53 protein-coding genes (2 of these 53 cut by a window edge) are annotated in these 57,671 nt (G+C 47.6%); 18 read left to right on the forward strand and 35 right to left on the reverse strand.

Annotated features, from left to right (window positions below):
• Window positions 1-76 carry the 3' end of a hypothetical protein gene (locus KOD92_RS02715; protein WP_215231974.1) on the forward strand. It extends 380 nt beyond the left edge of the window, so only the last 76 of its 456 coding nucleotides appear in the window; the start codon falls outside the window, past its left edge; the stop codon is at window positions 74-76.
• Window positions 77-124: 48 nt separating this feature from the next.
• Window positions 125-850 carry a DUF3784 domain-containing protein gene (locus tag KOD92_RS02720; protein WP_215231975.1) on the forward strand — a complete coding sequence of 242 codons (726 nt, stop codon included), beginning with the start codon at window positions 125-127 and terminating at the stop codon, window positions 848-850.
• Window positions 851-852: 2 nt separating this feature from the next.
• On the opposite strand, the gene KOD92_RS02725 is transcribed toward KOD92_RS02720, so the two are convergent.
• A complete protein-coding gene (locus tag KOD92_RS02725) occupies window positions 853-1,965 on the reverse strand; it encodes a Gfo/Idh/MocA family protein (RefSeq protein WP_215231976.1) in 1,113 nt (370 codons plus the stop codon).
• A 174-nt stretch (window positions 1,966-2,139) separates the two neighbouring features.
• Between KOD92_RS02725 and KOD92_RS02730 the strand changes: the two genes are divergently transcribed.
• A complete protein-coding gene (locus KOD92_RS02730) occupies window positions 2,140-3,045 on the forward strand; it encodes an SDR family oxidoreductase (RefSeq protein ID WP_215231977.1) in 906 nt (301 codons plus the stop codon).
• 76 nt (window positions 3,046-3,121) lie between these two features.
• Here KOD92_RS02730 and KOD92_RS02735 read toward each other — a convergent pair whose 3' ends face one another.
• From KOD92_RS02735 to KOD92_RS02765, 7 genes are all read right to left on the reverse strand, one after another.
• A complete protein-coding gene (locus KOD92_RS02735; RefSeq protein WP_215231978.1) occupies window positions 3,122-3,511 on the reverse strand; it encodes a DoxX family protein in 390 nt (129 codons plus the stop codon).
• 41 nt (window positions 3,512-3,552) lie between these two features.
• Complete coding sequence (locus KOD92_RS02740) at window positions 3,553-4,284, reverse strand: thioredoxin domain-containing protein (RefSeq protein WP_215231979.1); 732 nt, start codon at window positions 4,282-4,284, stop codon at window positions 3,553-3,555.
• Window positions 4,285-4,384: 100 nt separating this feature from the next.
• The gene (locus KOD92_RS02745; protein ID WP_215231980.1) at window positions 4,385-5,794 is read right to left on the reverse strand and encodes a sulfatase family protein; all 1,410 of its coding nucleotides are present in this window, start codon (window positions 5,792-5,794) and stop codon (window positions 4,385-4,387) included.
• 139 nt (window positions 5,795-5,933) lie between these two features.
• Complete coding sequence (locus KOD92_RS02750; RefSeq protein WP_215231981.1) at window positions 5,934-7,391, reverse strand: sulfatase family protein; 1,458 nt, start codon at window positions 7,389-7,391, stop codon at window positions 5,934-5,936.
• A 53-nt stretch (window positions 7,392-7,444) separates the two neighbouring features.
• Window positions 7,445-8,974: a RagB/SusD family nutrient uptake outer membrane protein gene (locus KOD92_RS02755; RefSeq protein WP_215231982.1), complete on the reverse strand. Its 1,530-nt coding sequence runs from the start codon at window positions 8,972-8,974 to the stop codon at window positions 7,445-7,447.
• A gap of 26 nt (window positions 8,975-9,000) precedes the next feature.
• Window positions 9,001-12,048 carry a SusC/RagA family TonB-linked outer membrane protein gene (locus KOD92_RS02760; protein ID WP_215231983.1) on the reverse strand — a complete coding sequence of 1,016 codons (3,048 nt, stop codon included), beginning with the start codon at window positions 12,046-12,048 and terminating at the stop codon, window positions 9,001-9,003.
• 51 nt (window positions 12,049-12,099) lie between these two features.
• Window positions 12,100-13,746 (reverse strand): arylsulfatase, encoded by a 1,647-nt coding sequence (locus KOD92_RS02765; RefSeq protein WP_215231984.1) that lies wholly within the window; start codon window positions 13,744-13,746, stop codon window positions 12,100-12,102.
• 437 nt (window positions 13,747-14,183) lie between these two features.
• On the opposite strand from KOD92_RS02765, the gene KOD92_RS02770 reads away from it, so the two are divergent.
• Together KOD92_RS02770 and KOD92_RS02775 are read left to right on the forward strand one after the other, a co-directional pair.
• A complete protein-coding gene (locus KOD92_RS02770) occupies window positions 14,184-14,477 on the forward strand; it encodes a type II toxin-antitoxin system TacA family antitoxin (protein ID WP_215231985.1) in 294 nt (97 codons plus the stop codon).
• Window positions 14,452-14,958, forward strand: a complete 507-nt coding sequence (locus KOD92_RS02775; protein WP_215231986.1) for a GNAT family N-acetyltransferase — start codon at window positions 14,452-14,454, stop codon at window positions 14,956-14,958. Before KOD92_RS02770 ends, KOD92_RS02775 begins: the two co-directional genes overlap by 26 nt.
• A gap of 175 nt (window positions 14,959-15,133) precedes the next feature.
• Here the strand turns inward: KOD92_RS02775 and KOD92_RS02780 are convergent, their stop codons facing one another.
• From KOD92_RS02780 to KOD92_RS02795, 4 genes are all read right to left on the reverse strand, one after another.
• Window positions 15,134-17,542: an ABC transporter permease gene (locus KOD92_RS02780; RefSeq protein ID WP_215231987.1), complete on the reverse strand. Its 2,409-nt coding sequence runs from the start codon at window positions 17,540-17,542 to the stop codon at window positions 15,134-15,136.
• A gap of 145 nt (window positions 17,543-17,687) precedes the next feature.
• Complete coding sequence (locus KOD92_RS02785) at window positions 17,688-18,437, reverse strand: esterase family protein (protein ID WP_215231988.1); 750 nt, start codon at window positions 18,435-18,437, stop codon at window positions 17,688-17,690.
• A gap of 3 nt (window positions 18,438-18,440) precedes the next feature.
• Complete coding sequence (locus KOD92_RS02790) at window positions 18,441-19,043, reverse strand: GDSL-type esterase/lipase family protein (protein WP_215231989.1); 603 nt, start codon at window positions 19,041-19,043, stop codon at window positions 18,441-18,443.
• A 173-nt stretch (window positions 19,044-19,216) separates the two neighbouring features.
• A complete protein-coding gene (locus KOD92_RS02795) occupies window positions 19,217-21,532 on the reverse strand; it encodes a mechanosensitive ion channel family protein (protein WP_215231990.1) in 2,316 nt (771 codons plus the stop codon).
• 199 nt (window positions 21,533-21,731) lie between these two features.
• Here KOD92_RS02795 and msrA point away from each other — a divergent pair, with 199 nt between their 5' ends.
• A complete protein-coding gene (gene msrA / locus KOD92_RS02800) occupies window positions 21,732-22,223 on the forward strand; it encodes a peptide-methionine (S)-S-oxide reductase MsrA (protein WP_215231991.1) in 492 nt (163 codons plus the stop codon).
• A gap of 75 nt (window positions 22,224-22,298) precedes the next feature.
• Here the strand turns inward: msrA and KOD92_RS02805 are convergent, their stop codons facing one another.
• Together KOD92_RS02805 and KOD92_RS02810 are read right to left on the reverse strand one after the other, a co-directional pair.
• Window positions 22,299-23,342 carry an SGNH/GDSL hydrolase family protein gene (locus tag KOD92_RS02805; RefSeq protein ID WP_229254494.1) on the reverse strand — a complete coding sequence of 348 codons (1,044 nt, stop codon included), beginning with the start codon at window positions 23,340-23,342 and terminating at the stop codon, window positions 22,299-22,301.
• A 126-nt stretch (window positions 23,343-23,468) separates the two neighbouring features.
• On the reverse strand, window positions 23,469-24,044 hold the full coding sequence (locus tag KOD92_RS02810) for a porin family protein (protein WP_215231992.1): 576 nt from the start codon (window positions 24,042-24,044) through the stop codon (window positions 23,469-23,471).
• Between the two features lie 289 nt (window positions 24,045-24,333).
• Here KOD92_RS02810 and KOD92_RS02815 point away from each other — a divergent pair, with 289 nt between their 5' ends.
• Together KOD92_RS02815 and KOD92_RS02820 are read left to right on the forward strand one after the other, a co-directional pair.
• Window positions 24,334-26,685 carry an ABC transporter permease gene (locus KOD92_RS02815; RefSeq protein WP_215231993.1) on the forward strand — a complete coding sequence of 784 codons (2,352 nt, stop codon included), beginning with the start codon at window positions 24,334-24,336 and terminating at the stop codon, window positions 26,683-26,685.
• Window positions 26,686-26,739: 54 nt separating this feature from the next.
• The gene (locus KOD92_RS02820) at window positions 26,740-27,510 is read left to right on the forward strand and encodes a DUF72 domain-containing protein (RefSeq protein WP_215231994.1); all 771 of its coding nucleotides are present in this window, start codon (window positions 26,740-26,742) and stop codon (window positions 27,508-27,510) included.
• Window positions 27,511-27,766: 256 nt separating this feature from the next.
• Here the strand turns inward: KOD92_RS02820 and KOD92_RS02825 are convergent, their stop codons facing one another.
• Both KOD92_RS02825 and KOD92_RS02830 read right to left on the reverse strand, forming a co-directional pair.
• A complete protein-coding gene (locus KOD92_RS02825) occupies window positions 27,767-28,366 on the reverse strand; it encodes a hypothetical protein (RefSeq protein WP_215231995.1) in 600 nt (199 codons plus the stop codon).
• 27 nt (window positions 28,367-28,393) lie between these two features.
• On the reverse strand, window positions 28,394-28,576 hold the full coding sequence (locus KOD92_RS02830; protein WP_215231996.1) for a hypothetical protein: 183 nt from the start codon (window positions 28,574-28,576) through the stop codon (window positions 28,394-28,396).
• 194 nt (window positions 28,577-28,770) lie between these two features.
• Here KOD92_RS02830 and KOD92_RS02835 point away from each other — a divergent pair, with 194 nt between their 5' ends.
• Window positions 28,771-29,733 carry a hypothetical protein gene (locus tag KOD92_RS02835; RefSeq protein WP_215231997.1) on the forward strand — a complete coding sequence of 321 codons (963 nt, stop codon included), beginning with the start codon at window positions 28,771-28,773 and terminating at the stop codon, window positions 29,731-29,733.
• Between the two features lie 38 nt (window positions 29,734-29,771).
• On the opposite strand, the gene KOD92_RS02840 is transcribed toward KOD92_RS02835, so the two are convergent.
• Window positions 29,772-30,179, reverse strand: a complete 408-nt coding sequence (locus KOD92_RS02840; protein WP_215231998.1) for a VOC family protein — start codon at window positions 30,177-30,179, stop codon at window positions 29,772-29,774.
• A gap of 172 nt (window positions 30,180-30,351) precedes the next feature.
• Between KOD92_RS02840 and KOD92_RS02845 the strand changes: the two genes are divergently transcribed.
• A complete protein-coding gene (locus tag KOD92_RS02845) occupies window positions 30,352-31,035 on the forward strand; it encodes an outer membrane beta-barrel protein (protein ID WP_215231999.1) in 684 nt (227 codons plus the stop codon).
• A 78-nt stretch (window positions 31,036-31,113) separates the two neighbouring features.
• Window positions 31,114-31,977, forward strand: a complete 864-nt coding sequence (locus KOD92_RS02850; protein WP_215232000.1) for an NmrA family NAD(P)-binding protein — start codon at window positions 31,114-31,116, stop codon at window positions 31,975-31,977.
• An 18-nt stretch (window positions 31,978-31,995) separates the two neighbouring features.
• On the opposite strand, the gene KOD92_RS02855 is transcribed toward KOD92_RS02850, so the two are convergent.
• From KOD92_RS02855 to KOD92_RS02865, 3 genes are all read right to left on the reverse strand, one after another.
• On the reverse strand, window positions 31,996-32,754 hold the full coding sequence (locus KOD92_RS02855; protein WP_215232001.1) for an oxygenase MpaB family protein: 759 nt from the start codon (window positions 32,752-32,754) through the stop codon (window positions 31,996-31,998).
• Between the two features lie 75 nt (window positions 32,755-32,829).
• A complete protein-coding gene (locus KOD92_RS02860) occupies window positions 32,830-33,234 on the reverse strand; it encodes a response regulator (protein ID WP_215232002.1) in 405 nt (134 codons plus the stop codon).
• Window positions 33,235-33,379: 145 nt separating this feature from the next.
• A complete protein-coding gene (locus KOD92_RS02865) occupies window positions 33,380-34,327 on the reverse strand; it encodes a TraB/GumN family protein (RefSeq protein ID WP_215232003.1) in 948 nt (315 codons plus the stop codon).
• Between the two features lie 180 nt (window positions 34,328-34,507).
• On the opposite strand from KOD92_RS02865, the gene KOD92_RS02870 reads away from it, so the two are divergent.
• Both KOD92_RS02870 and KOD92_RS02875 read left to right on the forward strand, forming a co-directional pair.
• Entirely contained in the window at window positions 34,508-34,933 is a 426-nt protein-coding gene (locus KOD92_RS02870) for a VOC family protein (RefSeq protein ID WP_215232004.1), read from the forward strand.
• Window positions 34,934-34,976: 43 nt separating this feature from the next.
• Window positions 34,977-35,231 (forward strand): DUF3072 domain-containing protein, encoded by a 255-nt coding sequence (locus KOD92_RS02875; protein WP_215232005.1) that lies wholly within the window; start codon window positions 34,977-34,979, stop codon window positions 35,229-35,231.
• A gap of 152 nt (window positions 35,232-35,383) precedes the next feature.
• On the opposite strand, the gene KOD92_RS02880 is transcribed toward KOD92_RS02875, so the two are convergent.
• Complete coding sequence (locus tag KOD92_RS02880) at window positions 35,384-36,643, reverse strand: sensor histidine kinase (protein WP_215232006.1); 1,260 nt, start codon at window positions 36,641-36,643, stop codon at window positions 35,384-35,386.
• Window positions 36,644-36,828: 185 nt separating this feature from the next.
• Here KOD92_RS02880 and KOD92_RS02885 point away from each other — a divergent pair, with 185 nt between their 5' ends.
• Together KOD92_RS02885 and KOD92_RS02890 are read left to right on the forward strand one after the other, a co-directional pair.
• Window positions 36,829-37,938, forward strand: coding sequence for a Fic family protein (locus KOD92_RS02885; protein WP_215232007.1), 1,110 nt, complete (start codon window positions 36,829-36,831; stop codon window positions 37,936-37,938).
• 29 nt (window positions 37,939-37,967) lie between these two features.
• Entirely contained in the window at window positions 37,968-38,930 is a 963-nt protein-coding gene (locus KOD92_RS02890; RefSeq protein WP_215232008.1) for a 3-keto-disaccharide hydrolase, read from the forward strand.
• Window positions 38,931-39,011: 81 nt separating this feature from the next.
• Here KOD92_RS02890 and KOD92_RS02895 read toward each other — a convergent pair whose 3' ends face one another.
• Window positions 39,012-39,416 carry a DoxX family protein gene (locus tag KOD92_RS02895; protein WP_215232009.1) on the reverse strand — a complete coding sequence of 135 codons (405 nt, stop codon included), beginning with the start codon at window positions 39,414-39,416 and terminating at the stop codon, window positions 39,012-39,014.
• 233 nt (window positions 39,417-39,649) lie between these two features.
• Between KOD92_RS02895 and KOD92_RS02900 the strand changes: the two genes are divergently transcribed.
• Window positions 39,650-40,339: a hypothetical protein gene (locus KOD92_RS02900; protein ID WP_215232010.1), complete on the forward strand. Its 690-nt coding sequence runs from the start codon at window positions 39,650-39,652 to the stop codon at window positions 40,337-40,339.
• A gap of 10 nt (window positions 40,340-40,349) precedes the next feature.
• Window positions 40,350-41,747: a thioredoxin family protein gene (locus KOD92_RS02905; protein ID WP_215232011.1), complete on the forward strand. Its 1,398-nt coding sequence runs from the start codon at window positions 40,350-40,352 to the stop codon at window positions 41,745-41,747.
• 2 nt (window positions 41,748-41,749) lie between these two features.
• Here the strand turns inward: KOD92_RS02905 and KOD92_RS02910 are convergent, their stop codons facing one another.
• Window positions 41,750-43,108, reverse strand: coding sequence for an acyl-CoA dehydrogenase family protein (locus KOD92_RS02910; protein WP_215232012.1), 1,359 nt, complete (start codon window positions 43,106-43,108; stop codon window positions 41,750-41,752).
• Window positions 43,109-43,246: 138 nt separating this feature from the next.
• Here KOD92_RS02910 and KOD92_RS02915 point away from each other — a divergent pair, with 138 nt between their 5' ends.
• A complete protein-coding gene (locus KOD92_RS02915) occupies window positions 43,247-43,453 on the forward strand; it encodes a hypothetical protein (protein ID WP_215232013.1) in 207 nt (68 codons plus the stop codon).
• 3 nt (window positions 43,454-43,456) lie between these two features.
• On the opposite strand, the gene KOD92_RS02920 is transcribed toward KOD92_RS02915, so the two are convergent.
• The 12 genes from KOD92_RS02920 to KOD92_RS02975 form a co-directional block, all read right to left on the reverse strand.
• Window positions 43,457-45,214: a glycoside hydrolase family 9 protein gene (locus tag KOD92_RS02920; protein WP_215232014.1), complete on the reverse strand. Its 1,758-nt coding sequence runs from the start codon at window positions 45,212-45,214 to the stop codon at window positions 43,457-43,459.
• 51 nt (window positions 45,215-45,265) lie between these two features.
• Complete coding sequence (locus KOD92_RS02925; RefSeq protein ID WP_215232015.1) at window positions 45,266-45,679, reverse strand: Dabb family protein; 414 nt, start codon at window positions 45,677-45,679, stop codon at window positions 45,266-45,268.
• A 90-nt stretch (window positions 45,680-45,769) separates the two neighbouring features.
• Window positions 45,770-46,333, reverse strand: coding sequence for a DUF1697 domain-containing protein (locus KOD92_RS02930; protein WP_215232016.1), 564 nt, complete (start codon window positions 46,331-46,333; stop codon window positions 45,770-45,772).
• Window positions 46,333-46,512: a hypothetical protein gene (locus tag KOD92_RS02935; protein WP_215232017.1), complete on the reverse strand. Its 180-nt coding sequence runs from the start codon at window positions 46,510-46,512 to the stop codon at window positions 46,333-46,335. The genes KOD92_RS02930 and KOD92_RS02935 overlap by 1 nt, the downstream gene beginning before the upstream one ends.
• Window positions 46,513-46,535: 23 nt before the next feature.
• Window positions 46,536-47,015, reverse strand: coding sequence for a DUF6934 family protein (locus KOD92_RS02940; RefSeq protein WP_215232018.1), 480 nt, complete (start codon window positions 47,013-47,015; stop codon window positions 46,536-46,538).
• Between the two features lie 88 nt (window positions 47,016-47,103).
• Window positions 47,104-48,150 carry a DUF6807 domain-containing protein gene (locus tag KOD92_RS02945; RefSeq protein WP_406566153.1) on the reverse strand — a complete coding sequence of 349 codons (1,047 nt, stop codon included), beginning with the start codon at window positions 48,148-48,150 and terminating at the stop codon, window positions 47,104-47,106.
• Window positions 48,151-48,187: 37 nt separating this feature from the next.
• Window positions 48,188-49,528 (reverse strand): Gfo/Idh/MocA family protein, encoded by a 1,341-nt coding sequence (locus KOD92_RS02950; protein WP_215232019.1) that lies wholly within the window; start codon window positions 49,526-49,528, stop codon window positions 48,188-48,190.
• Window positions 49,529-49,643: 115 nt separating this feature from the next.
• Complete coding sequence (locus KOD92_RS02955) at window positions 49,644-51,008, reverse strand: 3-keto-disaccharide hydrolase (RefSeq protein ID WP_215232020.1); 1,365 nt, start codon at window positions 51,006-51,008, stop codon at window positions 49,644-49,646.
• A 124-nt stretch (window positions 51,009-51,132) separates the two neighbouring features.
• The gene (locus KOD92_RS02960) at window positions 51,133-52,047 is read right to left on the reverse strand and encodes a sugar phosphate isomerase/epimerase family protein (RefSeq protein ID WP_215232021.1); all 915 of its coding nucleotides are present in this window, start codon (window positions 52,045-52,047) and stop codon (window positions 51,133-51,135) included.
• A 104-nt stretch (window positions 52,048-52,151) separates the two neighbouring features.
• A complete protein-coding gene (locus tag KOD92_RS02965) occupies window positions 52,152-53,987 on the reverse strand; it encodes a RagB/SusD family nutrient uptake outer membrane protein (RefSeq protein WP_229254495.1) in 1,836 nt (611 codons plus the stop codon).
• Between the two features lie 24 nt (window positions 53,988-54,011).
• Entirely contained in the window at window positions 54,012-57,143 is a 3,132-nt protein-coding gene (locus tag KOD92_RS02970; RefSeq protein ID WP_215232022.1) for a SusC/RagA family TonB-linked outer membrane protein, read from the reverse strand.
• A gap of 312 nt (window positions 57,144-57,455) precedes the next feature.
• Window positions 57,456-57,671, reverse strand: the final stretch of a protein-coding gene (locus tag KOD92_RS02975; RefSeq protein ID WP_215232023.1) for a RagB/SusD family nutrient uptake outer membrane protein. It continues 1,443 nt past the right edge of the window; 216 of the gene's 1,659 nt are visible here — the last part of the coding sequence; the start codon falls outside the window, past its right edge; it ends in the stop codon at window positions 57,456-57,458.

Consider the following 57,671-nt stretch of genomic DNA (forward strand, 5'->3'; position numbering starts at 1 on the left):
CGGGAAATTCGTTTTTGACGACAAAGCCAGCGTACGCTACGATGGAGTGAAACTGGCGAAGAGCAAGTGTAAATAAGCTCAAAATCTCTGGGAGTACTGAATACTTTTTAGTATTTTGTTGCCTATGATCCTCATCGCACTCATCCTCTCTGTCGTATTCGGTTCCATAGGTTTTCTTGTGACCGAAAAAAATGCAAGGTATAGTCTGTCCGGCTACAACACGATGTCGGAACAGGACCGGCAACAATTTGATATTACCTCCTACATCAGGCTGTTTAAGCATTTCCATCTGACGCTGGCTGCGACATTATTTATCGGCGTCTGTCTGCTGAGCCTCGTCGATAATAATTGGGCAAGTATATTCATGACCGTATATCCATTGGTAGCATATTTCTATTTTCTGGTAAAAACGGCGGCTTATAACAAAGGAAAATCGGGTCAGAAAGCGGGGAGCTACATTGCAGGCACCGTGCTGGTAGTGATAATTGGCACCCTGCTGTTCACCAGTGTCAAAGATTACAAAAGCAGTGAATTAAGGCTGAATGCAGATAAACTGGCCATTGAAGGCTCATTTGGAATAACACTCAACAGAAAGGAAGTTGAAAAGCAGCAACTTGTTGACCGCATTCCCGAGATCTCTTACAAATCAAATGGTTTTGCGGCGGGTGATTATGCCAAAGGCAGGTTCAAGACCAAAGACGGAAGAACGGTCTGGCTCTTTGTCAATAAAAAAGCCAGCCGTTTTCTGTGGATCAAAAGTGCGCAGGGTGATATCTTTTACAGCCACGATCAAATGGATATGCAGGCGCTGAGCCGGAATATCGAACAGTGGATCGCTGGCAATAATTGATACTATCCCAGATTCAGCGGCACTTTTTTCCCGGTCCGCGCCGATTCGTAGATCGCCATCAGGATTTTCACATCCCGCAGTCCCATTTCGCCCGGTACCCTCGTCGGCCGCTTATTGATCACGCAACCAGCGAAATCGTCCATCTGCGCAGCCTGCTGATTGACCTGCTGGAATTCAATTTTATCAATACTGCTTTTCCCTTTTATACCTTTATAAGCATAGGCAGGTTCAAGTTCGTACCAGCCTTTTGCAGCTTCCACACGCAGCAGGTTGCCTTTGTCGGCATAGCTTGTGCTGCAATTGGCAACTGCCCCATTCGGAAATTCGAGTGTGAATTCCATGGATTGTTCGACGGTCGCAAATTTTTCCTTCTCCGTTTTCGGACCTTCTTTGGCCGAGACACTCACCGGGTTCATCCCCATCGCATAGAGCGAACCCTGCACGCAATACACGCCCAGGTCCATTACCGGCCCGCCGCCTGAGCGTTTGTGGTCGAGTCTCCACACGCCAGCCTCCATTTCCTGGCTGTCTATCGCTCGCACTTTCTTTATTTCGCCATGCACTTTTTCTTTCCCGAATTTGGCAATCGTCATATTATATGGGTCAAAATGTAGCCTGTAACCAATTGAGAGCATTTTTCCCGCATCCTTGCAAGCTTTGATCATCGCCTCCGCATCTTTCACCGAAGTCGCCATCGGCTTTTCACAGATCACGTGCTTTCCCGCTTTTGCCGCGCGGATCGTGTATTCAGCGTGCATGGAATTGGGCAGTACCACATACACAATGTCCACGTCCGGGTTATCTTTTATGGAGTCGAAGTTTTGATAGTTGTAAACATTTTTATCCGGAATATCATATTTGGTCTTCCATTTGGAGACCTTATCGGGCGATCCCGTCACGATTGCGGTCAGTTTGCATTGCTGCGTTTCCTGTAAAGCGGGCGCAAGTTCCTCCTCGCTGTACTTACCGAGTCCCACCAGTGCGATCCCTAGTTTTTTGGTTTGGTTAAATGGCGCAGCCCAGGCGTCGTTACCCAGCACACTAAGGCCCGGTACCGCCATCGCGGCAAGCCCGACCTGTTGTAAAAAGCGTCTTCTTTGTTCAAAATGGTCCATTGTCTGTTTTATGAAGTGATGAAAAACTGAAAGTCGGGTGGGCGAAAAAGGCCATGCCAGCGTAGCAAAATGCACTTACATTCCCATCAGCTTTCAAGCTGCGCGCCGATTCTGGAACTGTTTTTGTAGGCTGCTGCGGTTTTTAAAGTATCAGTTCTTCAAAATCTTTTAACAATGGAAAATCAACAAACCAACGAATCAGGAATGCAAAATCCAGAAGAAAAATATCCGGCACCACCTTTTCCCGACCAAAAACAAACTCCTCCCGGCACAGAAGGAGAACTCCGTCCCAAGGCGGATCACGGTGAGGACTCTTACAAAGGCTCCGGCAAGCTCGCCGGTAAAAAGGCAGTGATAACCGGAGGTGATTCGGGAATAGGAAAGGCAGTCGCGATCGCATTTGCAAGAGAAGGCGCCGATGTCCTGATCAGCTACCTCAGCCCGGTTGAGGACGAAGATGCCCGCGACACCGCCTCTTATGTAGAACAGGCTGGACAAAAGGCAGTTCTGATCCGCGGAGATATCAGTAAAGAGGCGCATTGCAAGGAAATAATTGAAAAAGCAGTCGCTGAATTCGGGCAGATTGACATTCTTGTGAACAATGCGGCTTTCCAGATGGCGCGGAAAACTTTGCAGGAAATCCCGTCGGAAGAGTGGGAATATACATTCGCAGTAAATATTCACGCGATGTTCTACCTCTGCAAAGCCGCAGAGCCGCATATGAAGCCGGGAAGCTGCATTATCAATACGACTTCCGTCAATGCGTATTCCCCAACGCCGCTGCTCCTGCATTATGCTGCGACCAAAGCTGCGATCCAGAATTTCTCGGCTAATCTTGCGCAGATATTGCTTGAAGGTGGAAAAGGGATCCGCGTGAATGCAGTTGCGCCCGGCCCGATCTGGACGCCGCTCATCCCGTCGACGATGCCGGAGCCGGAAACATTCGGAGAAAACACGCCAACCGGCAGAGCAGGCCAGCCCGCCGAAGTTGCTCCCGCCTACGTGTTCCTGGCAAGTGAAGAAAGCAGTTACGTATCAGGTGCAACGCTGCCCGTGACCGGCGGCAGGATCACCATTTAATATGGAAAAACCTGGGATATCAGATTTGAATATCCCCGGTTTTTGTTATTAATCCACCCACCGGGCAGAAATTAGTTTATTTGTCACTCGTACTTTTCAAAGCCCACCAGATCAGCACTGGCTGAAAGCACAACCGGACAAAACGCTTCTTATCGGTATCCAGCCCGAATGCATCGCGGTGGTTGACCAGCTGGGCGATGTTACCCGGAAACACCGCAGTAAAAAATGCCGCCGCCGCCTGCCCTACCCGCTGCCGGTATTCCTTTGGCGCCGCGATCAGCGCACTGCCCATCGCAATTTCCGCAATGCCCGAATAGACAACGGTATCATCCTTTTTGAGCGGAACAAAATCCGGCACCTGCGCCTGAAATTCCTTTCTCGCAAAAGTAAGGTGACTAATTCCCGCATAAACCAGGCTCGCCCCCAGCAATACCCGCGCGACTGTTTTAATATCCTGTTCTTTCATGATTTTTTGTTTGGAAGAGAAAGAACAAATATTGTTCCCCTCTACCGCGCCGACAAATGCTGGCTTTCCAGTACTTTCTCGATTTCAGCCTTCGAAGCGCCGCCTTTTTTCTGCCACACGATCTCGCTGCCTTTGTAGAGGATTAGTGTCGGCAGGCCTACTACGCCCAGTTCTTTTACCAGACTTTTGTTTTCGTAAGCTTCGATTTTAACCACTTTTACATTTGCCGCGTGCTCGGTTTTGATGGAGTCGATCGTGGGATCGAGGCGCTTGCAGCTGCCGCAATAGCGCGAGCCGAAATCGACCAGCACCAGTTTCTCGCTTTTTAATGAGGCCTGGTATTCTTCCAGAGAAAGTCCCTTTCCCGTAGTGGAAACGACCGGTCGGCCGAGTCCGATCCATTTGCTCAAACCACCCGGCACTTCGGTAACATCCTTGAAACCAGCCTCCCGAAGCTGCTTCGCCAGCGTTCCGCTACGTCCGTTTCCGATCGAATAGATAAATACAGGCTGTTCTTTATTCAGCTTTCCGCTCTCTTTTGCAAAATCCTCTTTATTGGCAATGTTAAAATTAACCGCCCTTTCCAGGTGATTTTGTGCATATTCTTCCGGAAGACGCGCGTCCAGGATCTGGGCGTTTTTACCCGCCGCTTTCAGTTTCTCCTCAAAAGCATCGAAGGTCAGCAACTCTCTTTTTTTAGCCTGCTGCGCAAAGGAAGCAGTCGACAAAACGGCTGCCATAAACAGCACAACAAACAATCTCAGGTTTTTCATAAGTATGGTTTTTTAAATGGTGATTCTTATTTGGGGCGGCCCGCGTAGGGAGGAAAGGGAGGAAGGGAGGATGGAGGAAGGGAGGAAGGGAGGAGGTGCTTTACGGGGCGATTGGGAGGGGGAGGTAATCGCGGTTTACGATCATCCATTCCTGTAAGCGGCTTTTTAGCTCGTGCTCTATTTCTTTTACTTCCGCAGTTCCGGCCAGGTTATTGGTTTCAAATGGATCTTTCTCTTCGTCGTATACTTCGAACATCTTCCGGCGGTTAGCGAAAAGGAGTTTATCGAAAGGCTCTTCCAATGTTCCTTCCGAATGCTTTTGTTTTAAATCCACCCAGAAAGGTTGACCCGCGAAATCTACCGGATGATAAGGTATCTGCCAGATCGCATTATAGATCAGCTTGTACTTTTTGTTGAAAATCGTTCGACTGAGATCGAAGTTCGAAGAGTTGGTCGGCAAGCCCTGCCCGTGTGCGCCGCGAACTGCAAATGCGAAATCGTGACCGGCAAAGGTTGCATTCTGAAATGCAGGAGCGACGCTGATACCTGTGATCTCTTTGGGCACAGCCAGACCTGCCACACCAAGGAATGTCGGCGCGAGGTCGATGCCGGACACCAGCGCGTCGGTTACCTGTCCTGCCCTGATCAGCCCCGGGTGGCGCATGATCAGCGGCACATTCAGCCCGAGATTGTAGAGGGTACCTTTGCCGCGGATCAGCGCGCCGCCATTATCGCCGATGAAAACGACAAGCGTATTTTGGTCGAGCCCGCGCTTTTTCAGGTCTTCCAGCACTTTGCCCACGTCACTGTCGAGCCGCTGGATTTCGCCCAGGTAAGCGGCAAAATCTTCACGCAACAATTTAGTATCCGGCCAGTGCGCGGGAACGGAGATCTTTTGCGGATCAGGTTCAAAATTTTTGGCATTAAAAACCCTGTGCGGGTCACTGTACCCTACCTGCACGAAAAACGGTTTTCCTTTCGGTACCTGGTTCAGAAACTCGGAGTATTGCTGGAATATCGTATCGCGGTTACCCGACGTTTTCAGGAAGTCTACCCGGTTTCTAAAAGTTTCCAGCCCATATTTTTCCAAAACTGCGACCGTTTCGGGCACTCTCCTGTTTCCGTCCAAATGAAAGCTGCGTCCCAGGATCCCGGTATGGTACCCTCCTTTCCGGAGCAGCTCGGGATAGGAAGTGACCGACGCATCGAGCGGCGCAGAGAAACGCGTCATCTGAATATCCAGCGTATTGCGCCCCGTCATCATAGCCGCCCGCGACAGTACACATTGCGGGGCAGTTGTGAAGGCTTTTTTAAAGATAATCCCCTCCTGCGCCAGCTTGTCGATATTGGGTGTTTTGATCTCAGGATAGCCGTAACATCCCAGAAATGGCGCACTATGATCGTCGGAAACGATCAGGATAATGTTGGGTTGCTGCGCCTTCTTCTTCTGCGCCCAGGTAGTGGGGTTCAGCAAAAGCGCCAGTGCAATAAATGTTATAAATCGTATCATATAAATATAAAGTTTTGCTGGTTTACCGGTTCGCGTTTCGACTGCGGCTCATTCAATCATTCAATCATTCAATCATTCAATCATTCAATCATTCAATCATTCAATCATTACCCATTCCACGGCGGCTAACTCATCACTGTCAAGGCATCGCTTCCCGCTTCGGTCGCACGTATTTTCCCTTGTCATTGAGAGGCCGTGGATCGGCGTAGGTTGGGTTGGTGTAGCCGGTTGCCTGTTCCTGCTTGGCGAGCTCTCCCTGCAGTTGCGTTTTCAGCTTTTCGCCTTCTTTGGTATTGTATAAATTTTTTGATTCGCCGGGATCGCTGCTCAGGTCGTACAGCTCCGACCAGCCTTCCTCGCCGGGGTATAGGATCAGCTTACTTTTCTCGGTCCGGATCGCTTTAATCGTCGGTACTGCGAAGTTGTTCTCATAGAAATACTCATACAGAAACGAGTTCCGCCAGTCTTTCACCTTATCCTCAACCAGCGGCACCCAGCTTTTTCCCTGAAACGATTTTGGCGCGGCCACTCCGGCCAGATCCAGCAGTGAAGGCGCCGCGTCCAGGTTCAGCACGATTTTGTCGATCTTCTTTCCTTTTGGAAAACGGGCGGGGTAGCGTACCAGCAGCGGAATGCGGATCGACTCTTCATAAGCCGCGCGTTTGTCGCCCAGCCCGTGCTCGCCGAAGAAGAACCCGTTATCACTTGAAAAAATGATCACCGTATTCTGGTCGAGTTTCAGCGAATCCAGCGTTTTCAAAACCCTGCCCACATTTTCATCAATGCCTTTTAATGCACCAAAATAATTTCTGATCTTTTGGTCATTGTTTTCGGTCCACGAACCGCCCTGGGGCTGGGCTGCATTGTTGTTGTTTTTCCTTTCAGTGTGAATCTGATCTTTGTAAGGGAATACCGCACGCTCGTTTTCGGGCTCCGTGAGCTTTACTTTGGCATACGTATCCTGATGGCGTACCGGCGGCTGAAAAGGCCCGTGCCCCGACTTGAATGCGAGCGTCACCAGAAAAGTCTTACTTTTATTCTCGCGGATATAGTTTATCGCATTAGTAGTAGAAACATCATCCACCCAACCCTGGCTCGGCTCGGCTTTCCCATTAATCTCGATCGGGCAATCGAAGTACTTACCCTGGCCTACAAAACTTGCGGAATAGTCGAAACCCGGGCGTTTCCCGGTTTCGTTTCCCATATGCCACTTCCCGAAGAATGCCGTGGCGTATCCTGCTTTACGCAGCTCAGTGGCGTAGGTTACGGTAGTATCCGTAAGTCCTGTGTGGTTGTTGGCAATTCCGTTGAGGTGATTGTACCGGCTGTTCAGCAATGTCGCCCGGCTTGGGGAACACAGTGAATTGATCACAAATGCATTGCGGAAGCGCACACCTTCACTGGCCAGCCGGTCGAGGTTAGGTGTGGAAAACCAGGGAAATCTTGCCTTATAACCTTGCTCCTGCTGCACTACGCTCAACGCATCAAAGCGCTGATCGTCCGTATAGATAAAGATAATATTAGGCTTCGCCGGCGACTGACCCCGGGCAAAAAGAGCGAGGGCAACAAATGCGGCGGAAAGAATAGTTTTGAGCATTGTATTTGAGTTATTATGGTTAAACCATTGCCGGTGTGGTCATCAACAACGGCTTACCAGCCAGGATTTTGCTTCCCCTGCAATTTTGGGTTATTGTCGATTTCCTGTTGCGGGATTGGATACAGATAGTGTTTAGGCTGTGCATTGGTCTTTCCGGCGGCGTGGAGCGATTTGATCAGGTATGCGTCGGGGCCGGTCAGCGGCTTGTAGCGGATCAGGTCGAACCAGCGGGAATATTCGAATACAAATTCGAGACGGCGGTCAATACGCAGCGAATCGCGGAATTGTGCCTGGGTAAGTCCGGGAACGAGGTTGTCCAGACCAGCGCGGTTCCTTACTTTGTTGTAAGAAGCATAAGCCGCCGCAGTCGGACCGTCTTTCTCGTTAATAGCCTCCGCGTGGATCAGTAACACATCTGAAAACCGCAGAACCGGCATATTTGCGGCAGACTGTCCCAGATTTGCTGCCTGCGCAGGATCAAACCATTTATTGAAATGCGGGTTTGGTCTGATCTGTCCGGTAACCGGATCTTTCAAGGTCAGCTGATAAGTCTGCCCGTTTGAAGGGCTTACTATGGAAGTAATAAAGCTCACATCTCGCCGCTTGTCTTTTGCCGAAAACAGTTCATAGATACCCGGAAGCGGCTGTTCTGCAAAATTCCCGTTCATGCCCGGAATACCCGTCGGTGCCGAGCGCATTGCCTGCCCATTACCGTGTGAATCTGCATTGGATTCAAATTGTGCGGAGAATATATGTTCGATCCCGTTTTTATAAGCGGGCAAAAAGACGTGCGAATAATTTGTGAACAAACCGTAGCCAAATGGCCCTTCGATCACTTCTGCCGCTTTCGTAATTGCATTCGCATAATCGTAGCGGGTCAGGTATACTTTGGCAAGAAGCGATCTCGCGGCGCCTCCGGTAGCGCGTCCGGCATCGGAAGCTGTATATCTCGGCGCAGATCCAAAAGTATCGTTCGGCAGTCCGTGCGCGTCGGTGAGATCCTGGATAATTTGCTGATAAACCTGCTCGGCGGGCGTTCTTTCCACATAAAGTGCTTCCGGATTGAGTGAAGTAGTTTCGTGCAAAACCAGCGGAACGTCGCCGTACAGGCGCACCAGATTGAAGTAATATAAGGCACGCAAAAACTTGGCTTCCAGCACGAGGCGGTTTTTCAAAGCCTCGTCCATCTGGATTGCAGGAATTTTGTCGATCGCAATATTGGCACGGTTGATCGCGTCGTAATGCTGCTGCCATATCTCACGCACGCGCACGCCGGTCGATGAATGGGAAAGTACCGATTGCGAGCGCACATCTGCATTGGTCGCGCCGGGTCCTGGCTGCACGTCGTCACTCATCATATCCATTCCTGTGGAGAAAAGTACGTGATAAGGGGTTTGTCCGGAAGCATTAAGACGGAAATAAATCGCATTCACGCTGGCTATCGCGTCGGCCTGGGTTTTAAAAAACTGGTCGGAAGAAACGAAGGACTTCGGCGCTTCATTCAGGTCGACGCAGGAAGTCAATGCAAATTGCACAAGGCCCGCCAATAAGATAGATCTGAAAGTATTGGTATATTTTTTCATAATAAATGCACTTGAAATCGCTGTGACTAGAATGTGAGGGTTAAGCCGCCGAGGAATGTTTTATTGGCCGGATATACCCCGTTATCAACACCTTGCGTAAGAGTAGCCTGCTCGTTGCGGCTCACTTCGGGATCGTAGCCCGTGTATTTGGTCCACGTTACCAGGTTTTGAGCGGTTACGTAAAGACGCAGCTGGCTGATACCGATCTTGCCCGTGATCGCCGCCGGCAGCGAGTAACCCAGACTCAGGTTTTTAAGGCGCAAATATGACCCGTCTTCGATAAACCGGTCTGAAACAGTAACTGCCGGATTTTCAATCGCGCGGTGGATCACATTGCTTGGGTTAGTCGGTGTCCAGCGATCAAGCATTGTGGTAGATGCATTGATGTAGCCGGTACCCATTTCCAGGTTCGCCTGGTTGGCATTGTATACCTTATTCCCCGACTGACCTTGCAGCAATACATTGAGATCGAACCCTTTGTAACTGAAATTGTTGGTTAACCCAAACAAAAACTTAGGCTGCGCATTCCCCACGATCACGCGGTCGTGCGCCTGGGTGATCGTTCCGTCGGGCATACCGGCCGGCCCGCTGATATCCACATAGCGCTGACTACCCGCGCGGTCATTTACATTGAATTTGGGAAGTGTAGCCAGATCGTCGCCCGTCTGGAAAATACCAGCCTCTTTCAGAACTAAAAATGAACCGATCGGAGAGCCTACCTGCGCGATGGAATTACCCGAGATCACCTGCGTCACGCCCGGCCCGAGGCTCAGTACTTTATTTTTATTTGTGGAAAAAACAAAATCCGTTGTCCAGCCAATTTCACCCTCGCTATTTACAGTATTGACCGATAGCTCAATTCCTTTGTTTTCTACACTTCCGTAGTTTTGAAATGCATTCGCATATCCGGTCGTATAAGGAAGCGGCACGTCGAGCAGCAAGTCGGAAGTTTTCTTGTAATACGCGTCCAGCGTGACGTTAATGCGGTTTTTGAACAAACCTAAATCGAGACCGGCGTCGTACTGGGCAGTTTGTTCCCAGCCCAGGTTTGGATTGGCAATACCATTTGGCGCGTAACCCGCAACGAGTTTTCTGCCAAACAAATAGCTGTAATAGGATTCCTGTGCGAGCGAAGTGTAAGGCGCAATCTCCTGATTACCAGTAATCCCACCACTCAAACGCAGCTTCAAATTGCTGATATCCTTCAAATTTTTAATAAAATCCTCCCTGCCGAGGTTCCACGAAAGTGCCGCAGAAGGGAAAAATCCCCACTTATTATCATTTCCGAGACGCGAAGAACCGTCGGCGCGGGCTGTAACAGTCAGGTTGTATTTCTGGCGGAATGTATAATTGACCCGCCCCAGATACGAAAGCAGCGTCCATTTGAAGTAATTCGAAGACGATTGCTGAAAAGTGGTCCCGCCGCCCAGGTTGTGGTACCCAAATTCATCGGTCACAAAAGTAGCAGCTCTCGCCACCGTGTTTTCGGTTGTGGAAGCCTGCTGCGTGATACCCACTACCGCGTCGAGCGCGTGATCGGGGCTGAAAGTTTTGTTATAGCTTAATGTGTTCTCATTCAGCCAGCCAATGGTGTTTTTGTTCCCAATTGTGGCTTGACCGCCAATCCCTGCGCCCTCCTGCAAGCTGGCAGGCAGGTAACGGTTTTGTTTATTGATCAGAATGTCGGTACCGAGAGAAACTTTCGCTTTCAGCCCGTCTGCAATCTGGTATTCTCCGTAGGCATTTCCAAACCCACGGTAAATATGCGTTTCGTTCGTCTGCAAATACAAAGTCGCGATCGGATTGGCGAGCGGGCTGTCGTAGATACTGCGCAATGTAAATCCATTGGCGGAAGTGGGGTCATAGATCGGCATCGTCGGCGGCATTTGCAGCAGGTTCGGTACCACATTTTCCGGCGCCACATTTGCAGAAGATTTACTTCCTGAAAAGTTGATCCCCATTTTAAACCGCTTGCTCATATCGCGGTCGAGGTTAATGCGGAAAGAATAGCGTTCGAAATCTGATTTTTGGAGGATACCATCCTGTTTGAAATAATTACCAGAAACCGCGAAACGCGTTTTATCATCGCCCCCCGAAAACGACAGACTGTGATTTTGGATAGCCGCCTGCCTGAAAGCCGCGTCCTGCCAGTCGGTACCCACGCCGGGCTGACCAAGACTGTCAATTTCCGCCTGCGAGAATGCGGGCGCTTTTTTGGAATCGAGCAATGCGTCGTTTTTTAGCAAAGCCCATTGTTGCGCATTCAGCAGCGGCAGGGTTTTGAGCACTTTTTGAACCCCATAATAACCGTCGTAGGTGATCACATTTTTGCCGGCTTTTCCTTTTTTTGTGGTGATGATCACAACCCCATTTGCCCCGCGTGAACCGTAAATAGCTGTTGCGGAAGCGTCTTTCAAGATATCAATAGACTCAATATCACTCGGGTTCAATGTGGAAAGTGCATTGATAGTCGGGCCGTTCGTTACCCCTGCATCCGCATAGCTGTTGTTATTATACACCGGAAAACCATCGATCACATACAGCGGCTCGTTTGCACCGTTGATCGAATTTCCACCCCTGATTTTAATACTAACAGAACTTCCCGGCTGCCCGGAAGATTGCGTAACCTGCACACCGGCCGCCCTACCCTGCAACGCGCGGTCGAGCGAACTGATCGGGACACCTTTCAGATCATTTGTGGAAATCGACGAAACAGAACCGGTCAGATCGCCCTTTTTCTGGGTACCATAACCAATTACCACTACCTGATCGAGCACATTGGCCGTTTTCAAAACCACGTCGATCGGCTCCCCGGCCAGTTCGTATATCTCGACTTCCTGCTGCTGGTAACCTGTGAGATTAATCTGTAATGTGAATGGAAAATCCTTCGGAGCGGGTATTTCAAATTTCCCGTCCACATCAGAAACCGTGTATTTTGACGAGCCTTTTTGAACGACGGTTGCGCCGGGAAGCGACTGGCCGCTGTCGTCTTTTACCAGACCGTTTACAATATCCTGAGAACGTACGCTCCCTATACCCAGCAAAAGCAGGGTGATGATTAAAAAATGTTTCATTAAAAATATCTTAGGTGAGTTATAAAAGCTTAACGGAGCTGTATATACGGATTAGAATGTCGGGGGCCGCCGGTCTGGCCTAGGTGCCTGAGCTCCGATTGGTGTTTTGGGTTTGATCTTATCATATTCGACTACACCCGTGCGTTCAGCCCAGCGCACATAGTCAGCCGAAAGTTCGTTCACGATGTCGGTGCGGGTCGCCGAAATGTCCGAGGTTTCGCCCCGGTCTGTTTCCAGATCATATAATTCCCATTTGTAGGCAGGGTAAGTCGAAACGATTTTCCATTTCCCGTTTCTCACTGCACGGTTTCCGGCGCGCTCCCAAAAAATCGGCTCGCCGCCACGGTCCACTTCTTCGGCTTTTCCGGTCAGTACCGGCACCAGACTTCTTCCCGGTAATGCATTGGTCTTGATACCATTGCTCGTTGCCGGGTAAGTCGCTTTGGCCAGATCGTAGAAAGTCGGCGCGAGGTCGATCAGGTGACCGGTACCTTTTACGATTGTGCCGGCTTTGATCTGTTTTGGAAACCAGGCAATAAAAGGTGCGCTGATCCCGCCTTCGTGCATATTGTTTTTGTAAGCTGAATGCGGCGTGTTGGATACATAAGCCCAGGGCTGATCCTGGTACACATACGAGCCCGCCGAACCCGCAGGTCCCGTGTTACGTTGGGGCTTGCGTGGAGATGAACCTGCATAACCGCCCTGCGCACCGTTGTCAGAAATGAAGATGATCACTGTGTTTTCGTCTTTTTTCAAAGCTTTAAGTTTCTCCCGCAGCTTGCCGATGTTCTGGTCTACCCGGTCGACCATCGCGGCGTATATTTCCATTTTGCGTTCCCACAGCAGTTTTTCATCGTAAGGAACATTTTCCCAAAGGGCTACATCGGGATCACGCGGGGCGAGTGCCTGTTTTGGATTGGCGATCCCTATTGCTTTTTGTTTTTGCAAACGCTCCTGTCTCAGCGAATCCCAGCCTATGCTGTACCGGCCTTTGTACTTGGCAATATCGGCCTCGTGCGCTTGCAGCGGCCAGTGCGGCGCGTTGAATGCGAGGTACAGGAAAAATGGTTTGGGCGTTTTGCTCTGCTCCTCGATGAATGTGATCGCGTGGTCTGTGATCTCGTCGGTGAGGTATTTGTCGGCCGGGAGGTTAATGCGCTTGTTGTCTTCCACAAGCTCCACTTTCGGGCCTTTACCATATTTACCCAAATCGAAATAATTGCTGGCCCCGTTGATAAAGCCGTAAAAATGATCGAATCCACGCTGGTTTGGCCAGGCCAGACTATCGTTTCCTACGTGCCATTTGCCGCTCAAAAGCGTGCTGTAACCTGCACCGCGCAATACTTCTCCGAATGTGAGTGATTCTTTATTTAAATATCCCTGATAAGCAGGCAGGCCCAGATTGACATTGAAATACCCTACTCCTGCTTTGTGCGGATATTGTCCGGTGATGAGCGAGGCGCGGGTCGGGGCGCAAATGGAGTTGTTATAAAATTCTCTAAAACGAATGCCCTCGCTGGCAAGCTGGTCGATATTCGGGGTTTTGATCTCGGAACCGTACGCGCCGATATCCGAGTAACCAAGGTCGTCGACCATCACAAGAATAATATTGGGACGCTGATCGGCTGCCGCCTTTTTCTGGGCGTAAGTGGTTGAAAGGCCCAGCAGGGCACTAATAAAGAATGTAGAAATCTTCATTGACTGAAAGAAAATAGTAAGAGAAAACGCAGCGCTATTGTCCGGTTAAAAGATCAACCGGCCGCAGAATAAATGAAACTACCGGCCCGATAAAGCCGCAAGGTTCAACAACAGCAACAAGTGCCTGGGAAGAAAGAGATTGTAGATACCACCATCCGGTTAGCAATAGTTACCCGTTCTGAATATGCATTCATGAGTGAAATATTTGAAATGCCCTAAATGAACCCTGTCGGTGGTTTACAGAGTAGCCTATAAATTTGATAGACAAAGTAAACTTTAAAAAACCGAAGAAAAAAGATTTTTTTTAAAATTTACTTTTTAGGAGTGGAATAGATGGCCATATGTGCTGATTCAAGACAATTTGATGAATAGTCACACTTGCTTTGTACGGAATAACTACGTACGTTTATTGAACTTACTCAAAAAAGGAACAGGTTATGAAAGCATTAGTGAACGACCGGATTGACGTTCGGATCAGCCGGGAACATAAAGAACTTATCAAAACTGCGTCAGAAATAAGTGGGTTTAAGAATCTTTCAGAATTTATTATTTTCTGTGCCAAGACCGAGGCGAACCGAATTATATCTGAAAACGATAGGTTTCTGCGCTCTACTGAGGACAAACGAATTTTTGTAGAAGCGATTCTAAATCCCCCTGCGCCCGGATCGCAGTTGAAAAAGGCTCTATTGAACTATGACAAATTTAATGGAGATGATAATAACAGATCTTAGAAATGAGCATATAAAGAAGGATTTCAAATGCGGCAATGAACTGCTGGACAAATATTTGTCGCAGCAAGCCAAACAGGACGTGTCCCGCGGTCTCTCCGCCTGTTTTATTTTATCCGATTCAACGCATGTAGTGAAAGGATATTATACACTGTCCTCCTGCTCAGATAAGCTTGAAGGCTTCCCGGAGGAACTTGCGAAAAAACTACCTAAATCTTACGATAATATACCAACCACTTTACTTGGCAGACTTGCTTGCGATATCAGCATCAAAGGTCAGCGTTATGGGGAAATATTGCTGATTGATGCATTAAAAAGGTCTCTTGAAGCAACCACTTCTATTGGCTCTCTGGCCGTAGTCGTCGATCCGATCGACGAAGATGCCCGGTCTTTCTATAAAAAATACGAGTTTATTGAGTTGGTAAATGGAACGAGGATGTTTTTGCCGATGAAAACGATAAAGCGGTTGTTTGCGGGGGAATAGTATCCACTGCTCCCTAGCTTGCTGCAAGCCCCCTGCGCCCTAGCTTGCTGCAATACCCCCTGCCCCCTAGCTTGCTGCAATACCCCCTGCCCCCTAAAGGGGGTTCTACGTGTCCCAAGCAAAACCCCCTTTAGGGGGCAGGGGGAACAGGCAGGGGGCAGGGGGTCCTCCGGCATCACTCGCTCCGCAAACTCTTCACCGGATTCATCAGCGCGGCGCGGATTGACTGGAAGCTGACGGTTACGAATGCTACGATAATGGCGAGCAGGCCGGCTTCTAGGAATATCAGCGCGTTGACACTGATCCGGTAAGGATAGTTTTGCAGCCATTTGTCCACTGAATAGTAAGCGAGCGGGAAGGCGAAGATGAATGAAATGCAGACCAGTTTCAGGAAATTTGCTGTGAGCAAACGGGCGATACTGGCAATTGAGGCGCCCATTACTTTCCGCACTCCGATCTCTTTGGTGCGCCGCTCGGCGGATAAGGTCGCCAGTCCGAATAGCCCGATGCAGGAAATGAATATCGTGAGCACCGTGCCGAAAAGCATGATCTGGCGCCACTTTTCCTCCGACTCGTAGCGTTTCCTGTTTTCATCGTCCAGAAATTTGTAGGTATAGGGATCCAGTGGAAACAGGCGGCGGAACGTATTTGCTACGTGTTGAAGGCTGCCCGATTCGGTACCGGGTTTGATCTTGACAAAAAACCTACCGTAGGAATTACGCGCTTTCATAGTAAAGAGCTGCGGGCCGATCTTCTCGCTCAGCTCAGCGTAGTGATAGTCTTTTACAACACCTAAAACCGTATATTTCTTATTGTTATCATACCAGAAATCAACAACCTGCCCGATCGGGTCTTTCCAGCGTGCCTCCTTGACAAATGCCTCATTCACAAGGACTGCGGTGCTAGAATCGGCAGGAAAGCTGGCCGAAAAATTGCGGCCTTTCAGTACAGGTACTTTAATAATTGGCAGGAATTCGGGATCGATGGTTTCATACGTAAAACCGATCTCGGTATCTCCGTTCACCCTCGCGCGGGTATTCCAGCGGCCGCCATTTTTGGGAGCCACAGCCAGCACATTCGGGTCTTTTTGCAGTTCCTGCCGGAGTAAGTGCGCCTGTTCGCGGGTGAGGTTCGATTTATTGACAGTCAGTAAATTGTCGTCGCTGTAACCGAGGTCTTTATTGATCAGGTAGTTAAACTGGGAGTTAATAGTAAGTGTGCCGATGATCAGGAAAGAAGCGATCGTAAACTGCAATACGACCAGGGAGGTCTGCATGTAATTTTTGCCTGACAGCTGTATTCTGTTGTAAAGTGTTTTGACAGGATTATAGCCCGAAAGTATGATCGCCGGATAAAAACCAGCCAGTAAACCTGTGGTAAGGAAAAGCGCCAGATAGCCGAGGATCAGCTTAATATCAAACAAATAGGATAATGCAAGCGCCTTGTTTGCAAGCTCATTGAATGTAGGTAAAACCAGTTGAACAAGGATCAGCCCAAAGATGAATGCGGCGAGACATAACAGAAAAGATTCGCCCAAAAACTGCGCTACCAGCTGCATGCGGCCGCCACCTACCACTTTACGTACACCGATCTCCTTCGCCCTTTTCAGGGATCTTGCAACAGTGAGATTGACGAAATTGATACAGGCTATTAAAAGAATAAAAAGCGCAATACCTGTCAGTATGTAAGATAGTTGCGGGCTGTTGTGACCGGTTAACCCATTGTTGGCGGGTAAATCGGTACTCAGGTGCATGTCGGTAAAAGGTTGAAGGGTATATTCGGTTTTATTGTTATCACCATATTTCTCGGCGGCTTCTTTCATCGCCTCCCTAGCGTCGGCGTTGTAAACGAGGTTCATCTTTTTCTCCACAAGTGCTACATTCGAACCGCGATCCAGCAAGACAAAGGTGTTCAGGAACGTATTAAACCAGTTCATACTACGCTCCATTTCACTGTTTTTAGTGAGAAAAGGAACCAGGATCTCGAACTTGATAGAAGAATTCTGAGGGGATTTCCGAGCAACGCCGGTTACGGTATAAGGTTCAAACCGGGCGTCTTTATCGTAACTGTCCTTCATCAGCATCGACTTTCCGAGCACATCTTTCTGTCCGAAATGTTTCAACGCCATTTCTTCTGATATCACCACCGATTTAGGTTCGCGCAGCGCGGTTTGCGGGTTGCCACTTACGAAAGGAAATGAGAAAATGGAAAAGAATGCGGTATCAGCATGAAAAACCTCCTCGCTTTTGATCTCATTTCCCTTTTTAATATCACTCTGAGTTCCCAGGAAACGCACTGCGGCCCTGATCTCCGGAACGCCGGCCGCGAATTTCGGGCCCTGTAAAAACCCGGTGTTGCCCGCGACGCCCGTCTGCATTCCGGTAGGCGACAGGAACTTGCTCGTGATACGATAAATGTTCGGGTTGTTCGCGTGGAACTGGTCATAGCTGACTTCGTCTTTCGTATAAAGCAGGATCAGCATGGCAGCGGCGAGCCCGATGCTCAGGCCGGTTACATTGATCAGCGAGTAAACTTTACTTTGCGCCAGGGTCCTCCATGCAATTGTAAAATAGCTTCTTAGCATATAGTGGCTGATTTAGTGCTTGGACAGAGTCAATGCACCTGATCAACAAATATTTTGCCAATTTTTACAAATGAGAATATATACCTGTAAGTCAACAATTTAACTGAAACAAAAGCTGAGGAAAGTGTCCGAAATCGAACACTTGTTACAAATACAACTTGACCATTTGCCGCCAGTAGCGTGGCCGGTGTGCTTCTTCATTCCAGATATAAAAATGGTGAGGTACCCCTATTGCATTCAGTGAAGCACTTAGTTGCTCGTTGTCGGGCAGAAACGGATCATCCCGCCCTATGACGATCGTGATATCCAGCTGCCTCAGCTGGTTGAGCAGCACTTCATCGGTGATACCCGGAACGAAGCGGTTAGGCATATTGAAATACACATTTTCATCGAAGTACCCGTCGAAAAGGTCGTCGAAGAATGGAAGTGATTTGGTGAGATCGTACCGGCCGCTCATACCGACGATCTTACTGAATATGGTCGGGTGTTTGAGTCCGATATTGACGGCGTGAAATGCGCCCAGGCTGCAACCGGTTACCGCCAGTTTTTCATTTTTGTTTCGCTTTCTGATAAATGGGACCACTTCTTCGAGGATATATTGCTCAAATTCCAGATGCCTGAGAATACGCTCTTGCGGCGGGATATCAGAATAAAAACTCTCCTTATCAATACTGTCAACACAAAATACCTGTACCTGGCCCGCCGCGATCTTTCCGCTCATCGCGTCGATGATCTTCCAGTTTTCCATATCGTAAAAGCGGGCGGACCTGGTAGGGAAAAAGAGAACCGGCATTCCTTTTTTTCCAAAAACCAACATTTCCATATCTCTTTTCAGAGCTGGGCTATACCATTTCTGATATTCGCGCTTGGCCAGGGAAGGAGCTGAGGTAATCATCGGTTATGAAAGTTTGGGGAGGTTGAGCGCATTTCTAATCTTTTCAGTCCAGATCTCGTACCCTTCCGGCGTCATGTGCAGCCCGTCCTGTTCAAACAATGTGCGGGCCGGGGTATCCTGCTCGTCGAGCATTGCGGGAAAAATGTCGATGTAATGCTGGTTCGGGTCCGTGTCGATCACGTCCAGAATGAGCCTGTTGGCTGCCCGGATCTGAGAAATGATCTCCCAGCGTTGCAGGCTTGGTTTGATACTGATATAATAGCAGGGTATATCGCCGAACCGCTGCCGCACCTGCCCGACCAGCTGCCGGTAATACAGGCACACTTCCACCGGATTTCGTCCGTCGCCCAGATCATTGTCACCTGCATAGATGATCACAGTTTTTGCAGCTTCGATCTGTTTCATAATACGGTCGAAAAACCAGGTACAGGCGGCCAGCGTAGAGCCTCCAAAACCGAGGTTAATCGGCTTTACGTCCGCGAAATCTTCGTACAATGTATTCCACAAATTAATACTTGAACTACCATAAAATATAGTTTCTGGCTGATAGGGCAAGTTTTCAGCTTCTTTCTCGACCCTTAATACTTCATCTTCATACCATTCCATAAGCTTAGCGTGTCGGACAGAATCGGGCGCTCATTTAGAGTTCCGGCTCTTTTGGTTTCTAAAATTAGGTTACAAATGTGACCCGCGTATTAATTTTTGGCGCGGGCATTTTATCAAATATTTAAGATTAAAAGCTGCCGATACGCGCTATAAAAACCGCACCAGCATCGCTGCTACATTACCTTGATATTATTTTCCCTGAACTTCCTGTAAAGCGTCTCGAGCACGTAGCTCTTGAATGCGGCTTCGGCGTAAACGCTGTTCAGCCACACGAGGATTTTCAGTTCCACATTATCTGCCCCGATACTATTAAACAGGATCTGTTGCGGCGCATTTTTTACAATATCCTCCCCTTTGTCAACGGTTTCGCTGACGAGCTTTTTTACCAGATCCAGGTCTGATTCCACATTCACTTTAAATGTAATCTCGGCTTTCAGCTGCGCATTTTTCTGGCTGTAATTCACAAGCCTGCCCGATAGTAAATCCCCATTTGGAATAATCACGCGGGAACCCTGCGAAGTGAGCATTTTACTCGACCGGATCCCAATATCCAGCACTTTTCCCTTTTTATCGGCCAGTTCAATGTAGTCTCCGATATCGAAGGGTTTTTCAAAAATCAGGATAATACCGGAGACAAAATTGTTGATGATATTCTGCAAACCCAGCCCGATACCTACCCCTAATGCACCGATCAATACGGTGATCTTATCCAGCGGAACTCCGGATGCGGTGATCGCGAACAGAAATCCGATCACGATGATCACCAACCGGATCAGCGCCAGTTTTGAATTTTTCTCGACGTAATTACTCCCGAATGTATTGTCAGACTCCCCAAACAGTAAGCCGATATTCTTTTGAAGCAGGTTGGCCAGGTACACGATCACGGCGAAGAACACAATATTGCCAAGCGTGAATGTGATATTACCCAGCGTGCGCGGCTTGGCGAGGATCTGTTGCAGCAAGTCTGTGATCGGGTCGATGATATTGAGATTGATCGCGAAAACCATGATCCAGAGCAATACCGAAACGAAGGTAAGTATGGTCCTGAACTTGGCCCGGCTGCTGGCTACATTGATCCGTGCAAAAAGCCCGCCCGAGCACGAGCTGACTTTGATCTGCAGCTCCATCGCTTCTATTACTATTTCAACAAAAACAGCCAGGCTCAGTACCTGCACCAGCCCGCTGATCGCGGTGAGATTGAAAGACTTAGCCAGACTTATTCTTCCAAAAACATTGAGCAATACCGCCGAGATATTCAGGATCACATAAATGATCGTGACCGGCTTGATGAATTTTTTATGAAGCCGGGCCTCTTTCAATTTCCCGTAAAACCAGATCCCGAAATAGATCGACAATCCATTGAGAATGATCAGCAGGGAACGCAGCAAAAAGGTATCGTTGACAAATGCATTGGTGAAAATCACGAGCGCATATAACCCCATGATCGCAAACCAGACGCGCAACTGGTCTTTCGGCAGCCTTTTCCGGAGGAATATCGTAAGTGTGATCAGGAGTAAAAATTGGTTGAGCTCAATGTAAATGGAAGGCGAATCGGGCTCAAAGAATGGGGTTAAATTGAATAATACCACCAGCGTGGGCAAAACGGGAATGCGGGTAAGATAACTCAGATTCAGCTGCCCTATCTCCCTCGAAAGTTTGGCATTGGAAGCGAGCCGGAAATTGATGTAGACCCACCAGAAAAAAACGCCGCAAAGGATCAGCAGAAATATCCGGTTATCCCAGGTGGAGTTGAGAAAGTAACGCAATATCCTGTCCTGGCCGAGGTAAGAGGTTTTGATCAGGGTACCAATATTGTCCGAATCGCTCGTGCGCGGCGCTTTCCAGAGATACCGGTATTCTTTGCTCAACACACTTTTACCCGACTCGCGGATATATTCATCGACGATCGTTCGCAGGTCGATGGTTTTAAAATACAATGCAGAAACGTCTGCTAGGAGCTTGCTGACTGTATCGAGATTGGCTACCGTTACTTTTCCGGTACTTTGCAGCCGGGTCCTGAGATCTGCTATTTGCCCGGTGTACAGTTTTCTCTGGGTCGAATCGGTATTGTCGGTAGCGAGCAGGGAATCGCGGCTGAACTGAATCACTTTCTCCGACATACGCTGCAATTCCAGGTTATATTTGGACAGTGCCTTGCGCCAGTTCCCTGTTTTCAGCTGTGCATCGGTAAGCATCAGCCGGTAGTTGAGCAAACTTTTATTATCGGGAACGGTCTTGTTCAGCTGCATCGCCGAGTCGATCTGGGCTACATTCGCCTGAGCTTTGGTGAGCTCCTGCCGGATCTTCTCGCCGTCATAAGCTTTCTTGTTTGCCGCATTCATATCTGTAATTGCAGCCTGGTATTTTTCCAGCCTGAACAACAGGGTATCGGGGATCAGGGCGCTGGAATCGGTCGGGGTTTTTCTGTCCTGCGCAGAGAGAAATCCGGAGGATAGGATGAAAAGAAAAAGGAATTTAATGAATCTCATTACGCTAATTTTTGATCAAGCCGAGGCAAATAGTATGCCTTGGCGGTATACGTCGCTTTTTTTGAATGTAGTCAAATGCGCAGTCGGTTCAAATTTTGTTCTTTATAAATGCAGAAATTGAACAGAATCGGTTGGTCGCGGTGTTATTTCAGGGGCACCGAAATTGTAACGTCGCTCCTTTACATTAAAATCAGATTGTATGAATACTGAAAAAGCCATTCTGGCAGGTGGTTGCTTCTGGGGCGTGGAAGAATTGTTCAGACACTATCCGGGGGTAATTTCAACGGTAGTGGGGTATACGGGCGGCGATGTGCCCCATGCAACCTACCGCAATCACGGCACGCACGCAGAAGGGATCGCGATTGAATTCGATCCTTCCAAACTAACTTACCGCGGACTTTTGGAATACTTTTTCCAGATCCACGACCCTACTACCAGGAACCGGCAGGGAAACGATATCGGGACCTCCTACCGTTCCGCTATTTTTTATCTGGACGAAAACCAGCGCGATACTGCGAATGCACTGATCACCGAAATGGAAGCTTCGGGCGTGTGGCCGGGCAAGATCGTGACGGAAGTGGTGCCTGCCGGTGATTTCTGGGATGCAGAAGTAGAGCATCAGGATTATTTGCAAAAACACCCTGGCGGCTATACCTGCCACTTTGAAAGACCAAGCTGGAAACTGAACTAAGATAGCATTCCTGTAAAAAAGCCAGACGAGTTGATCTCGTCTGGCTTTTTTGTATTCCAGTAAGAATCCGGAATGTTAGTATTCCAGCTCTTTCAATTTAGCAACAACCCGATTCGCGACGATTTCGTAGCCTTTGTTATTGATGTGAATTTCATCCGCATTGTCTGGTCTCATACCTCTCGGGAAAATGCCATTTTCTATATCAGACAGATCTTCCGGGCTAGGCGAATAATTGATAACCGCCATTTCTTCTTCTGTCGGCGGCTCCATAGGTACAAATGATTTCCCGAATTCAGAAGATAGCCTGCTGTTGATTTCCGTCACTTCATTGTAACGGTCAGTGCCTTTTTCCTCGGGGACAGCCAGCAAAACGCCTAATACTAAAAATCTCTTTGGTTCTTCGAGATAGGAAACCGAACTGTTGAGCGCCGTCACGATATCTTCTTTGGCATTGGGCAGACCAATATTGTTCCGTCCGTACCACAGGATCTGGGTCGCTGTGCGAAGCTCTGCGGGATCGGCGAGTACAAATTTGGAATCGTCGGGAATCTCGGCAATACTTTCGCCGTCGGGTTTGATGGTGTAAATTTCGCCTTTTGCTTCGTTTGCCTCACGGGTGATCGTACATTTCACGCCGGCCAATGTACCTGTCCGGCTATACGTCAGGAAATTGATGGGCGTGGATAAAAACTCGTTACTGAGTTTTTTCACTTTAAGCGGCTCGGTTCCATTGAACTTCCCTCCTTCCACGGTGACAGTTAAAGGTTCGCCGCCCTGCCTTATCGCAATGGATTTCGCGATCTGGCCGCCGATCCCGTCGCTTACAATCCGCCTCCCGGGCAGCCCGACGCCTACTAGTGTACCGTAAGGCACATTTGCGCCTGCGCCTATGGTGAGACTGTCACCAAAGAACGCAAGGGTCTGGTCGAGTTTTGGCTTGTCCTCTCCCGTTCCTTCCGGATTGTTCTTTTTCGGGAAAATTTCGTCGATCAATCCTTCGCAGGAAGTCAGCAATGTGGTTGTAATAATAGCCGCCCCAGTTTGGCGAAAAAATCGCCTCCGGCTTAATGAGGTGTCAGTGTTCTTAGCGCTGGATTTGCGCTGATCGTGGTTAATCATTCTGATTGGAGAACATTTGAGTGTGCTTTTCTCAATTTATATCAATAATCATTCCATAATGCAAAAAAGGAGGCTGAGCGTGCGCCCAACCTCCTTTGGTATTCTATTACAAAAAAACTGACCTGCTTACTTCACCAGCGGGATCGCCCAGAAAATGCTGGCCTGGATCACACTGTTTTTGAAATCAGGATCGATATTCTGGCCGGAGAAATTTCCTACTTTGGAAAGACCGGCAATATATCTTACGCCCAGTCCAAGTCCGATCGGGGATTGGTAACCGATACCCGCCGCAGCCGACAAGTCAAGGTTCTTGGCAAAGTTGTTGATCGTCTGATCAGGCACATCGCTCGAAGTCCTGAAACCAGCCTGCGGTCCGAACTCTACATAGAATCCGCCATTGGTTTTGAATTTCAACATAACCGGCACATTCACATAGCTGATCTTGAAATCTGATCTTGCTCCGTTGTTGTCAACTTTTGCACCCTGCGTGGAGAAAAGAACCTCCGGCTGGATCGAGAATACTTTTCCAAAACCGTAATTAATGATACCACCAAGATGATAACCTACAAGCGCATCCGATTCTATATTTCCACCGGTATAGTTACTGATGTTCAAACCTGCTTTCGGACCGATGCTGAATGATTGGGCAAACGCTGACTGGACAGATACGAGCAGTACAGCAACAAATAGTAATTTTTTCATGTTTTAAATTGATTTAATGTGACTTCGAAGTCCACTATCCCAGTTTGTGACGGGTAATTTATTCAAATGCGCCCGACTATATGCCGGACAAGGATAGTAGTGAAAATGTCGTGCCAATGTAGCCGCCAGCGACATCAGCCCTCGTCCCCTGGTGAACAAATCTGTTCGGTATTGAACATTTCATAAGATACGATAATTAGTAAACACCTCATTTTTAGCGAGTTCAAGCGGTGGCAGGTTTTTTTGCATTTTTCTTCGATCCATCAACCAGCCAACCAACTGAGAAAATATGTTCAATAATTATCTCAAAATCGCCTTTCGCAACCTGCTGCGAAACAAAGGATTTTCATCGATCAATATATTGGGGCTGTCTGTTGGCATGGCCAGTGCACTGCTGATCCTGCTCTGGATGTACAATGAATTCAGCTATGACCGATTTCACAGCAAAGGCGACCGCCTTTTTGCAGCCTGGAACAGGAGTATTGTTGACGGAGAAGTACTATGCTGGAATGGTACGCCCAAAATTCTCGGCCCTACATTAAAGGAGGAATATCCCGAAGTGGCCAATATATCCCGCAATTATTCCCGCTGGTACGTAACGCGGGTGGGCGAAAGGAAAATTTCCTCCGAGGCGATGACAACGGACGCCGCATTCCTGGAAATGTTTGACTTCAAACTTCTTCAAGGCGATCCGAAAACCGCGCTGAGCAATATCAGCTCTATTGTGATTACCCGGAAAATGGCGATTAAAATGTTTGATACCGAAGATGCGCTGGGGAAAACGCTGACGATCGACAAGGATAATTTTACGGTAACCGGAATCATGCAGGACTTACCCACCAATACTGCATTTACCTTCGAATACCTGCTGCCCTGGCAATACATGAAAAAGACGGGACAGGACGACGAACACTGGGGAAATAATACGGTCAAAACCTATATTGAACTGAAACCAGGAACTGACCAGGCGCGCTTTGCCGAAAAGATCAGGGATGTGACGATCAGGCATTCCAACAAGACCGAAGACAGCGAAATTTTCCTCCACCCGATCAGTAAGTGGCACCTTTATTCCAATTTTGAAGATGGAAAAATATCCGGCGGCCGAATAGCGATTGTGCGGCTCTTTGGCATTATCGCTGCATTTATCCTATTGATCGCCTGCATCAATTTCATGAACCTCAGTACAGCGCGAAGCGAAAAGCGGGCGAAGGAAGTCGGGATACGGAAAACGGCCGGCGCAAATAAAGGCTTGCTGGTGGCGCAGTTTATGGGAGAATCCATTATGATATCGCTGATCGCAGGCATACTGGCTTTGATGCTCGTGGTCGCGGCGCTTTCTGCATTTAATTTATTAATAGGTAAAAATCTGGCCTTACCATATTCAAATCCCTATTTCTGGCTCGCTATCCTGACTTTTATTGTATTTACAGGTATGGTTGCAGGCAGTTATCCCGCGTTTTTCCTGTCTTCTTTCAAGCCGATCGCGGTTCTAAAAGGAACATTCAAAAGAACCAATGCAATAGTAAGTCCGCGTAAAGTATTGGTTGTGGTACAATTCAGCTTTGCAATAGTCCTGATCATTTCCACACTTATTGTCGTACAGCAAATCAAGCACGCGCAGCGGCGCGATGCAGGTTATGACCGCGGACAAGTCGTTTTCCACTGGATCACCGGCGACATGGAAAAGAATTACCGCCAGATCAAAAGCGAACTGATTGCCTCCGGTGCTGCTTCTGTGACTAAAACGGCCTCGCCGCTCAGCTATGTGAATTCGGATACCTGGGGTATTAAGTGGGCTGGGAAAAATCAGGCAGAGAATATCGATTTCGACCGTTTCAGCGAAGACGAAAATCTGGTAAAAACAGCTGGCCTCCAACTGCTGCAAGGTCGCGATATGGACCTTACCAAGTTCCCTGCCGACTCCTCGGCAATGCTACTCAATGAAACCGCCGCAAAAGTAATGGGCTTCAAAGATCCGATCGGGCAGATCGTGAAAGATGAGGAGAAGTCGTATCGCGTAGTGGGTGTGGTCAAAGATTTTGTGATCGGCTCGCCTTACGAACATGCGCGGCCGATGGTGATCGAGGGGGCGCAGAGTTATTTCAATGTGATTCACGTCAAACTTGGAACGGACAAATCGCCGGCTGATCAGCTCAAAAGTATGGAAGCTATTTTTAAGCGATATAACCCTGACTATCCTTTTGAATACCATTTTGTAGATGCGGATTTCGCCCTCAAATTTGAGGATACCCGTCGCATTGCTACGTTGACAGGCCTTTTTGCCGGACTTACGATCTTCATTTCCTGCCTGGGACTTTTCGGATTGGCTGCCTACATGGCAGAAAACCGGGTGAAGGAAATTGGTGTGCGGAAAGTGCTCGGCGCCTCGGTGATGAGCATTACGGCGTTGCTTTCGGGTGAATTCATGATACTGGTCGGCATTTCGATTGTCATCGCCATTCCGACTGCCTGGTACGCAATGAGCCTGTGGCTCAGCGACTTCTCTTACCGGATCAATATGCAATGGTGGACGTTTGCACTCGCCGGCTTTCTGGCGGTCCTCGTGTCGCTGCTGACCGTCAGTTATCAGGCGATCCGGGCGGCTTTGCTGGATCCTGTGAAAAGCCTCCGGAGCGAATAATAGGCCTGGAATGATTTTAGACGGCAGACTGGCGATCAAACTCGCCTATTACCGATGATTGAAACCCAAGCCGGAAAATTTTTCACAGGTACCAGCGGGCTGGTATTCCCAGTTCCGAATAAGCAATTTTATCCTCCTGAATATCAGGACAAAAGCCGCCTTACCTATTATGGATCGCTGTTCAATAGCATTGAGATCAACAGCTCATTTTACAAAGTCCCGCTAGCCTCGACTGTGCGGAACTGGGCGACTCAGGTTCCCGAAAATTTTACATTTACATTCAAACTCTGGCGCGAGATCACACACAATAAGGGTCTGGTGTTCGATCCCGAGTACGTGAAAAAGTTCATGGAAGTTATCGGCCAGATCGGAGAGAAAAAGGGTTGTCTGCTGGTACAGTTCCCGCCTTCCTTGAAAGCAATTCTGCGCCCGCAACTGGAAAGATTGCTTACTACCATATCAGAATCGGATCCTGACAAAAGCTGGAAAGTGGCGCTCGAATTTCGCCATAGCTCGTGGTACGAGGACGAAATTTTCGAAACGCTCGATGAATTTGGCTTTGAGATTGTGCGGCATGACAAACCGGGCTCTGCTCCCGGCACGCTCGAATCTGAATCCGACTACATCTACCTGCGTTTCCACGGGCCGAATGGTGATTACAAAGGGCAATATGAAGATGATATGCTGATTGAATATGCGGAACATATTCAGGATTGGCTCGACGCAGGAAAAACCGTTTTCGCCTATTTCAACAATACGATGGGAGAAGCAATGAAAAATCTCACGCTGCTGAACTCCGTCGTGAAGAGTGGGCGGGAAGATTGATACCCTAAGAAAGACCTGCGGGCAGTGCGCTTGCCGACTTACGAATCGAGCTATTTACAAACGTGATTTGTAAATTTTAACAGCAATATCTTTTAAACCATTGCGAAATTCCAGATTCCACTATTTCGTCCCAGACCTTCTGCTCCCCTACTTTTTTGAAGTGACCGACCAACCTGTAAGGCTCATTGTTTATTGAATTATCAAAGAAAAACGCCTGGTAAGAAATTTCATTGGCCTTTTTTACAAGTTCAAGTGATCAGTAGTACCTGCTCTCAATCCTATCTTCTGGAACATAGTGGCCTTTCTTTCTGACCCGGAGCGCGACCCGGTATTTGTTGATTTCCGGATCTTCCGTTGAAACAAAATAAAAATAAACTTTGTAACCATGCTCGGTAGCCCGCCGCATTATGTCCAGGTTTGATTCGTGCGAAAATACAGTTTCGAATGAAAACCGTTTTTTGGCTTCAAGAAGTTTTTCCCGGAGAAGTCTTGCTATAATCTGGGCAAGTCTGTCAGAATGTTTTTTTTCGACTAAATGTATTTTACTGGCGCGCAATTCGAAGGACTTTTCGAGTTCTCCGACATTTAAACCGCTAATTAACAGACCGGAGGATTTTGCGTAGTCGAGAATATCCTGTTTGGTGCATTCAATTTCGTATTTTATAAAACTGAACGCATTTTTCTTTATCGCAGCAGCGATATCGTCGGCATTTATGTAGATACCTAAAAATATCGGCTTACCGTTGACCACGGCTTTTTCAATAGATTTGATGACTGTGCTCTTTCCTGAGCCATTTGGGCCTGCAAAAACCCGAAGTCTTAATTGAGATTGAGGAGAATTAGGTGTGTGTTCCAATAAGTGTAGATTATAAAGTCCGCTGTACTAAACTTCCAGTTCCTTTATCCTTTCGATAGAGCCATCAGCATGTTGCTTCACGACCCAGCCATCTCTTACCGTAACCACATACCCCATTACTTCCATCGCTTCCTTCGCAGCTACTCTGCCAGCTTGCTGTACTTTACTGATCAGCATTCTCTTCGTCAAGTAGATAGTGCTGTGATTCATGTTCCGCGATGATGAGTCTTTTGCTTTCATGGCTCTAAAATACAAAAAATCTGTGAAAGCGGGAGGCGCTCAGTGGAAACATGAGCTTCTGCAATTTCCCCAGTTAAAACTCACCCGGTTACAACCTTTCACGCCCATTTCTTTTCCTTGATTATGAATTGCCTGACTCCAAACTCAACCTAATTCCTTTCCGTATGAAACACCTTTCACTTTGCTTTTTGCTGCTGGTTTTTGTGCTGTTTTCTGGTTGTGGCCGTGATAGCAACAGTAATTCTGTCAATGCGATCATCGGTGATGCCAGTTTTATTGAGGCATTCGGCTTTGCGCCCGATGCGACGACGGATAATACGCTCAGGATCAGAACACATCTCCAATATGTAGAGCGGCTGCTGCGGAACAGGGACGTTTCGTTTTTACCGGAAAAATTAAGAGAAAGGCGAACGGAATTGCTGGACCTGCTGCAAACGTATTCAGCTGCCGGGAAATACCCGAAAAACTACGATCACCCGAAGGATAGGAAGCCATGTTTTATGGATAAGGACGGAAATATTTGCGCAGTAGGTTATCTGATCGAGAAAACTGCCGGTCGTGAAATGGCCGAAGCGATCAATGCGGACTACCAATATGAGACGCTGATGACTATGAAGGATCAGGAGATCGATCGCTGGGTTGCCGCCAGCGGACTTACCAAGAAAGAATGCGCGATGATCCAGCCGACGTATGGTCCTATTATCCCGTTCCCCTCTGTTCCCGCTTCGGATTACCGGTACAGGATGAAATCTGGTTATGTGATCAGTTCCGGGCTTCTGATCGGTACTAATGTTGCTGTGAATTTTATGAATGAGATAAATATCGCTGCGGGCAGTACCAATAAGGCAGTACCCGTGGTCGGGCTGATTACCGGCGCTGGTCAGATCGTACTCGGTGCGGTCGGGTATCATCCGGAAAATAGCCGGGGAACGGATTTCAACTACTCCGATCAGCGAACGCTGTCAATCGTCAATATCGGTTTGGGGGCCGCGTCCATGGTTTTTAGTGCAAGAAATCTTGTGTGGCAGCAGAAAATGGCGAGGCGCAAAACTTCCTGGAATGTTTTCAGCTTTCCGGCGGGACGCAGTCAAACGGGCGTTGGCCTAAGTTTTAGCAGAAAAATCTGACCATGTGAGGCCCGTTAGCAGAGCCTCACATGCCTAGATTACGCAGTTCGGATATCCACCATCCAGTCAATCCCGAATTTATCCTGAAACGCACCGTATATGTCGCCCCATATTTGCCTGTCCAGCGGGATCACAATGGTACCACCTTGGCTCAATGCCTCGTATTTCTCGCGCAATGCCGCTTCTTCGAAGCCGCTTAACGAGAGATTGATCTTGCCGGCGCCCAAAGGCATACCTTCCGGTGCGTCGCCGCCCATGAATTCGACGGAGCCGCCCATGAGGGTCCCGTGCATGATCTGGTCGCGGACCCCGGCAGGACAACTTCCGTCGAGATCGCCGTAGGTCATAAAATTTACTTCCCCGCCGAAAATATTTTGATAGAATTCAAATGCTTCGCGACAATTGCCATCGAACATTAAATACGGATGCAAATCCATTTGTGCCATGATTTATAGCGTTTTAGATTGTGATTGTTTAATTTTTGTGACACAAAACTAGAAAGCCTGATAAATATGCTGCGGGTGAAATCGGGACAAAATCAGGGGGACTTTGCGCCAATATAATTTGCGCTTCCAGACTGTATATTGATAAAAACAAACCTAATTCGTTGTTGATGCTATGAAAAAATTACTTCTGCTCTGCTCATTCTTCGCATGCATTGCCGGTTACGGCGTAGCGCAGGATGCTTCCAAATTCAGGAGGTTTAGTGCCGGAATCTATGCCGGGCCGCAGCTTTATGGAAAAGTATTCAGTCACAATAAGCTCGCCAAGATTTCAGGAATCACCGCGGGCATCGATCTCAGTTATGCGTTTTCTAATCAACCTGAGGGATTTTCGCTGCATTTCCAGCCCGGTTATAATACCTTCCGGCATTTCACATCGGAGGGCGCCAACACACAAATTTATATTGAAACTACCTCGAAGTGGGGAGCGATCCATCTGCCGCTGCTGGCGCGTTACACTTTTGGCTCGGGCGGGATCCGGCCTTTCGCGGAAGCCGGGCCCATGCTGCGGCTACGTACTGCCCTTAAAACACGCCACGCAGGCACGGGCTGCGGCGTTGCGGGATGCAGCGGGATAGTAATCAATGAAGATCTGCAACAGCAAGTCAGCAAGGATCTGGTCGGGATGACGGCCGGAGCTGGTGTGGAAGTGGATCTTTGGAAAGTTACAATTCCCATTTCTGTGCGCATTCAGGAAGGCTTTGGTACGTCTGAATCCCAAGTTGTACTCTACGACGGCCCTTATATCGAAAAGCTAAAAACCCGGACTATCCAGGTCACTGCGGGCATCAATTTTTGAGATACTACTATCCTTCGCAAATCTTATTCCCTGGCATAAAAATGTTGCGGTTTTTTGCTTCATCAAACTCAACATAATATGCATATCGTACTTGGAGCAACCGGACACGTCGGATCTGCGGTAGCTGAAACGCTGCTTGGTGACGGCGAAAATGTAACAGTGGTAACGCGGGATGAGGGCAAATCGAAACATTGGAAGGATAAAGGAGCGCAGATAGCGATCGCCGACGTGCACGATGTGGAGACGCTCAGAACAGTTTTACAGGGAGGCAAGCGGCTTTTTTTATTAAATCCACCCGCACTTCCCGATACAGACACCGTCGCAGAAGAACGCAAAAGCATGCTATCCATCGTTTCAGCGCTGGCAGGTTCAGGTATTGAGAAAATCGTGGCGCTATCTACTTACGGTGCGCAGGCTGGTGACGGAATTGGTGATCTGGGTGTGTTGTTCGAAATGGAGCAGGAGCTCGCGAAAATTAATATCCCTACTACCGTAGTCCGTGCTGCCTACTACATGAGCAACTGGGATGGATTTCTTGAATCTGCTCAGAAAGACGGCCAGATCTTCACATTATACCCGGCAGACTTCAAGCTCCCGATGGTTTCGCCGGAAAACATTGGGCAGTTTGCCGCACAGCTACTCAAAGAACCTATTGAGAAAACGGGTTTGTATCATATAGAAGGCCCTGCGCAGTATTCGCCCGGCGAGGTCGCGGAAGCATTTTCCAAAGTACTCGGTAAAGAGGTGGAAACCATCGTGATTCCTCGCGAGGAATGGGTATCGGCGCTAACCAATATGGGATTTTCGCAAAAAGCAGGCGAGTCTATGGCTGCCATGACCGCAGTTACTTTGGATGAAAAGTATGAAACAACCGGCGAGCGCGTCAAAGGTGAGACGACGATTAATGATTATATCACGCAGCTGGTCAGAACATCAGGCTGATATCACACAGTACTGCACTTATCTGGTGTCCAGATTCAGGATCTGAGGCTTATATTGCTCCGGCAAGATCAGGTTGCGTAATATATTTTGCAGCCTGATTTTGCGCATTCCTTTGTAAACGGGCAATATCAGACGGATAAGTGGCGCCCTTCCCAAATCCAGCAGCTCGTTGACGCGCCACGGTGCGATTTCTCCCTGCACTTGCTTTAAGAGGTAATACCTTCCAAAACCGAGGTGCTTTTTGTATTGTTTATACAGGTCAATGGAGTAGCTGCTTTTGATCAGATTGTCGCGCAGGTGCTCTTCCCGCATTACCTTCCATTTTTCGTAAGAATCCGGCAAGCCGGCAATTCCCATTCGGAGTCCTACCTGGTTGAAAACCTGAAAAATCTCCGCCAGTTCTGCCGCAGTGAGCTTTCTTTCCAATAGTTCGAAGGAGCGGATTGAATAGTCGATCAGCATAAACAGCACGTCGCGATATGCCCAGTCTGGAATTTGTGCGCCACGTTTGTTTTCAACTTCCTTGTGAATGGCGGTGATCTGGTCGATCGCTTTCAATGCTTCATCATATTCAGCGAATACGATTTTTCGTGCGTAAGTAACAGTTGAGAATAATCGGCCCAGCGGATCAGCGGGGAGCTTTCCGGTAAAATACAGCCAGTCCACCGCCTTATTTACAGCGAATTCGGCAGAAGCGCCAGCGAATATAAAAAGGATCGTATCCGCCTTTCCCCATATCTTCCGCACAATCGAATCTTGCTTAACAAACCATTTCATATATTGTAAAGTACTTTGTAATTCAAAGTAATGGAAAAATGTTCGATTTACAAACGATCATGTTCATTTATTGAACTATTTTCTTCCTAAAAATTTGTTAACTATCCCCCTGGCGATATCCAAAAGGGCTTTGAAGGTATTGGGCTTGACAAAAAAATCGTCGGCACCTGCTGCGATCGCTCTTTTTTTGAGCTCCGGGTTGTCCGATGTAGATAGCATGACAGTCGGCAGGTCAACCAGTTCAGGATCCGATTTTATTTCCTTGATCGCTTCTACGCCATTCATTTTTGGCATATTCATATCCACTACCACGACAGTCTGAGAAAGGTCTTTTGAGTTTTTGACATTATCTATCAGCTCCCGTCCATCCTCGGCCTCCACAACAGTCACATTCGGGTTGGCCTCCTCCAAAGCATCTTTTATTAGCATTCTGTCATCCTCGTCGTCATCCCCTAGATGAACTGTCTGACCATTCTTCATATTCGTAGCAGCTTGAAGGACAAATATATCAAATGATTGTGATTCGGCACTTATTTGCATTACCCTAAATCCCTGAAGGGACTTTCTTGCGGCGGCGCATACAATCAGACGAAAAGCCCCTTCAGGGGTTGGGGTCTCGGCACCGCTACTTCACACTAACCGCCTCGACTTGATATCCTAAATCCTTCAATAACACAATCAATCCAGTTTTGTATCGCAAATGCCCGAAACCTACGGCGATGAGGCAGGGTTTCTGGCTGATGTTTTTTTCGATTTTTGGTAGCCAATTCCGGTTCCGCTGCTCGATGGTCATATGCCCGTATTCGTTTTCAATAATAACATCTGAAGAATCGGTTTTTTCAAACTGATAGGGCACTTTCATTTGCTTATAAACCCGCATCGTTTCTTCTATATTGGTATTTTGTGAGTAAATATTCCAGCCCGGCTTTTCGCTTCCGGGTATCTTGGCCAGCACACTCCGCATTACCTTACGTGCATCGTCGATCTGCGTGGAGTCGAAGTTCATGTCTTTTAATTTATCAAGATGGTCGCCACCCCTGCCCGTTGATTTGTAAAGATTAAAGAGATCCAGATCCATTGATTTCGTGATTCCGTCGGGACCCTTCATATCCATTACCAGCGTTTCATAGATCGCAGCCCACATTTCAACCACATTCATTTCCTCCGCGTCGGGATTATTTGTAATACCCTCTCCTACCCGCGCCACAAAGAAGGAATCGAGCGTTTTGTATTCCGCCGCATTCAGTACCGACACAGCCCGCAAGGTTGAAGATGTCTTTTGAACGGCGACCGTATTTACCTCTGTACTAAATGCTTCTGTTAGAATATATTCTGTGCTATCGATCGCCGACTTGATCCTGGGAAATGTGAGCAACCAATCCAGTTCGCCTAAATGCATCGTCCCGAGTAAGTAAGACGGTTTTTGAATACCTTTTCCAGTGATCTTCCAAAGGATAGTTTGCGGATCCTGGCTCTGTGAAGCCGACTTGCCCGTCTGGGCGACGTTGCGCAATGGAAGAAATAGCGTAGCGACAAGGATGAAGACTTTTATCACTGGTAATGGAGCATTCATAAAAAAGAGCCGATTTGTACCCGAAATCTGCATTTAAATCTTAGCAAAGTCAAATTTTAACGAATTTTGTCTCACCCACCCCCTTCTAATGTCCCTTCCGCGGACGATTTGCCGATGAGACTAGGAGTAGTTTTGTGTTATTAAAATCATTACAAAACATATATAACCTTAAATTTTCTTATGCCTAAATTAAACACTTACCTGAATTTCGATGGGAAATCGGAAGAGGCTTTTACATTTTACAAATCCGTTTTTGGCGGAGAGTTTTTGTCTGTTCAAAAAATGTCGGATATGCCTGGCGCAGAGCAACTTCCGGAAGACGAAAAGGGCCGGCTCATGCACATTTCGCTGCCTATCGGAAAAGACGATATTTTGATGGCGTCGGATATTATGCCGTCGATGGGTCATAAACTGACGCTCGGTAACCATTCGTACATTTCAGTTTTCACAGAGAGCCGCGAAGAAGCAGATCGTATTTTCGCAGGTTTATCGGCCGGAGGGGAAATCGAGATGGCGATGGAGGATACCTTCTGGGGTGATTATTTCGGTAGTTTTCACGATAAGTACGGCATTGGCTGGATGGTAAATTATCCGAAGCAGGATTAATTGGCTCGGTTTTTTTATTTACGAATGAAAAAACATCAACAAAATGGCCACTACAAATAATAACCCGCCGAAAGACGAAGAGAATGTCAACGCGCAAAATCCTGACATCAAAGGCTCGAATACAGTTAAAGATCCCGACGAATGGACAACCGGCGACGAACCGATGACCGGCGCGCAGCAATCCTACCTGAAAACATTGTCTGACGAAGCTGGCGTAGAGTTCGACAGCACGTTAAGCAAAGCGGAAGCTTCCAAGCGGATAGACGAATTGCAGCATAAAACGGGTCGGGGATTATAATATAGTGCAAAGCCCGGTCGCAGAATGTGCGATCGGGCTTTGCATTTTACTCGTGCTATCCACAAGACAGGTGCTTACATGAGGGTGACCAGTTTGCAGTCGATAAGTTGATTCGAAATAACTAGTCTTTTTGAATCTTCAAACTCCCCTTCTCACGAATCAACCGGCGTCAGTTCCCTGACAGGCAGAATAATCGAAAAAGTCGTGCCTTTTCCTTCCACTGATTCGGCCTTGATCTGGCCGCCGTGATTATTAACTATTTTGCGGCAATAGGCCAGCGAGTGACCCTCTGTCTGACCATTTTTATAATCCGGAAATTGTGAAAAAATATCGAAGATCTTTTCCAGGTGCTGCTGTGAAAATCCCTCCCCGTTGTCTTCAATCCGTATTATCAATGACTGACGTTTCTTCTGGATATCATTTCCTGCACGCAAGTCATAACCAACCTCGCCGGGATAAATACGGATCACATGATCGGCTCCCTTCTTTGCGTATTGAATAGAGTTGGTGATCAGGTTCCGGAACAGCTGCTCCATTTGAAAGTGATTTGCAACAATACTTGGCAGATTCTCATATCTAACCTTGGTTTGAGTTGCTTCCAATAGCAGTGAAAGTGAGCTGGTAGTGTCAGAAACGACCTTATTCAAATCGACCGTTTCGAAATTGGTTTCATTGTACAGCTCAGTAAACTCCGAAAGCTCGGTGATGATAGCTGAGAATTTCAATGCACTGGCGTCCACCTTTGTAGCATAGCTTCGAACCTTGTCCAGATCATTCTTATTGGCGGCATCCAGCATCATTCCCGAAAACACACGCATTTTACGCAGCGGCTCCTGAAGATTGTGATTGGATATAAATTGGAACTGACTGTTGATATGAATCGAATCAGCGAGCTGGTGGTTCATTTCACTGAGCTTCTGCCGGCTTTTTTGTGCTGTCTCAACACTTTCGAGATGATAGGAGATCAGATCGACAAACATCTGGAACATGCCGATCGTTTTGATATTTTTCAGCGACGCCGGTTTGGGATCGATAGCGCAAAGCGTCCCGAAAAATTCCCCGTTCTTTAAAATGATCGGGACTGAAATGTAGCTTTTAAAACCGTACATGATCGGTGTATGGTGCGCCCTGAATTGCGGGTCCTCGTCGACGTTATCGATCACGACAATTTCATGATTCAGCCGGATTTCATTGCAGATCGTTGTTTCAAGAACCAGCTCACCGCCAGCTCTCAGGCCAAAAGAAATTTCATCCAGCACACTACACGCTACCCATTTATCCTCTGTTACTCTGGCGATCGCCGCGAATCCCATTCCGGTTGACCGGCAAATGACTTCCAGCATGGTAGGTACAATCGGTATTTGCTCAATTTTTGCAATGTCACCGAGAATATCAATTTGAGAGTCTTTCATTCAAGTAGATGTATTTCGTCAAATTTACCGAAGTTAAAAGTCGAAAAAAAGAAATAAGTCATTCTTGAAAGTTGTGAGCGTGCCGCCCGATTTCCACTGTTTAAAACTTTTTTTGAGCCGAATAAAAAATGTAATCGGCTCAAATTTTATGTATATTTGAGCCGATTAGTAAAATTATTCGGCTCATGCTCTATAACTGGCAACAATCCGACTGGCCTGATTTCATCTTTGATCCATCTGAAATGGAGGATCTGCTGTTTGCATTTGCGGAAGCAACGGGCGCGATCAGCGGAACATTGCATGCTGTCTCTGAGCAGATTAAGGTCGACACTCTGATAGATACAATGGTTTTTGAAGCCATTAAAACTTCCGAGATCGAAGGAGAATTTTTGAGTCGGGAAGATGTGGCTTCATCGATACGTAACAATCTGGGTATCAATAAAAAACCGGAACTGGTTAAAGACAAACGTGCGCAAGGCGCGGCGGAGTTGATGGTCGCTGCGAGAAATTCTTACAGTGAAGCATTGACCGAAGAGGTGCTTTTCGAGTGGCATAAAATGTTGTTGAAAGATAGCAAAACGGTCAACACTGGCGCGTGGCGGAAGGGCAATGTACCTATGCAGGTGGTTTCGGGCTCGATCGGGAAGGAGAAAATACACTTTGAAGCGCCGCCTTCCTCTCAGGTCAAATCCGAAATGACGAAGTTTATCAAATGGTTTAATGATACCGCGCCGGGCGGCAAGTTTGAGTTTAAACGGGCTCCTGTCCGCTCCGCGATCGCGCATTTATATTTTGAAAGTATTCACCCTTTTGAGGACGGAAATGGTCGGCTCGGGCGGGTTATCGCCGAAAAAGCGTTGTCGCAAACGCTCCGTAGACCGGTTATGCTTAGCTTATCGAGAAAAATAGAGGCAGATAAAAAACGGTACTACAAGTCACTGGAAACCGCGCAGCGCAGCAACAATATCACAAATTGGGTCAATTATTTTGTCCGCATTATATTCGACGCGCAGATCGAAGCCAAGAAATTACTCGATTTCACACTCTATAAAACCCAGTTTTTCGACCGTTTCAAAAACGATTTCAACGAGCGTCAGTTGAAAGTGATCAAGAAAATGCTGAAAGACGGACCGGAAGAATTTGAGGGTGGAATGAGCGCGAAAAAATACATGTCGATCGCGAAGACCTCCAAAGCCACAGCTACCCGGGACCTACAAAACCTATTGGAAACAGGTGCATTGATACCGGCAGGCGGCGGAAGAAGTACCAGCTATTATTTAAATTTTTATCCATAAATTGACCGCTCTTAATTTCAAATTTTACGATGAAACTATTCCGACCTAACCTCAGAAGGCTGTTCAGCCTTGCATTAACACTTTTCACTGCCTTCGCTATTGAAACCAATGCGACGGCTTTCAAACCCCTCGCCTCCCCGATGGAAGGCCGCTGGGACATTACGGTCGACGTAGCCGGCAAGCCTTTGCCTTCCTGGCTGGAAGTAAGGCACTCGGGTACCAAAACTTTGGTTGGACAATTCACAGGCTTTTCAGGAAGCGCCCGGCCGATTTCGGAAGTGATCTTTAAAGACGGCAAATTCAAGTTCGAAATCCCACCGCAATGGGAACGCGGAGACAAATACCTGTCAGTAGAAGGAACCTTGTCGGGCGAAACGCTTAGCGGCTCGCTTACTACTCCGGAGGGGAAAACCCATACCTGGAAAGGTGTTCGCGCCCCGTCGCTGCGGCCAAAAGCAATGCCCGCCTGGGGAGCGCCGATCAAGCTTACAGCCGGAAACGAGATTAAAGGCTGGCATGCAGTGGGCGCTGAAAATCAGTGGGTAGCAGAAAATGGAATCCTGCGTAGCCCAAAATCTGGCGCTAATTTGGTAACAGATCAGAAGTTTGGAGACTTCAAACTACATGTTGAGTTCCGCATCCCGAAAGGCAGCAATAGCGGCGTGTATCTGCGCGGCCGGTATGAAGTGCAGGTAACAGATGCAAAAGGCATGGAACCTGCGCTGGATCAGATGGGCGCCGTTTACGGATTTATCAGCCCAAGTGAAATGGTAGCGAAAAAAGCCGGTGAGTGGAATACGCTAGATATTACGCTGGTAGGAAGAATGCTTACACTGGTTGCAAACGGCAAAACGGTAATCAGCAACCAGGAAATTCCGGGCATTACCGGCGGGGCGCTGGACAGCAACGAAGGCGAGCCGGGTCCGCTGTACATTCAGGGCGACCACGGTCCGGTTGAGTACAGAAATATCGTGATCACACCTGCAAAATAATTTTATTAAATACTGGATCCATAAAAAGAGCGCGACGATGATATTCATTGTCGCGCTCTTTTTGTGGAAAATCAAGTGTCTCTATTGCTTCGAAATGAGCAGGTTTTTTACTTTTTCGTCGCGTAGCGCCAGACCGACCCAGATGAGAATAGCGAACACAGCTGCGAAATAGAGCGGCTGTCCGGCGCGTACCATAATTGCAATTGCACCACCCAGATAGCCTGTTAAGAGGATCGCGCCGATTACCGCAGTGCGAGGTATAATATACAGTATCGTGCTGATCAGCAATACAATACCAATGCTTTGCACCTGATCCACCGGCCAGCCCAGTTGTGCGGAACCTTCGATGGAATGTGACTCTTTAATGACCTTCATAATTGAATCGAATAGCAAAAAAAGTACACATATCACGCTGATGATCTTTCCTGCCAAAACTCCTTTGCCTGACCTTACTTTTGCCGGTTGATTTAACATAGTCGCTTCCATTTTATAAGAGTTTAAATGTTTGTGTTGATTCATTTGAGTGATACAAAACTAGGGTAGGCCAGCCTGAAAAATGCTGTGCAAATCCGGCAATCAGAGGGGGAGATTGCGACAGTTTTCATTATAATTTCGGACCAATATATTTTTGCCAAAAAAATCAGGATGAAATGACGACTTTCGCGCAAAAGTTTCTCTCATTTCTTCAAACGAAAATGTTTACACGCATACTTATCATAATGACACTTGAGGTCGTGCTTTACGGTTGCAAAAGCGCAAAAGATAGCCCTAAATTCAATTTTGCCGACGGCGTTTATCACACCAAAATCAAGGACGTGAAACAGCAGGTTTTCATAGAAAATACAGAAGATTCGATTGTTGTATATTCTTTGAAAAAGGGTTGGAAAAGGCTGGACCTGAAAACTACCGTAAGCGAGAAAAAGGCTTATCCGCAAAATTCGAGCAAAGAAACACTGGGTGCGAACAAATACTGGCAGAATGGTTTTGATATTGACATTCTCACGATCCCGCTCAAATTCCGCCCCAGCGTACAGTCTTTCCCTAGCCAGTTCAGCAACAATGTGAATGGTGTGGTCTACCTGGGTTATCGCAGTGACATTTACAGACTTTCCTACAAGAAAAATCCGATCGGCCGGATCACGCAGGATGTGAAGCATTACGGACTTTCGGCAGGTTTTATCACCGGTCTCGGCGGCACAGCGATCAACCCGTGGGTCACCAAAGATGCGCTTACCATCGAATACGACGGGCTGGTATGGTCGAAAGGAATTGCGGTACTAATGGGGCTCAACCAATTCACATTTGGGATCGTAGGCGGTCTTGACCATTTGCTTGACAAAAACCGGAAAGTGTGGATTTATCAAAGTAAACCTTATATCGGGCTTGCTGTGGGGTTAAATTTAAATTGAAATCCTATTTTTGAAACAAATCATCGGCATCCTCGCAATGAAACTGATTATACTATTACTGAGTGGTCTTCTCACTTTTCCCGCGTTTTCTCAGATCAAATTCATTGACAATAAGACCAGCTGGAACGACCTTTCGGCGCAGGCTAAAAAAGAGAAGAAGCTGATCTTTATCCATTTTGAAAACAGCGCTTGTCAGCAATGTAACGAAGTCGCTTCCATGGCTTTCAATAATCCATTATTAACCGAAAAATTCGGTCAGAACTTCGTTGCGATCCGGTTGAATGTGGAGACCGAAAACGGAAGGGATTTTAAAAACGGGCTGCATATTCAAGGTTCACTTATTTCGGTTTTCACCGATACGGAGGGCAATATCCTCGAAATGCAAAACGGCTCGACCAGCAACCCACAGGCTTATGCTGAAAAAGCGGACCTGGCGCTCCGGCGACGGGGAGCGCGGGGTATCAATTCATATACCCAGGAATACCGGGCGGGCAGCCGCTCCCTGCCTTTTCTGCGGGAATACCTGGTGAAGCTGAAAGAGCTGGAAATGATCACCGACGAGGTACTTGACGAATACACCAGCCAGCTTCCGCCCGATTCACTGGCCAACTTCAACACGGTGAGATTCATTTATCAATTCGGGCCGGCGCTATACAGCAAAACGAGCAAAACTGTACAGCAATTCGCACCGCGCGGGCTGGTGGAAAACATTTACAGATCCGTACCTTTTACCGAAGCAGTAGAAATGAATAACGGTATTGTCAGAAATTCCATGCGGAATGCGGTCATGAAAAGGGATCCTCAACTGGCCGAAGCCGCCGCCCGGTTTGCCCAGTTAACGTACGATCGCGACCCACAAATGGGAAAGGTCACTTACGAAAAAAATATGCTGCAGTACCTATACACAACCCGCGACACGGCCCAATATCTCAACCGCGCCGCCCAATTTATAGAGCAGTATTACCGCCCGATCTCGATAGATTCACTTAAAGGGATGGACCAGGCGGAACTGGCCAAAATGAAACCGCCAAAAATGAAACCTGGTGAAAATCTGACGGTACTGAGTTTTAAACTAAACAAACCTTCGCAGTATTATCCCATGGAACTGAATACGCGCGCGAGACATTTTTATGATATGGCTTCGAAAAAAGAAGACCTCGAACTAGCACTGAGCTGGTCTAAACTTGCGATGGAATGGAGTGAAGAAATATTGACTAATATCAATAACACGAATATCAACGGAAATCCTTCGTATATGGAAACTTACGCGCACCTGCTCTACAAGCTGGGACGCAAGGAAGAGGCACTTACCTGGCAGATCAAAGCTTTGGGACAACAAAAAGCAACCAGCCAACCCTACGGACACATGGAAACAGCTCTTGCCAAAATGAAAGCGGGCACGCTCTGAAATTACACGAATGCACTTTCACCGGTAATTGCCCTGCCGACGATCAGCGAGTTGATTTCCTTTGTGCCTTCGTAAGAATAAATGGCCTCAGCGTCGGCCACGAAGCGGGCGATGTCGTATTCTAGCAATATCCCGTTTCCACCAAAAAGCTCGCGGGCGTGATCCACGATCGAGCGCATACGCAGCGTGCAGAAAACCTTTGCGAGCGATGCATGTTCGTCGGTGAGTACGCCGCTATCCTGTAATTGCGATAATCGGAAAACCATCGTTTGCATCGCTGTCAAATCGCCCAGCATGGTGACCAGCAGATCCTGCACGAGCTGAAAACCGGCGATCGGGCGGCCGAACTGTTTTCTTTCCATCGTGTATTTCAATGCAAGTTCGTACGCGCCTCTTCCGCAGCCTACCGCCTGCCAGGCCACGCCGGCCCGCGTCATGCGCAGCACATTGGCGGTATCCTTGAAAGAATTCGCATTTTGTAACCTGTCGGATTCTGGTACAATGCATTCAGTCAATGTGATCTTCGCATTCTGTACGGTACGCAGCGCCATTTTATCCTGCATTTTCTCAGCCTTGAACCCTGGATTTTCTTTTCGTACAATAAAACCCTTCACCTGATTATCGTCCAGGTCGCGCGCCCAGATGATCGTGATATCAGAGAAAGTCGCATTGCCGATCCATTTTTTCTGACCATTGATCACCCATTCATCACCATTTCTTTTGCAAGTCGTAGTAAGTCCGCCGGCCACACCGGACCCAACTTCCGGCTCTGTAAGCCCGAATGCGCCTATTATATCCATTCTCTGCATAATAGGCAGCCAATACTGCTTTTGTTCTTCCGAACCGCACAAATAGATCGAGCCCATCGCAAGCCCGCTGTGCACGCCGAAAAATGTGGAGATCGACGAATCGATGCGCGCCATTTCCATCGCTATAAATCCTTCCAGCAATGCCGACATTCCTGCACAACCATAACCTTTGTAAGTAAGTCCGCAAATATTCAATTTCGCCATAAGCGGAATAATGTGCATTGGAAACTGTGCATTGTTCCAATAATGATTGGCTATTGGTTTGATCTCCGTTTCCATGAACTCCCGCACTTTGAGCTGGATCAGTTTTTCTTCGGGCAAAAGGGTGTCGGTAAGTTCATAAAAATCCCCATTCACTACTGGCGGCGCCTTTTTCTTTCCGGAGCCTGCCTGCATAAATTTCAGCATCTTCCCCAGATCTTCCTCGCTCATCTTGGAAACGACACCCATTAACTGATTCAGGTCAACCTTCTTTGAAAGCCTGGTGATGGCCGCAAGGTCGATGTCTTTCAGAATGTTACGAAGCTGGGAAACGGAATTGAACAGGCTCATAGTCGGGAATTAGTTTTGTCGGTACTGACAGGAAAAGACTTTAAACAGGAAAATCTATCCCGGCTGCGTCAATTTTCAGGTCGGCGATGTAATGACGGGAATGAAATTTGCTCTGTTATTATTAAAAACAGCAATACTATGAACACAAAACCGGAGACCCAAGAAGAGGATATTGAAGGAAGCAGTCCATCACCTGCCGGCCCGCATGATGAATCGAGGCACGAAGATGACAGTGCAAAACCGTCAAAGGTTGTGAAGAAAGAGGCTATTAAAGAATCCGAAGAGGATAATATGACAGGGAAAAAAGGCTATAACGAAACGCCGCCTACTGTTCCCGTCAAATAAATGCTATTGCTCCATAATCGCTTCAATTGCGGCCGATAAATAAACCATCGGCGCATTCCAGTTGATCGCGATCTCATTGGATGCGTAAGAACAATCGTCATCGGTAAACGATTCATCTGCAAAGTTGCTGGTGTAGGTTTTGCATTTGTCCTGCTGTCCGGGATTGGGCCCGCCGGATAATAACCCTGGTACCGGGTCTTCGATTCCATCGGCCACAGAAGGACGGTGGTGCGGGTGCATTACCCTTTTTGAACCAAAACCTGTGAGAAAACAAAAAGTAGTCGCATTTCTCCCCAAAAGATAGTCGAGGTTACCGAGCGCCGCATTCAGGTATTTCTTGTCTTTGGTAAGTTTAAAAGCATACAAAAGTGCAATTCCTTGGTTCGCGGCCACTGAGCTGCTGCCCCATGAATAATCCTTTGCATCTTTGCCCATAACAGTGTGGTAAGGCTGTTTTTCGAGATCAGCTAAAAGTCCATCTGCATAATCTTTCACCGATTTTTTAATAGGGTCTATCAATGCGGCCTCCGTTTTCAAATTTTCGCTGGTTCGGATCAAAGTGTAGTAACCCAGCGTTTGTACCATACTCCACGTCGGTAGCGCAAGTGGCTGTTTTGCTTTCAGATCAATACCTTTCAAATATTCCATTTTCCCGGTAGTCGCATACATTTCGGCCGCTGCCCAGATCCGCTCGTCGGCCACACTCCTGTCTCCGTAAGCGCCGGAAACAATATCCGGATCAAATTTCTTGTTGATCTCATTCTGATCATAATATACCTCAGGATGCTTGGCTGCCCATTCCCAGCCTTTCACTGCCGCAACGATACATGAATCGGACAATCCCGGCAATTTGTTTTCAAAACTCTTCAAAATCCTGCCCGCCTGCGCCATTACTGCCACGAAATCGAGCGTCGCAACTGTATTTTTTTGTACCACATACCTTGGCTTATCAGCCGCGTCGGGCATTAGCATTCCGTCGAATCTCGGGTTTGTTAATTTATGGTAAACGCCACCGTCGGCCGGATCCTGCATAGTCAGCATCCAGCGCAGGTTCCATATTACCTCGTCGAGCAGGTCAGGAATCGAGTTATTATTTTCAGGGATATTGGTATTGAAATTCTCAAAATACAATGGGAAATCTTCATACAAAGACAGCAGTGTGCCCATTGTAATACCGGAGTTGACAATGTATTTGTTATAATCTCCCGCATCGTACCAGCCTTTTGGTGAGCTTATTACAAAATTCTCAGGCCGTCCTTCCGATACTGCCGAGGCGTGAATGAGCACTTTGTCATCGGGGTGCCCCGCCGGGCGCGCCCATTTGCCCGCAAACTTTTCGGGCAGGTCTGTGGACACGCGCTGATAGTAAAACCCTTTTAGCGACGCGGCCGCCACTTCCCTGTGGACCTTTGGTTTAATGTCAAATGCAGCCGATTTTCCAAGTCCAGGCACTTCTAACGTGTACTTACCTGCTTTTTTAACACTCGAAAAGTCCGCAATCCGGCTGACTTTCCCCGAATGCTGGTTATTGCGTATTTCGCTCAGCTTTCCTTTAAAAACAGCCTTCCCAGCTGCGTCCCTGACCACAAAATCAGTAAACTTGTCCCCCACAACGACCGCTAATTTCGGTGCCTGCGGATAAAAACCTACCTGATTGAGGCGGATATCAGCGTTCAGTTTTTGGGCAAATAAAGGTTTACCGATCTGTGCGGCAAAGATTACAAGCGCCACACAAATCGGTAAAAAAGACTTTTTAAACATGATCGAATTAGAAGTTAGCGTCGAATTGCAGTTAAAAGACGTTTCCTGCTATTACCCTACTTTCTTCGGCCCCACTGAATCGTAAACGATCACCTTTTCCCAGAGGTGACCATAGTCTTTGATAAATTCCAGATGGATCGGGTGAGTTTGATAGATTTCTTCTTCAATGATATTTTTGAAAAAGCACATCCATGAAAAAGTATAGTCGCGCACGATCACCGAACGGTTGGTTTCAGCAGGCTTCCCAATGTGAACGTACTGAATAGTAGGCACTTTCGCCAGCTTGGTCAACCCTTCAAGCAACTTAGCCTCGTGCTCCGCGTTATGTGGTTCTTTTAGATAAAAATATACGTGGTGAATAAAAAGCTCTTTTTGTTTCTCCGGTGCTGCGGCCAACGGGCTTACCGATGCAATCGTCGCAATACCGGCATTTTGCAAAAACCTGCGTCTTGAATTGTCTTTCATATCGTACTTAAGTGAATTACTATTGAGGATTGAGATGTCTTGAAACGATTTTCGACCAAGAAAACAACTTCTTGGCACTAAACCAAAGTATCAGTGCTGCGAAGCAAGTTCATTCCCCTGCCTCACCAGCTCCGCCACCGTCTTCCAGTTACGGGTAGTGGCGGCCACTTTCAGCTTACTTTCAAAGAAATTATTATTCAGTTTAGTACGTCCGTAGCCTTGTGGACAGTGGATATAAATGGTGTTGCCTTCTAAGACAAATTGATCCGGCTGGTATTTCTGAGCGTCGATTTTTTCTACTAATTCCAGTGCCGGAGATTCAGACAAAAACGTCACGTAGAGATCAGCAATATCTTCTTTCTGAGCTTTCAAAAACGGGTTTTTGTCGAAAACTGACTGCATTGTATCTACCTTCAAAACAATCACCGGAACATCGTAGCCGAATGCATTCGCAATTGCATCTGTAATCTGCGCTGCCAGTTCTTGTTCGTCAGTCTCTTCAAAAGTAAAAAGCACATTGCCGCTCTGTATATACGTCCTGCAATTCTCAAAACCTTCCTGCTCAAACATTGCCGCCAGCGCCGGCATTTTGACCATATTTTTTCCGCTGACATTAATCCCGCGAAGTATTGCAATGTAAGTCGACTTTGGCATTACGGATTACGCGGTTTTTTGTTCCTGCTCAGGAGGTGTTCCGGGATCGGGTGTTGTTCCAGAGTTGTCCTCATCTGCTCCATCTTCTCATCAACCAAAGACATTTTCTTCACTGGTTGTTCAACCTGTACTCCTGCTGATATTTTTGACTTTGCTGTACCAGCTTTGGCTACATTCATAGTATGATGTTGTATAGTACTATTCAAATATAACGAACATTTGAATACAAAAGGAACGCTTGATAATTAACACCTACCTTAAATTCAATCCAATTTGATGTATTATGGGAATTGAAATCTGTCCGTAATCCCAGTATTTTGATATGCTTTGGAAGTTCATCAAAGTATTTATAGATTCCCATTTGATACTTCCTCGTTCGGGATGGTGTACTTCCTTGAGCAAAAATAAAAGCTCCTGAATGTTGGTGTAAGAAGTCAAGGGTTACCCTAGCAACAGTTGCTAAAACCTGATCTGCATCACCATTTCTCAATTCAATCCGATCATCAATATCTTGCAAATCCGAGTTCCAGAGCCCGAATGCCAGATTATAAAGTTCATCACCCGATCCAGTATTCTCTTTCGTAAAAATCGTTCTTAACGCGAACACCCCGCGCGGGCCGGTACTGAAAAATTGAAACGTGTATTCACTCAACTGATCAACCGGATATCTCGGTACTTTCATATAATAGTGTGCGAAAAGAGAATCTACGTGTCAACAAAAAAGCTCCGGCGCGAACCGGAGCTTTTATTATCATGCTGCAAGATAAACCTTATTTCGACTTTGCGTAAGCCGCAGCCAGCTCGTTGAGCGTGGTATCTTTCAAATGCTCGGAAGCAATTACCATGCGGTAACGAAAGGTAGTCGATTCGCCTTTTTTCAGCTTGAAGTTCAGCGTTTCTTTCCCGTCGCTTAATGCTTTCATACCAAGTGGATTCACCGCAAAAAGTCCGTAACCCCGCGCGTGCCAGTAAGCAGGATAACCTACGTTTTTAGGGTGGTCGATGATCGCTACACTGATATTTTCGTCCTTGATTTTACCAGTCAGATTACACCAGATCGCCCTTTTCCCCCAAACCGCCTCGCCTTCCACACCATTGCTATTGCGGTAGTTCCCGGTAATGCCTTCATTGTTCAAAACCGGGACCTTCGTAGCAATACCGCCAGCGTCGGTGAAAATTTCAGGCTTGTTGGAAGGCAGTTCCAGCTCGCGGGCCACGCGGATCGCGTACATTCCGTCCTTGATATCGGGCATTGCTACCTCGTCGAGCACGGCTGTGAGCGTAGTGCTGCGGTCGATCATCCGGGTTTCTCCTTTTCCGCTGAAAGTATAAGTGGTCGTTTCCTTTAAAGTCAAAGTCCCGTTTTTATCCACCCAATTAGCAGTGACGGTCAGTTCGCCTTTATCTTTTCCACTTTTAACATTGGAAATCCCGGTGTGCAAAATAGTACCGTAAGCGCGTTTTGCATGGTCGACGGCGTCGGAATTGTTCCAGTAGTCGTTGCCGTTTACATCCTCATAGTTTAGCCAGATCCCCACGTGGTGCGGGTGATCCACGCGCTCGCCCGGACGCGGATCGAGCGGCCAGCCTCTCGTAATTACCGTTCCTCTGGCAGTCTGTACCGGATACAGAACCGCTTTTTTCAAAGTTTTCTCACCCGGGTAATAATATGCTGTAAAAGACTTCCCGTCAATTTTAACCTCCACCTTTTTCTCACTTTCATTCTTAACCAGATCCACCTTTTGTGCATTTGCCAATCCGGCAAATGCAGCGAGAGAAACGGTCGCCAGTAAAAAGCCTGTATTTTTTAGTTTCACTTTATTTTTGATCTATTTGAAATTAAAAACTACAATCCTAGCTCAATATGATATCCCGCTTTTTCGGATCCCAGCTTACTCTTTTACCGGTATGCAAAGCCTCTGTGGCCATAATATTGGCAACGGAGTGATTAAAACCTACGCGCGCCGGCGCATTCGTTTCTTTCCGGCTGCGGATACAATCCATCCAGTTACGCATGTGCATGGAGGTCATCGGATCGGCGCCGGTATTGGCGTCGGTTGCGATTTTGTCGCCCGTTTTCAAAGACATTTCAGGAAGCAGGTTAGCCTGTAATCCCATTCCCTTCGCATCTTTTTCCTTCAATCCGCCTTCCGACGTGATCTTGTTCGTATCAAGGTTGATCATACCACCATTTGAATAGTAGTATTCTTTTACGCCACCTGCTTCATTGTTAAAACGAGAAGAATAGATCACCTGAAAACCCTTACTCTTATCATCAAACGGACCATATTCAAATGCCGCGCTGAAAGTATCCACATTGGTCCTACCGTCTTTCCAGGTATAGATTCCACCATTTGCCACCACATTACGCGGCGCATCCAGTCCTGAAAACCAGTGAACTGTATCGATCTGGTGCGCCATCCACTGGCCCGGAATACCCGAAGAATAGGGATAGAACAAGCGGAATTCAAGATAGTAGCGCGGGTTCCATTCCACTTTCGGACGGTTCATCAGGAAGCGGTCCCAGTCGGTATCTTCCTTACGGATCTGCGAAACGAGTTCTTTCCTTCTCCACCTCCCCGGCTGGTTCACATTCCAGGTCATTTCCACCGTAGTAATGTCGCCGAATTTGCCGGATTTAATATATTCGTAAGCTGCCCAATAGTTAGGAGCACTGCGGCGCTGCGATCCTACCTGTACGATCTGTTTTGAACTTTCCACCGCTTTCAACGCCACTTTCGCATCTTCCAGGGTTTCGGCGAAAGGTTTTTCCACATACACATCACGGCCAGACTTCACTGCCTCGGCGCAATGCAATGCGTGCTGAAAATCGGCTGTACTGATGATCACCGCGTCCACATCCTTGCGGCCCAGCAACTCTTCATTATTCCTGGCTTTAATAAACTCTTTCGAAGCATAAGCCTTGTCTTTCATAAACGCGGCTGCTTCGTCGCGGCGACGGTTCCACAGATCGGAAACGCCCATAAATTCAAAATTCAATTCCTTCGCGTGATCAGAAAAGCTTGGTGCGAGTGAGCTGCGGAAACGATCTGAAAAGCCGATTACCCCAACACGTACACGGTCATTTGCACCTAATATCCGACGGTAACTGGCTGCTCCGAAAGCATTAGCTCCAACCGCTACGCCCGCCGAGGCCAGCGCTGCATTTTTTAGAAATTCCCTTCTACTTTCCATTTTTATAAAGGTTAATTTTTAATTATCAGATCCGGCTGCTCACCGCAACCAGTTGTAAATAGTAGATATTCATCTATCTACTGTATTTTTTGCTATTTTTTCAAACAGCTTTTTATTACAATTCACGCACTTTTAAGCTCCGAAAAGAAACGTTATCTCCGTGGTCTTGTAAAAGCAGATTTCCCTGCGTAGACATTCCGAAACCTTCGAAATCCTTGAATTTAGAACTCATCACAAATTCCTTGAACTGCGGCGAGCCGCGCACATATTCTACTACTTTATATCCGTTCAAAAAATGCTGAACAGTCCCGTCTTTCTGCACCACAATGCGCCCCTGGTTCCACTCGCCGATTTTCTTCATTGAATTTCTCGGTCTTTCAGCAGGTATTACATCGTAGAAGGAAGCGATCGTCCGGTTTCCATTCTTGCCCAGTTTTGCATCAGGATGTTTTTCATCGTCAAGTACCTGGTATTCGCAGCCTATTCCCGATTTTCCTTTTGAGTTGAATTTTTGGTCAACGAAATATTTCACGCCGCTATTTGCGCCCTCGGTCAGTTTGAAATCGAATTCAAATTCAAAGGCAGGTCCGTATAATTTTTTGGTAACAATATCATTTCCCGTTTCCGAACCGTCTGATTTTGAGATCGTAATCGTGCCGTCATTGTGAGCCCAGCGTTTCGATGGAAAATCGGTTCCGCCGTAAGAACGCCACTGATCAGCCGTTTTTCCGTCATAAAGCAGTGACCAGCCCTGCGCTTTTTCCGCCGCATCCAGCTTGTTCGGGATCAGGTTCACGATCCGGATATTAGCCGCCGGACTAGGTTTCAGGTTGGTGGTTTGAATGCGCACATTCTTCCAGCTCACCTGCGTGCCTTCCAAATCTTTACTTCCGATCGAATGTACTTGCAGACAGATAAAACCGCTCGCCGTCATATCGTCAACCAAATGTGCCACCGGTACCCCGTTCAAAAACGTGCGGATCGTGGTTCCGATCGCCTCAATGCGGTATTTGTTCCAGGCTTCTTTTTTAAATGCTTTTTTCGCTTCCGGGTTTAGATCGAGCGGATAAAGCCAGCCGCGGCGGGCCTCGTCGTACAGTCCGGCCGAATACGCGCGATCACTCGGATCGATCTCAACCTGGTAGCCGTGCACCCGTCCATCCTGGTAATCCGGCTTGGAAAGGCTCCTGATCTGAATGCCCGAATTGAGCTTATTGTCTACTTTAACTTCCAGTTCCAGGATAAAATCGCCGTAGTCTTTTTCTGTGGTAAGGAAGGAATTAGGCGTTCCCATCACAGATGTACCGACAATGGCGCCGTCTTTCACTTCATATTTAGCCTGTCCGTTCAGCTGTTTCCAGCCTGTCAGGTCTTTTCCATTAAATAAATCTACCCAGCCATTTTTCGACTTTTGGGCCTGTACCTGGCATAGCGTAAAGAATAATAATAGTCCCGCCAGGGTAAATCTGTACTTTTTCATTTTGATACCGGAATAATTGATTGAAGCAGAAAATAGTCCGACTTGCTGCCTTTTGATAAACGATTTAATAGAATAACTACCCTTACAAATGCAATTCAGACTAGTAATTTACATAAAACAGACCTTATAATGGGTATTTCAAAACTTCGGTTATATACTTCTTATTAATCTCCGCGCAGATTAAAGGCGATTTTTCAGGGTCAGGCACTCCGTCGAGCTCAACAACCGCCCAGCCTTTGAACTTAATCTTATTCAGCGAAGCAAAAACAGCGGGAACGTCCACCCTACCCTGTCCCAGCTCCACGAACTTATAGCCATTTTTGGTCTCCGCCGGTTTAGTATCCTTTAAATGAAGCGAATGCAAAATGCTTTTATACTTGATAACCGCTTCCTGCGGTTCGCCGCCGCCTTGCTTGTAATGTGCAATGTCGAGCAACAATTTAATATACCGCGGGTCCATTGCCTGCACGATCACGTCCACTTCTTCGGGCGTTTCGCCCAGCTGGTTCATGTGGTTATGGTAAACCGCCTGCACACCGAGATCTGCCGTTTGCTTCCCGATCTCGTTCATTACCTGCGCAAGTTTTTTCAACTCCTCTGTGGTTGGCAACCTGTCTTTCGGCCGCAGACTATTGGTGAGCTGCAATGCATTGCCACCCAGAGCCTTCACAAAACTCGCGTGCGCCACGTGCGTATCGACAGTACTTTCAAATTTCGCCGGATCGATTTCCACATTCCCGCTCAAAAACATTGCAAGTGTGAGATTGTTTTTGATCAACGCATCCTTCAATTCGGAAACCTTGTTACGATACGGACCAAACGTATTGGCCCGCAACTGAATACCCTTAAATCCCAGACCCGCCAGTTCCGAAATAGCCTGCTCATCCTTCCCGCCCCAGGTGATCGACGAATAGCCAATTTTGAAGTCTCCTTTTTTAATCAATGCATCGGCCCAGCTATTGGCTGCGAGCAAAGTAGCTGCGGCAGCGCCGGTATATTTCAGAAAATCCCTGCGATCGGATGTAGATGTAAAATTCATTGGATAAGGTTTTTTATATAAAGTCAACGTTTCGTTCTACCATAGACTATATAAACGAAGACAGCCCCTGAATGCGGGGCTGTCTGGATTTTATGTGGTGAAATTTATTCAGGCAAAGCGGTCAGCGGAGGGACATTTCGCTCGTAACCTGCGTAGCCTTTATTCTGATTGATAATACCCCTTGTGTTACCCTGGATCGTCGGCGACGGGACCGGCCACAGCACGTGATATGGGCTGATCAGGTATTCGTCGCCGTGGCGCGTTTTTACACCCTTATTATAGAAATTGCTCTTTTCCATAATGCGGTCGTAAAAGAAATTGTTGTCGGAAAAGTCATTCAAACTGTACGTTTTCCCATTGTAAGCCGGCTTTCCGGTCATCGCCAGAATATAGGAAATGCGTGTCAGCTCGGTTTTCCGCGGTTCTTCGTAATACAATTCCCGTGCTCTTTCATCCAGTATAGTACCGATATTAATTTTTGCCGGAGCAATCGGCGCAGCGCCCGCACGTGCACGAACTGCATTCAGATCTTTGGCAGCATTCGCTAGGTCACCTTTCCAGAAATAGGCTTCTGCACGCAGCAAATGTGTTTCTGCCAATCTGAACACATACCAGTCGCTGTGACCTCCCTGCGCCTGAACACGCTCGGGATCAGGGACAAATAATTTATAATGCGGCCAGTCGAACCAGCAGCGGATCGTATCGATGGTGAGCAAAGCGCCTGTATTCGTGCGTAATTGCAGATTTTTACCATAATAAGTATCCTTGCCTTTCAATGCAGGGTTGTTATAAACCAGATCCTGCATGCGCATCCAGTTTCCCGGCGCGTGGCGCAGATCGTTTTTGTCATCCCAAACGGAATGCGTAGAATACCAGGTCGGACGGAGCCTGCCTATCCCACGACCATACTTGTTAACCTGATCAAATTCAATGCTATAAGTGTCAATCGTACCGCGATTTCCAGTCGGTGTATTGACATTATTGTGCCAGAAAGGAACGGCATTTCGCATACTTTGAGTACCTCCTTCAAAATTTCCGTCGATGAGCAGCCGGTCGATCACCAGCAAGAGAGCCTCTGTATTATTTGCAAGCGCCTTATTTTCGGGGCGATGCAGGTCCCAAATTACGTTTCTGGTCGCATCATTCTGATTTACACCAAATCGCGTCGTCATCAAACGATGCGGGCCGCCGTCGATCGCATTACCCGCAGACTTGATCGCGTCGTTAAAAAGGCCCAGTGAGAGGTTGATCTTCGTCAGCAAGTGACTTACTGCGCCTCTGGTAACGGTTCCTTTATCAGGATTAACAGGCACCCATTTTTCCGCAAATTCAAGGTCTTCCTTCATTTTTTGAAGAATAACCTCTCTTTTAGTAGAATAAAAATCGAGTTTCGGCTCAGTCACTTCGTCCAGTATCAGCGGAATATCGCCAAACTGGTGCACAAGCCTGTAATAGCGAAACGCGCGGTGAAAATAAGCTGCGCCGAGTATCTCGTTTTTCTGCTGCTCGCTGGTATATTTTGGCTGATCAATTCTTGAAATAGCCACATTGGCGTACTTGATACCCTTGTAACCTTCCAGCCAATACCAGCCAATTCGGTTGTAATCGATCGCATTCAGCTGCGCGTCGGGTGTGATCTGCAAATTCATATTTTGCGCCGGCCCCGATTTATCCGTGGTACCTTCGACTGCAATATCTGAGAAAATGGCTTCGGTAATAATCGGCGGGTTATCGCCATACCATTCATAACGCATATTCCGCTCACAGGCGATCAGCGTTGCGCGCAGTCCCTCAGGATCATTAAATGTATTTTCCGGGGCAAAAAAGGATAAAGGTTTCGGTTCCAGCCGCGCTTTATCACAGCCCGCAACCACAGCAACGAGCATCAACAGGGCTGCTCCCTTTGCGTATCTGTTTAATGTATTGGTTATATTATTCATGATATGCTTTTCTGTTTTGACTAATTACAGGGTCAGATCTATACCCACACTGAGAATCCGGGGCGACGGCACATTGGCGTTATTATCGTCCGGTTCTGCATCCCACCAATCCCACTTAGGCGCGTAGTAGCCCAGGTTTTTAGCAGAGAAGAAGAATTTGAGATTGTCCACTTTCAGCTTTTCAATCATCTTTTTCGGTAAAGAATAGCCCAGTGAAATATTATCAAGACGAATAAATGACCGGTCCTGATACACGCCAAAACCACTCGCGCCACCTTCGCTGGAATACAGTCGCGCCCATTCGTTTGAGCGGTTTTCCTCGGTCCAGTAAGGGAAGCGGTAAGAGCTGGTGCGATCCAGGAATCCGTCGCGGTTCTTACGTTGATTGAAAGGAGATTTGTGGCCCCAATAGGAATATACCGAGATACCTACGTCAAGCGTTTTGAAGAGTTTGAAATCATTTCTCAGCGTCCACCTGAAACGCGGGTTGGTGAAACCCTGGAATTGTTTATCCGCATTCGTGAATTTCCCGTCGCCGTCTACGTCTTCCAATTTGAAGTCGCCGGGTTTCACACCATACTTTGCAGCCTGGTCGCGTTCTTCTACCTGCCACACACCCAGTATCTTATAATCCCAGATCTCGTCAAGTGAATGTCCGATAAAACGGCGATTGGCTACATCGTCTTTTTCCCTGCCGTTCTCGTCAAGATCTCCGTAGAGTCTGGCGATTTTATTCCGGTTTAGTTGAAATGTAAAAGTCGACCGCCACGAGAAATTTTCGCGGTTCATATTCACCGAATTCAGGGTAGCCTCAATACCCCTGTTTTGAACTTCTCCAAGATTATCCCAAACTGAGCTAAACCCTAGAATATCGGGCAATGCACGCTGCACAAGCAGATCAGTGGTAGACGAGCGGTACACTTCCAGCGATCCTTCCAGTTTATTATCAAACAAACCGAAGTCGATACCCAGGTTATAAGACGCAGTGCGCTCCCAGCGGAGGTTGGCATTCTGCATTCTGTTCACATACAGCTGGTTGGCAAGATAGACCGTTCCGTCTGGTCTGACGTGCAGGTACTTACCTGTTTGCAAATCCGAGATCGCCGAGTAAAGACCGATATCCCTGTTACCGTTACTTCCCCAGGTTGCACGCAGCTTTCCATAATTCATCCAGCTGCTTTTCCAGAACTCCTCATCCGTAAACACCCAGCCCAATGCAACAGACGCGAAAGTAGCACGCGGATTTGCCTGCCCGAATGCGGAATATCCGTCTCGGCGGGTCGAGAGCGTGACCATGTATTTGTCTTTCCATGAATAGAACAACCGCGCCATCGCAGCGTCGCCGGTACTGTACTCGTCGTAGGCAGAAACAGTTGGGTTAATACCTGTGCTGATCCCGTGGTAGCCTAGCGCATCAGTAGGCAGAAAACCCTTGTTGGTCATCGTGTTATCCCATTGCTGGTACTTTTCCGAGTTGGCCAGTAAGGTCAGGTCAAAGTTGTGTTTGCCAAACGTTTTGTTCCATTTAAGGATGTTATCCACCTGCCAGCGGAATTCTTTCTGGTTCTGCCGACTCGCGCTTCCGCCCGTTGCAGCCCATTCCGCATGCTTCGCCGATTCGTGGTTGAACCTTTCATAAAACTCAAACCTGGGCGTGTAATTGATCCGGTATGAAAAGCCAAAAGGAAGCGTCACCAAACCATACAGTGTGGTATTCAGTGTCGTAATTTTCTGTCTTCTGTCAATGAATTGCCGCGCGTAATACGGGTGGTTACCGCCGCTGGCTTCGTTATTCGGTCTCCACTTGTAGCTTCCGTCGGCTTCAAATTCGGAACCCCAGGGGGAAAGTATCCTGGCAAGACCATAATCCACAGCTACCTGACTTTCGTCCCGGTCTGCGAACTGGGCATTGAGCCCTACCGAAAAGAACTTGGCAACCTGCCCTTCGAGGTTAACCCGTCCTCTTACCGTACTAAACTTGTCGCCTGTAATAATACCTTCATTGCTCAGGTAACCCAGCGACATGAAGTAGGACACAGCGTCCTTTTTTCCCGATAAACTTACGGTATGGTCCTGTCTTTTACCAGTTTGGAAGACTTTGGAATTCCAGTCGACACTCCTTCCGGCCTTGTAATTTTCAATTTCGATCGGCTGCATCCCCAAACGCTGCAACCAAACTGTGGTCGGATCGCCGGTTGAACCGTCGTACGCCATCCAGTCGTCAACGGAGATATTGGAAGGGAGGCCGGCTGGATTTTCAAACTGGAAAGGCTTGTAGCTCGCATTGATGTTTTTCATTACCCCGCCGCGCCAGTCAATGAACTCGTCTGCGCCCAATACCGGCTGCTTTTTGGAAATCGTACCAAGACCAACGTTGGAATTTACATTAACCCGCGCTTTTCCCTCCACTCCCTTTTTAGTCGTGATCAAAATCACGCCGCTCGCTGCTTTTGAACCAAAAACCGCAGCCGAGCTGGCATCTTTCAATACGTCGATCGTCTCAATATCATTGGGATTGATGTCTGAAAGCTCACCGTAGTAAATCGCGCCGTCGAGCACAAGGAGCGGACTGGTACTGGCATTGATCGAGTTACGACCGCGCACCAGCAGGCTGCCCCCACCCTTTGCAGAGGGCGACATTCCCACATTCAGCCCGGCAATGTTACCCCGGAGAATGTCCTGGACTGAGTTCGGATTTTCATTTTCCAATTTGCTGGTGTTGATCTGCGACACTGCGCCCGTCAGGTCACGCTTCTTTTGCGTTCCATAACCTACCACCACCACTTCATCGAGCGCTTTCTGATCGCTGGCGAGACTTACATTTACCTTCGTAGCGTTTCCAACCGTTTTTTCCTGCGTCAGATAACCTACCGAAGAGAAGACCAGAATCGAACTGGCAGAAGGAACACCGATCTCATACTTCCCCTCCACATCCGTAGTAGTTCCAAGGGTCGTGCCCTTTACGAGGACCGTTACCCCGGGAACCGGAGAACTGTCGTCCGCTGACAATACCGTTCCGCTGACCTTCTGTTCAGCAGGAACCGACTCAATAGTTGAATTGACATTGGTAGCATGGGCAGCGCTGATCTCACAGATCGCCGCCAGCATACATACCACCGCCACTCGCAAGAGGAGCCAGGTAGATCCTTTTTTCATTTTTAAATAGAAAAGATTAATTAAGTAGGTGATTGAATTATATCAATTTACCCAGACGTAATTGAATCTTTCCTGCCCTGACAGTGCTATTTCAGAATGTCACCGCAGCTACACTTAACACTATTATACGTTTTAGGAGTCAGTAGTTAATTATCAGTGACTTAGCACTATTTCTACACCCTTTTTATTTTTTTGAATTTTTACCAAAAAAAAGCGCAGACCGGAAGTACTTTCACCATCGGCTTGTCGCCTTTAGTTTCGGTAATTCTGGTCTGCGTTATTTATTTAAAAAACTTTGTTACCCTCTCACCCTCAATACCCCGGATTTTGCGGATATGCAGCAGGGCCGCCGGCGGTGCGGTCGATCTGGTCTTGTGGGATTGGTCTCAGGTTGTGAAACTCTTTCACATTTGCGGCTCCTTCCGGATTGTGCAGCTTCACTCTTTCCACCAGGTTACCCCAGCGTTTCAGGTCAAACCAGCGGAACATTTCGCCGGCCAGTTCGCGCTCGCGTTCCTCCATGATGAA

The organism is Dyadobacter linearis, assembly GCF_907165045.1.
GTDB classification, from domain to species: Bacteria; Bacteroidota; Bacteroidia; order Cytophagales; family Spirosomataceae; genus Dyadobacter; species Dyadobacter linearis.

Coding starts and splice junctions, on each gene's coding strand:
- KOD92_RS02720 (WP_215231975.1), top strand. CDS start 125: ATGATCCTCATCGCACTCATCCTCTCTGTCGTATTCGGTTCCATAGGT.
- KOD92_RS02725 (WP_215231976.1), bottom strand. CDS start 1,965: ATGGACCATTTTGAACAAAGAAGACGCTTTTTACAACAGGTCGGGCTT.
- KOD92_RS02730 (WP_215231977.1), top strand. CDS start 2,140: ATGGAAAATCAACAAACCAACGAATCAGGAATGCAAAATCCAGAAGAA.
- KOD92_RS02735 (WP_215231978.1), bottom strand. CDS start 3,511: ATGAAAGAACAGGATATTAAAACAGTCGCGCGGGTATTGCTGGGGGCG.
- KOD92_RS02740 (WP_215231979.1), bottom strand. CDS start 4,284: ATGAAAAACCTGAGATTGTTTGTTGTGCTGTTTATGGCAGCCGTTTTG.
- KOD92_RS02745 (WP_215231980.1), bottom strand. CDS start 5,794: ATGATACGATTTATAACATTTATTGCACTGGCGCTTTTGCTGAACCCC.
- KOD92_RS02750 (WP_215231981.1), bottom strand. CDS start 7,391: ATGCTCAAAACTATTCTTTCCGCCGCATTTGTTGCCCTCGCTCTTTTT.
- KOD92_RS02755 (WP_215231982.1), bottom strand. CDS start 8,974: ATGAAAAAATATACCAATACTTTCAGATCTATCTTATTGGCGGGCCTT.
- KOD92_RS02760 (WP_215231983.1), bottom strand. CDS start 12,048: ATGAAACATTTTTTAATCATCACCCTGCTTTTGCTGGGTATAGGGAGC.
- KOD92_RS02765 (WP_215231984.1), bottom strand. CDS start 13,746: ATGAAGATTTCTACATTCTTTATTAGTGCCCTGCTGGGCCTTTCAACC.
- KOD92_RS02770 (WP_215231985.1), top strand. CDS start 14,184: ATGAAAGCATTAGTGAACGACCGGATTGACGTTCGGATCAGCCGGGAA.
- KOD92_RS02775 (WP_215231986.1), top strand. CDS start 14,452: ATGGAGATGATAATAACAGATCTTAGAAATGAGCATATAAAGAAGGAT.
- KOD92_RS02780 (WP_215231987.1), bottom strand. CDS start 17,542: ATGCTAAGAAGCTATTTTACAATTGCATGGAGGACCCTGGCGCAAAGT.
- KOD92_RS02785 (WP_215231988.1), bottom strand. CDS start 18,437: ATGATTACCTCAGCTCCTTCCCTGGCCAAGCGCGAATATCAGAAATGG.
- KOD92_RS02790 (WP_215231989.1), bottom strand. CDS start 19,043: ATGGAATGGTATGAAGATGAAGTATTAAGGGTCGAGAAAGAAGCTGAA.
- KOD92_RS02795 (WP_215231990.1), bottom strand. CDS start 21,532: ATGAGATTCATTAAATTCCTTTTTCTTTTCATCCTATCCTCCGGATTT.
- msrA (WP_215231991.1), top strand. CDS start 21,732: ATGAATACTGAAAAAGCCATTCTGGCAGGTGGTTGCTTCTGGGGCGTG.
- KOD92_RS02805 (WP_229254494.1), bottom strand. CDS start 23,342: ATGATTAACCACGATCAGCGCAAATCCAGCGCTAAGAACACTGACACC.
- KOD92_RS02810 (WP_215231992.1), bottom strand. CDS start 24,044: ATGAAAAAATTACTATTTGTTGCTGTACTGCTCGTATCTGTCCAGTCA.
- KOD92_RS02815 (WP_215231993.1), top strand. CDS start 24,334: ATGTTCAATAATTATCTCAAAATCGCCTTTCGCAACCTGCTGCGAAAC.
- KOD92_RS02820 (WP_215231994.1), top strand. CDS start 26,740: ATGATTGAAACCCAAGCCGGAAAATTTTTCACAGGTACCAGCGGGCTG.
- KOD92_RS02830 (WP_215231996.1), bottom strand. CDS start 28,576: ATGAATCACAGCACTATCTACTTGACGAAGAGAATGCTGATCAGTAAA.
- KOD92_RS02835 (WP_215231997.1), top strand. CDS start 28,771: ATGAAACACCTTTCACTTTGCTTTTTGCTGCTGGTTTTTGTGCTGTTT.
- KOD92_RS02840 (WP_215231998.1), bottom strand. CDS start 30,179: ATGGCACAAATGGATTTGCATCCGTATTTAATGTTCGATGGCAATTGT.
- KOD92_RS02845 (WP_215231999.1), top strand. CDS start 30,352: ATGAAAAAATTACTTCTGCTCTGCTCATTCTTCGCATGCATTGCCGGT.
- KOD92_RS02850 (WP_215232000.1), top strand. CDS start 31,114: ATGCATATCGTACTTGGAGCAACCGGACACGTCGGATCTGCGGTAGCT.
- KOD92_RS02855 (WP_215232001.1), bottom strand. CDS start 32,754: ATGAAATGGTTTGTTAAGCAAGATTCGATTGTGCGGAAGATATGGGGA.
- KOD92_RS02860 (WP_215232002.1), bottom strand. CDS start 33,234: ATGAAGAATGGTCAGACAGTTCATCTAGGGGATGACGACGAGGATGAC.
- KOD92_RS02865 (WP_215232003.1), bottom strand. CDS start 34,327: ATGAATGCTCCATTACCAGTGATAAAAGTCTTCATCCTTGTCGCTACG.
- KOD92_RS02870 (WP_215232004.1), top strand. CDS start 34,508: ATGCCTAAATTAAACACTTACCTGAATTTCGATGGGAAATCGGAAGAG.
- KOD92_RS02875 (WP_215232005.1), top strand. CDS start 34,977: ATGGCCACTACAAATAATAACCCGCCGAAAGACGAAGAGAATGTCAAC.
- KOD92_RS02880 (WP_215232006.1), bottom strand. CDS start 36,643: ATGAAAGACTCTCAAATTGATATTCTCGGTGACATTGCAAAAATTGAG.
- KOD92_RS02885 (WP_215232007.1), top strand. CDS start 36,829: ATGCTCTATAACTGGCAACAATCCGACTGGCCTGATTTCATCTTTGAT.
- KOD92_RS02890 (WP_215232008.1), top strand. CDS start 37,968: ATGAAACTATTCCGACCTAACCTCAGAAGGCTGTTCAGCCTTGCATTA.
- KOD92_RS02895 (WP_215232009.1), bottom strand. CDS start 39,416: ATGGAAGCGACTATGTTAAATCAACCGGCAAAAGTAAGGTCAGGCAAA.
- KOD92_RS02900 (WP_215232010.1), top strand. CDS start 39,650: ATGACACTTGAGGTCGTGCTTTACGGTTGCAAAAGCGCAAAAGATAGC.
- KOD92_RS02910 (WP_215232012.1), bottom strand. CDS start 43,108: ATGAGCCTGTTCAATTCCGTTTCCCAGCTTCGTAACATTCTGAAAGAC.
- KOD92_RS02915 (WP_215232013.1), top strand. CDS start 43,247: ATGAACACAAAACCGGAGACCCAAGAAGAGGATATTGAAGGAAGCAGT.
- KOD92_RS02920 (WP_215232014.1), bottom strand. CDS start 45,214: ATGTTTAAAAAGTCTTTTTTACCGATTTGTGTGGCGCTTGTAATCTTT.
- KOD92_RS02925 (WP_215232015.1), bottom strand. CDS start 45,679: ATGAAAGACAATTCAAGACGCAGGTTTTTGCAAAATGCCGGTATTGCG.
- KOD92_RS02930 (WP_215232016.1), bottom strand. CDS start 46,333: ATGCCAAAGTCGACTTACATTGCAATACTTCGCGGGATTAATGTCAGC.
- KOD92_RS02935 (WP_215232017.1), bottom strand. CDS start 46,512: ATGAATGTAGCCAAAGCTGGTACAGCAAAGTCAAAAATATCAGCAGGA.
- KOD92_RS02940 (WP_215232018.1), bottom strand. CDS start 47,015: ATGAAAGTACCGAGATATCCGGTTGATCAGTTGAGTGAATACACGTTT.
- KOD92_RS02950 (WP_215232019.1), bottom strand. CDS start 49,528: ATGGAAAGTAGAAGGGAATTTCTAAAAAATGCAGCGCTGGCCTCGGCG.
- KOD92_RS02955 (WP_215232020.1), bottom strand. CDS start 51,008: ATGAAAAAGTACAGATTTACCCTGGCGGGACTATTATTATTCTTTACG.
- KOD92_RS02960 (WP_215232021.1), bottom strand. CDS start 52,047: ATGAATTTTACATCTACATCCGATCGCAGGGATTTTCTGAAATATACC.
- KOD92_RS02965 (WP_229254495.1), bottom strand. CDS start 53,987: ATGAATAATATAACCAATACATTAAACAGATACGCAAAGGGAGCAGCC.
- KOD92_RS02970 (WP_215232022.1), bottom strand. CDS start 57,143: ATGAAAAAAGGATCTACCTGGCTCCTCTTGCGAGTGGCGGTGGTATGT.